Annotated in this window: 33 protein-coding genes, 1 tRNA gene and 3 pseudogenes; 17 read left to right on the top strand and 20 right to left on the bottom strand. The window is 42.5% G+C overall.

What is annotated here, in order from left to right; all coding sequences use genetic code 11:
• The 5 genes from B0682_RS08975 to B0682_RS08955 all read right to left on the bottom strand — a co-directional run.
• Positions 1 to 102, bottom strand: a 102-nt coding sequence (locus tag B0682_RS08975; RefSeq protein WP_158077892.1) for a helix-turn-helix domain-containing protein, incomplete at its 3' end; no start/stop codon positions are given.
• A 166-nt stretch (positions 103 to 268) separates the two neighbouring features.
• Positions 269 to 1,816: an exopolyphosphatase gene (gene ppx / locus B0682_RS08970; protein ID WP_078308376.1), complete on the bottom strand. Its 1,548-nt coding sequence runs from the start codon at positions 1,814 to 1,816 to the stop codon at positions 269 to 271.
• Between the two features lie 23 nt (positions 1,817 to 1,839).
• Positions 1,840 to 2,217 carry a rhodanese-like domain-containing protein gene (locus B0682_RS08965; RefSeq protein ID WP_064623297.1) on the bottom strand — a complete coding sequence of 126 codons (378 nt, stop codon included), beginning with the start codon at positions 2,215 to 2,217 and terminating at the stop codon, positions 1,840 to 1,842.
• A gap of 80 nt (positions 2,218 to 2,297) precedes the next feature.
• Positions 2,298 to 2,858: a DUF302 domain-containing protein gene (locus B0682_RS08960; RefSeq protein WP_078308370.1), complete on the bottom strand. Its 561-nt coding sequence runs from the start codon at positions 2,856 to 2,858 to the stop codon at positions 2,298 to 2,300.
• Positions 2,859 to 3,032: 174 nt separating this feature from the next.
• A complete protein-coding gene (locus B0682_RS08955) occupies positions 3,033 to 3,839 on the bottom strand; it encodes an acetoin reductase (protein WP_078308368.1) in 807 nt (268 codons plus the stop codon).
• A gap of 538 nt (positions 3,840 to 4,377) precedes the next feature.
• Between B0682_RS08955 and B0682_RS08950 the strand changes: the two genes are divergently transcribed.
• Positions 4,378 to 5,724 (top strand): FAD-dependent oxidoreductase, encoded by a 1,347-nt coding sequence (locus tag B0682_RS08950; RefSeq protein WP_078308367.1) that lies wholly within the window; start codon positions 4,378 to 4,380, stop codon positions 5,722 to 5,724.
• Positions 5,725 to 5,885: 161 nt separating this feature from the next.
• Here B0682_RS08950 and hemL read toward each other — a convergent pair whose 3' ends face one another.
• From hemL to B0682_RS08915, 7 genes are all read right to left on the bottom strand, one after another.
• Complete coding sequence (hemL, locus tag B0682_RS08945) at positions 5,886 to 7,202, bottom strand: glutamate-1-semialdehyde 2,1-aminomutase (protein WP_205760134.1); 1,317 nt, start codon at positions 7,200 to 7,202, stop codon at positions 5,886 to 5,888.
• Between the two features lie 272 nt (positions 7,203 to 7,474).
• On the bottom strand, positions 7,475 to 8,458 hold the full coding sequence (locus B0682_RS08940; RefSeq protein ID WP_078308364.1) for a MetQ/NlpA family ABC transporter substrate-binding protein: 984 nt from the start codon (positions 8,456 to 8,458) through the stop codon (positions 7,475 to 7,477).
• 144 nt (positions 8,459 to 8,602) lie between these two features.
• Positions 8,603 to 9,286 carry a methionine ABC transporter permease gene (locus B0682_RS08935; protein ID WP_078308362.1) on the bottom strand — a complete coding sequence of 228 codons (684 nt, stop codon included), beginning with the start codon at positions 9,284 to 9,286 and terminating at the stop codon, positions 8,603 to 8,605.
• Between the two features lies 1 nt (position 9,287).
• Positions 9,288 to 10,034 (bottom strand): methionine ABC transporter ATP-binding protein, encoded by a 747-nt coding sequence (locus B0682_RS08930; RefSeq protein ID WP_078308374.1) that lies wholly within the window; start codon positions 10,032 to 10,034, stop codon positions 9,288 to 9,290.
• A gap of 234 nt (positions 10,035 to 10,268) precedes the next feature.
• Positions 10,269 to 11,999: a HAMP domain-containing sensor histidine kinase gene (locus B0682_RS08925; protein ID WP_078308361.1), complete on the bottom strand. Its 1,731-nt coding sequence runs from the start codon at positions 11,997 to 11,999 to the stop codon at positions 10,269 to 10,271.
• A gap of 129 nt (positions 12,000 to 12,128) precedes the next feature.
• Positions 12,129 to 12,851: a response regulator transcription factor gene (locus B0682_RS08920; protein WP_078308359.1), complete on the bottom strand. Its 723-nt coding sequence runs from the start codon at positions 12,849 to 12,851 to the stop codon at positions 12,129 to 12,131.
• Between the two features lie 255 nt (positions 12,852 to 13,106).
• Positions 13,107 to 14,507 carry an efflux RND transporter periplasmic adaptor subunit gene (locus B0682_RS08915; protein WP_158077891.1) on the bottom strand — a complete coding sequence of 467 codons (1,401 nt, stop codon included), beginning with the start codon at positions 14,505 to 14,507 and terminating at the stop codon, positions 13,107 to 13,109.
• Positions 14,508 to 15,022: 515 nt separating this feature from the next.
• Here B0682_RS08915 and pilG point away from each other — a divergent pair.
• From pilG to B0682_RS08865, 10 genes and pseudogenes are all read left to right on the top strand, one after another.
• A complete protein-coding gene (gene pilG / locus B0682_RS08910) occupies positions 15,023 to 15,400 on the top strand; it encodes a twitching motility response regulator PilG (protein WP_078308356.1) in 378 nt (125 codons plus the stop codon).
• A gap of 38 nt (positions 15,401 to 15,438) precedes the next feature.
• Entirely contained in the window at positions 15,439 to 15,801 is a 363-nt protein-coding gene (locus tag B0682_RS08905) for a response regulator (RefSeq protein WP_078308355.1), read from the top strand.
• 6 nt (positions 15,802 to 15,807) lie between these two features.
• Positions 15,808 to 16,341 (top strand): chemotaxis protein CheW, encoded by a 534-nt coding sequence (locus B0682_RS08900; RefSeq protein ID WP_078308353.1) that lies wholly within the window; start codon positions 15,808 to 15,810, stop codon positions 16,339 to 16,341.
• A 127-nt stretch (positions 16,342 to 16,468) separates the two neighbouring features.
• Positions 16,469 to 16,776 (top strand): annotated as a pseudogene (locus tag B0682_RS08895) (RNA-guided endonuclease InsQ/TnpB family protein); the annotation flags it as partial.
• Between the two features lie 546 nt (positions 16,777 to 17,322).
• A pseudogene (locus B0682_RS08890) lies at positions 17,323 to 18,366 on the top strand (methyl-accepting chemotaxis protein); the annotation flags it as partial.
• A 220-nt stretch (positions 18,367 to 18,586) separates the two neighbouring features.
• The gene (locus tag B0682_RS08885; RefSeq protein ID WP_078308350.1) at positions 18,587 to 19,618 is read left to right on the top strand and encodes a CheR family methyltransferase; all 1,032 of its coding nucleotides are present in this window, start codon (positions 18,587 to 18,589) and stop codon (positions 19,616 to 19,618) included.
• Positions 19,619 to 19,910: 292 nt separating this feature from the next.
• On the top strand, positions 19,911 to 27,263 hold the full coding sequence (locus tag B0682_RS08880; protein ID WP_078308349.1) for an Hpt domain-containing protein: 7,353 nt from the start codon (positions 19,911 to 19,913) through the stop codon (positions 27,261 to 27,263).
• On the top strand, positions 27,260 to 28,201 hold the full coding sequence (locus B0682_RS08875; protein WP_078308347.1) for a chemotaxis protein CheB: 942 nt from the start codon (positions 27,260 to 27,262) through the stop codon (positions 28,199 to 28,201). The genes B0682_RS08880 and B0682_RS08875 overlap by 4 nt, the downstream gene beginning before the upstream one ends.
• A gap of 113 nt (positions 28,202 to 28,314) precedes the next feature.
• Complete coding sequence (locus tag B0682_RS08870; protein WP_078308346.1) at positions 28,315 to 28,917, top strand: hypothetical protein; 603 nt, start codon at positions 28,315 to 28,317, stop codon at positions 28,915 to 28,917.
• Between the two features lie 32 nt (positions 28,918 to 28,949).
• Positions 28,950 to 29,489 carry a cytochrome b gene (locus tag B0682_RS08865; RefSeq protein ID WP_240494961.1) on the top strand — a complete coding sequence of 180 codons (540 nt, stop codon included), beginning with the start codon at positions 28,950 to 28,952 and terminating at the stop codon, positions 29,487 to 29,489.
• 201 nt (positions 29,490 to 29,690) lie between these two features.
• On the opposite strand, the gene trxB is transcribed toward B0682_RS08865, so the two are convergent.
• From trxB to B0682_RS08835, 6 genes are all read right to left on the bottom strand, one after another.
• Positions 29,691 to 30,653 (bottom strand): thioredoxin-disulfide reductase, encoded by a 963-nt coding sequence (gene trxB, locus B0682_RS08860; RefSeq protein ID WP_078308343.1) that lies wholly within the window; start codon positions 30,651 to 30,653, stop codon positions 29,691 to 29,693.
• Positions 30,654 to 30,754: 101 nt separating this feature from the next.
• Positions 30,755 to 32,077 carry an ABC transporter permease gene (locus tag B0682_RS08855; RefSeq protein ID WP_240494960.1) on the bottom strand — a complete coding sequence of 441 codons (1,323 nt, stop codon included), beginning with the start codon at positions 32,075 to 32,077 and terminating at the stop codon, positions 30,755 to 30,757.
• On the bottom strand, positions 32,014 to 33,336 hold the full coding sequence (locus B0682_RS08850; protein WP_078308338.1) for an ABC transporter permease: 1,323 nt from the start codon (positions 33,334 to 33,336) through the stop codon (positions 32,014 to 32,016). The genes B0682_RS08855 and B0682_RS08850 overlap by 64 nt, the downstream gene beginning before the upstream one ends.
• Before the next feature lie 40 nt (positions 33,337 to 33,376).
• Complete coding sequence (locus B0682_RS08845; protein WP_078308336.1) at positions 33,377 to 34,561, bottom strand: HlyD family secretion protein; 1,185 nt, start codon at positions 34,559 to 34,561, stop codon at positions 33,377 to 33,379.
• A 143-nt stretch (positions 34,562 to 34,704) separates the two neighbouring features.
• The gene (locus B0682_RS08840; RefSeq protein ID WP_078308334.1) at positions 34,705 to 36,336 is read right to left on the bottom strand and encodes a TolC family protein; all 1,632 of its coding nucleotides are present in this window, start codon (positions 36,334 to 36,336) and stop codon (positions 34,705 to 34,707) included.
• Between the two features lie 167 nt (positions 36,337 to 36,503).
• Positions 36,504 to 37,676: an RNA-guided endonuclease InsQ/TnpB family protein gene (locus B0682_RS08835; protein ID WP_078308333.1), complete on the bottom strand. Its 1,173-nt coding sequence runs from the start codon at positions 37,674 to 37,676 to the stop codon at positions 36,504 to 36,506.
• Between the two features lie 231 nt (positions 37,677 to 37,907).
• On the opposite strand from B0682_RS08835, the gene B0682_RS09550 reads away from it, so the two are divergent.
• Both B0682_RS09550 and B0682_RS08825 read left to right on the top strand, forming a co-directional pair.
• Positions 37,908 to 38,210: a helix-turn-helix domain-containing protein gene (locus tag B0682_RS09550; RefSeq protein WP_205760133.1), complete on the top strand. Its 303-nt coding sequence runs from the start codon at positions 37,908 to 37,910 to the stop codon at positions 38,208 to 38,210.
• Positions 38,211 to 38,472: 262 nt separating this feature from the next.
• Positions 38,473 to 41,679, top strand: a complete 3,207-nt coding sequence (locus tag B0682_RS08825; protein ID WP_240494959.1) for a DNA translocase FtsK — start codon at positions 38,473 to 38,475, stop codon at positions 41,677 to 41,679.
• Positions 41,680 to 41,830: 151 nt separating this feature from the next.
• Here the strand turns inward: B0682_RS08825 and rpmG are convergent, their stop codons facing one another.
• Complete coding sequence (gene rpmG / locus B0682_RS08820) at positions 41,831 to 41,986, bottom strand: 50S ribosomal protein L33 (RefSeq protein ID WP_078308331.1); 156 nt, start codon at positions 41,984 to 41,986, stop codon at positions 41,831 to 41,833.
• Positions 41,987 to 42,036: 50 nt separating this feature from the next.
• Positions 42,037 to 42,273 carry a 50S ribosomal protein L28 gene (rpmB, locus tag B0682_RS08815; RefSeq protein WP_078308330.1) on the bottom strand — a complete coding sequence of 79 codons (237 nt, stop codon included), beginning with the start codon at positions 42,271 to 42,273 and terminating at the stop codon, positions 42,037 to 42,039.
• Between the two features lie 591 nt (positions 42,274 to 42,864).
• Here rpmB and B0682_RS08805 point away from each other — a divergent pair.
• The 4 genes and pseudogenes from B0682_RS08805 (at position 42,865) to B0682_RS08790 (ending at position 47,024) form a co-directional block, all read left to right on the top strand.
• Positions 42,865 to 45,261, top strand: a complete 2,397-nt coding sequence (locus B0682_RS08805; RefSeq protein ID WP_078308327.1) for a hypothetical protein — start codon at positions 42,865 to 42,867, stop codon at positions 45,259 to 45,261.
• Between the two features lie 218 nt (positions 45,262 to 45,479).
• Positions 45,480 to 46,237 (top strand): annotated as a pseudogene (locus tag B0682_RS08800) (IS5 family transposase).
• Positions 46,238 to 46,403: 166 nt separating this feature from the next.
• Positions 46,404 to 46,494, top strand: a tRNA-Ser gene (locus B0682_RS08795).
• A 338-nt stretch (positions 46,495 to 46,832) separates the two neighbouring features.
• A complete protein-coding gene (locus B0682_RS08790; RefSeq protein WP_078308325.1) occupies positions 46,833 to 47,024 on the top strand; it encodes a YqaE/Pmp3 family membrane protein in 192 nt (63 codons plus the stop codon).
• The last annotated feature ends 335 nt before the right edge of the window (positions 47,025 to 47,359 follow it).

The following is a 47,359-nucleotide window of genomic DNA, read 5'->3' as shown; positions in this document are numbered from 1 at the left end:
CAATGCCCAGTTATAGGCAAGACGTGCGACACCGCAAGCCTTACTAAAGTAGGTGGCTTGTTTGTTATTGTGAGCAAGTTCTATCGTGTGTCCTAATATCATGGATTTTCTTTAACCATCTGTTTGACTTGCTTTTTGTATTTTCTAAGTCCATACAATCGGCTACTAAGCTATGAATAATAGCAAGCATGTCTTCAACCAACTCCCCAAAAAAGACACCATCAACCCAGCCAATCATACCGCAATATGGTCAACAAAACCGTATCCATCACTCATTGTTATTGTTGACGCTAAGCTGTCTGTTCCATTTACTAAATTGCTCTTGCTCTTCTTCCAAATCACTTTTCAGTAGGGGCATATCATCGCTATGATGGTTTGCCTCCACTTGCCAATGTGTGTTTGATAAGGCAGTTAGGTGAAAGGGTAAGGGTTGGTTACTGCGACTGTGATTAACCAAAACCGCCAATCGCAACAGCAACACCAGATGCACCAGATTAACGCCACCCACATTCAATGCTTGTTCTAGAGCATCAGATTTGAGTTTACGGCGGTGATTGCCAACCAGTTGTGCCATTTTTAGCTGATCAACCTGTGAAAACCCAGGCACATCAGAATGCTCAAGCAAATAGGCACTGTGGCGATGATAACCACTGTGGCTAATCGCCAAGCCGATTTCATGCAAAAATGCCGCTCGACGTAATAAATCACCATCTTCAACTTGTAGGTTTAGTGGCTTTTTGACCGCTTCAAATAATTGCTGGCACGTCCGCACCACCCGTTTGGCTTGGCGTTTATCCACCGAATATCGTTGTATCAATGCCTGTACACTGCGATCTCGCACATCTTCACTGGCGAAGCGACCAAGCATGTCATACATCACGCCTTCACGCAATGCCCCGTCTGAGTAAGTCATGGTCTCAATTCCCAACACACGCATGACCGCAATCAACACCGCCACCCCAGCAGGAAACACCGCTTTACGATGTTCTTTGACCCCTTCTAGCTCAATGTGGTTAACATTACCGATTTTAACCAGCAGTTTTTGTAATTTTTCCACACCATCATAGGTAATGCGTTCTTGTTTATCTGCCCAACCTTGTTCTACCAATACGTTACGGACAGCTTTAATTGTACCGCTAGAGCCAATCACACTGCTCCAGCCCACCTCTTGATAACGACTGCTGATTGCCAAAATTTCTTTGCGAGCAGCGGCGATGGCTTTATCAAAGGCTTTATCCGTGATGCCACCGTCATCAAAGTAGCCTTTGGTGAACGCCACACAGCCCATCTGTAGGCTTTCGGTTAATATTGGCTCAAACGCTTGTCCAATGATGAACTCTGTCGAGCCACCCCCAATATCGATGACCAATCGCTGGGCACTACTGGCATTGGTGTGTGATACCCCCAAATAAATCAATCGAGCTTCTTCTCGTCCTGCAATGATTTCGATGGGTTTGGGCAAAATTTGATTGGCCTGTTTGACGAATTCGTTGGCATTTTTGGCTTGGCGTAAGGCATTGGTTGCCACGATACGCAATCGCTCAGGGGACACCGATTCTAATCGACCGACAAAACGACTCAAACAATCCAACCCTCGTTGCATGGCGACATCGCTTAAACGGTTTTTACCATCTAATCCTGCTGCCAGTTGGACTTTTTCGGACATAGATGCCACTTTGCGAACTTCACCGTGGTCAAGACGTGCAATCGCCAAATGAAAGCTGTTTGAACCGATGTCAATGGCTGCCATCAGTTCATTGTCATCTAAAGCAGTGTTATCATCTAAAGCAGTGTTTAAGGACACATTTGTCAACATGGTGGCAGATAAATTACCAACCATCAACGATAACCTTTCTCATACAAGTCTTGATAACCGCCATGGTTAACCACATTGGTATAGCCCATTTCTAAGAGTGTCTTGCGAGCCACCTCAGCACGGCGACCAGAACGACAGTACAAATTGATGGGGGCGTTTTTATTCGGCTCAATGGCTTCAATACGGCTTGCGATTTGGTCGGGCGTGATGTTTAATGCCCCTTGTAAATGCCCATCGGCATACTCTTCGGTGCTACGAACATCAATCCACACACCCAAGGCTTTGGCAGGGGGCTGGCTGATGGCGGTTGTTGTGGTTGGATTTTGGGCGGTGGCATTGAATGAGCAGGCACTTAAGCCAAAAGTTGCCACGGATAATGCCAATAAAACGGCGTGTTTCATCATCGTCTCCTGATGGAATGGATTGATTGTGAAGTTATTAAAATTAAAAGCTATTAAAACTAAAAGTTATTAAAACATCACTATTGGGTTACGGTTTTTTCAATCAATTTTTCAGCATTGGCAAGCGTGTCTTTGACATCATCAAAGTCAATCTGACTGCCTGCTATCAGTGCGTGCGTGTCTTCAAAGCTGACCAAAACCTGACCATCTGTTTCGGTAACCAGCACTTTAAGGGGTAATTTTAACGCAAAATGAGGGTCTTTTTTCATCAATGGCGTGCCTGCTTTTGGTGTGCCAAAAACGATGACTTTGGCAGGCTGCATGTCCAAATCCACTTGTTGGGCAGCGTGCTGGTGGTCAATGGTGGCAAAGATGGTCATGTTTTTATCTTTAAAAGCAGACTGCAAGCGACTGACGGTGTCATTAAAATCATAACGGCTGGCGATGGTTTTGGTGGTGTGTGTTGTGTTCATGGCGTGATGCTCCATGGTTTGGGTGGGCATGGTTTTAGCAGAGCTGGATTGTGAGGTCAGGTGGTTGCCACAAGCGGTCAATGCCATCATGGCAGTCAACGACATCACCATGGGCAAAGCAAACCGCTTGGTTTTTTTAAGTGAGTGTTTAACTGAGTATACTGTCATAAATCATCTCTCTGGGTTTAATTAAAATATTTTTAATGACTTTCTTATTATCCACAAAAAGCATTGGGCAACTCTCCCAATGCTTTTTTTAATGTTGCTTTCAATTTTAATGTTGCTTTCAATGTCGCCAATGTTATTATGTCAGTCATCACATTGTCAATTATCTAAATACCATTATCTAAACACCATGCCACCATCGGTCAGTATGGTTTGACCTGTGATGTAATCGGCATCTTTGGACGCTAAAAATGACACCAAGTTGGCAACATCTTCTGGCTGTTGTGGGCGACCAACCAAGATACCTTGGGTAAACTCTTTCCATGCTTGTTTTGGTTCATAGCCTTTATGCTCAACAAAAGCAGCATCAATACGCTCCCACATCGGCGTGTCAGCAACCCCTGGGCAATAAGCATTGACACGGATATTATGCTCGGCAAGCTCTTTGGCGGTAGAATGGGTAAACGAACGCACCGCATGCTTGGTGGCACTGTATAAGCTTAGCATCTCATAAGATTCATGTCCTGCAATGCTGCACGCATTGATGATTTTGCCGATGCCATCTTGTTTTTTCATCTGCTCAGCCGCCGCTTGTGTGCCAAAAATCACGCCTTTAATGTTCACTCCAAGCACACGGTCAATCTCTTTTTCTTCAATTGCCAAAAATGGCTCAACCGACTCAACCCCTGCGTTATTGACAAACACATCTATCTGTCCAAATGCCTTAACCGCTTCATCGACCAAGCGGATTTGGTCGTCTTTTTTAGAGGCATCACCAACAACGCTGATGCTCTCATAGCCTGCTTTGTCAAATTCATCTTTGGCCGTTTTTAAATTGTCTTCGCTGATGTCATGCAACACCACTTTAAAACCATCTTTTGCCAAACGAGTGGCAATGGCATTGCCCAAACCTGCGGCAGACCCTGTTACGATGGCAACTTTGCTGTTATTTTGCTTATTTTGTTGATTGTTTTGTGTGGTCATCATGTTATCCTTATATTAATGTGTGATAAACAAATAAGTAAATTTTTATTGAAGCTCTTAACTTAAATTTAAAATTTAACCAAATCTAAGCCAAATGATTGATTTAAGTGGGCAGTATTTTTAAGCAGGCAACATTGCTAAACTAAGCCATGTCATTTAAACATTTAAAAAAGCCACTTAAAAACAACAAATAAAAACAACAAAAAATTCACTTATGCTTTGATTATAACAACCAATCATTTTTAAAACAGGCATGATGCGTTATTGGCTTGTGTTGTTTATGTAACAGTGTTTGAAACAACCTTAATAATTGGTTGATAAAAGGTGATTGGATTATTATTTGGCTGGATAACCATGCTCAATTTGGGTAAAATCTAAAGTCTTGGCTTAGGTTTGGTTTTAACTTAAGTTCGGTTTTTTAGGTTGTTTAATTTCAGCTCGCCTGTTTAACTTGTTCGTTTATTTAACTGAGTTAGTTTGGTTTAACAGCCATTTTGGTTTATTTTCATTTTTTTAAGGGCTTTTTTAAGGGTAAGTTATGACACATTCTCACAATATCCGCCACACTGAGCATCTCATCATCGGTTTTGGTAAAGCAGGGAAAACTTTGGCTCAAACCCTTGCTAAAGCAGGTAAAGAGGTCATCTTGGTAGAAAAATCTGCCGACATGTATGGGGGTACTTGCATTAATATTGGGTGTATTCCATCAAAAAAATTGGCATTTTTATCACATGAGCGTGATGTGTCATTAAGCGATGCCATTGCCCGTAAAAATCAACTGATTGCTAAGCTCAATCAAGCCAATTTTGATAAAGTCAATGAATTAGATAACGCCACGGTCATCACAGGTGAAGCCAGTTTTATTGATGATAAGACCGTGCAGGTGATGACAGCTGATGACACTCTAACAATCACCGCTGACCACATTCATATCAATACAGGAGCGTATAATTGGCAACCACCCATTGATGGGCTAAAAGACAGCAAATTTGCCCATGACAGCACCAGCATCATGCAGTTAACTCAATTGCCAAAACAGTTGGTCATCATTGGTGGGGGATATATTGGGTTGGAATTTGCCTTTATCTTTGCTGGGTTTGGCAGTGTGGTCACGATTTTAGAAACTGCCGATACTTTTTTACCAAAAGAAGATGCTGACATTCGCCAAAATTTGTTGGGTATTATGGCAAACAAACACATCACTGTCAAAACCAAGCAACAAATTAAGCAGGTTAATGATGCCAACAATCATGCGGTGGTTGTAACCGAAGATGGGGAATTGATGGCAGATGCGATTTTGGTGGCAACAGGTCGTCGGGCAAATACGCAAGGGTTAAACCTTGATAAAGCAGGCGTTACATTGACCGATAAAGGTAACATTGCCGTTAATGATAGGCTACAAACCAGCGTGCCACATATCTATGCGATGGGTGATGTGGCAGGCAGTCCACAGTTTACCTATATTTCCTTGGACGATTATCGGGTGGTCAAAAGTCAAGTGTTGGGTGATGGCACACACACCACAAAAGGACGCACTTTTGCCTATGCGGTGTTTACCAATCCACCGCTTGCCAATGTTGGTATGACCGAGCAAGTTGCCAAGGAGCAAGGGCATGCCGTTAAGACGGCTGTTTTAGAAGCGGTCAACATTCCCAAAGCCAAAATCTTAGAGCAAACCGATGGACTATTAAAGGCGGTGATTGATGCCAAAACCGATAAAATACTGGGCGTTCAGTTGTTATGTGATAATGCCCATGAGTTGATTAACTTTATGGATTTGGCAATTCGTCAGGGTCTGACTTATCAAGAGGTTAGGGATTATATTTTCACTCACCCAACGATGAGCGAAGCGTTAAATGAGTTGTTTGCAGGGGTAGAAACGTAGAAACGTAGAAACGTAGAAACGTAGAAACCGCTTAACCAACAACCGTCGTTGTTTGTTCAATTTGGTTTGTTCAATTTGGTTTGCTTATGTTGATGATGGCGTGTTTTTTTGCAGTAGAAACACGCCTTAAGCCATTTATGTTTATTTCATTTATGTTTATTTTATGCAGATTTCATATCAGCAAACACCTTATCCGCTGCTAAAATGGTGGCATCTAAATCTTGCATGCTGTGTGCCGATGACATAAATGCTGCTTCAAATGCTGATGGGGCAAGATAGATGCCATTATCCAGCATGCCGTGGAAAAATTGAGCAAAGGCTTGATTATCGGTTTTACTGACATCATCAAAGTTTTGTGGAATGTTGTTGTCGGTAAAAAATAATCCAAACATGCCCCCTAAACGATTGGAGCGAATGGCAATGCCGTGTTTATCTGCCACTTGGTGAATGCCGTTTAATAAATAATCTACTTTATCTGCCAGTTGTTGATAAAAGCCGTCTTTGGTCAATGAATCAAACATGGCAATCCCTGCTCGCATTGCCAATGGGTTGCCTGATAACGTGCCAGCTTGATAAACCCCACCCAGTGGGGCAACGCATTCCATGATTGCCCGCTTGCCACCAAATGCCCCCACAGGCAAACCTGCCCCAATGATTTTGCCAAAGCAGGTTAAGTCTGGGGTGATGCCAAAATGTGTTTGAGCCCCACCAAGTCCAACTCGAAAACCTGTCATCACTTCATCAAATATTAACACCACGCCATGCTCATCACACAGTTGACGTAAAGTATCATGAAAATCTTGACTGGGAATGACCATGTTCATGTTACCAGCGATGGGCTCAACAATCACACATGCCAGCTCACTGCCCTGCTCATTGGCAAACTTGTTAAAACAAGCGTGCAAAGCATCAATGTCATTGTAGGGCAGGGTGATGGTGTGTTTGGCAAAATCGCTTGGCACGCCTTTAGAAGTTGGTTCACCAATATCAAGCATGCCAGAGCCTGCTTTCACAAGCAGGCCATCACTGTGTCCATGATAACACCCTTCAAACTTGACGATTTTATCCCGTCCTGTATAACCACGAGCCAAACGAATGGCACTCATGGTGGCTTCTGTGCCTGAGTTGGTCATTCGTACTAACTCCACACTGGGGATAAGCTCACAAATTTTATCAGCAATGGTGGTCTCAAAAGGGGTTGGTGCGCCAAAGCTTAAACCATCTGCTGCTGCTTGTTGCACCGCTTCAATGATGGGTGGATAGGCATGACCTAAAATCATCGGCCCCCATGACCCCACATAATCAATATACGCATTATTTTCGGTATCAAAAAGCTTACTGCCCTTTGCTCGATGAATAAAAATGGGTGTGCCACCCACACCAGCAAAGGCTCTGACGGGTGAATTAACCCCACCAGGAATGTGTTTTTTGGCTTGTAAAAACAGTTGGTTATTTTTGGGGTTGTGATGGGTTTTCATGGTTTTCATGATGTGTCCTAATGTCATCGGTAAAAAAATCATCTAAAGAATGTCGTCTAAAAAATGAATGTCATAACCATTATTATACTCAAGATAATCCATGATACCCAAATTTGCTGCCACTAATTTGCTGCCACTGTAAAAACACCATTGACAAAAAAGACCATTGACGCAACTGGTCAATGGTCAATAAAAGCGATTACTTTACCAACAAAAAAGGGTTTACTAAAAAAAGTGGGTTGGTTTTGCTTTTTGTTATTTTGCTTAAGGGGTTATTGTGTCTCTGGAGCCGCTTGGGCAGTTGCTGTGTCAGCCTGTGGTTGCTCACCCCAAATGGCAGGGTATTTGTAACCGGGGAAAGTGCTGTGAGCATATTGCTTAAAGCTGTCTGAGTTGTAGGCATTAGTCACGTCTTGTACCCATTTGGCATCTTTGTCTGCTGTTTTCACTGCTGACCAGTTAACATAAGCAAAGCTTTTTTCTTGATATAAGGCATCGGTCAATTTAATGCCAGCGTCGGTGGCATAGTTACCGTTAATGACTGCAAAATCAACTTCTTCACGAGCTCTTGGCAGCTGAGCTGCTTCCAACTCAACGATGTCAATATTCATCGGATTGCTGGCGATGTCAGCTTTTGAGGCAGTGAGTGGGTCAATGCCATCTTTTAGAGTAATCCAACCCAAATCATTCATCATCACCAACGCACGAGCGAAGTTACTTGGGTCATTAGGAGCAGAGACTTTCATACCGTCAAAAGCGTCGGTTAAGGCAGTTTTTTTGCCAGAATAGATGCCAAGCGGTGCGGTTGGGACTTGGAAGATTTCCACCAAATCCAGATTGTTTTCTTTTTTAAAGGTGTCTAAGTATGGCTTATGTTGAAAGACGTTGATGTCCAAGTCGCCTTCTGCCAATGCCAAGTTAGGACGCACATAGTCGGTAAAGGTTACAAGCTTGACTTCATAACCTTGAGATTCTAAGTCAGCTTGGACTTGATTACGCACCATGTCGGCAAAATCCCCTTCGGTTGTGCCAATCACAATGGTGGATTTGTCTTTGGGGGCATCAGCAGAGGTGGTGGCATCGCTACTGGTTGTGCTGTCTGTGGCGGCGGTGTCTGTTGTGTCAGCACTGTTTGTGCCAGCGTTGTTTGTACCAGCGTTGTTGTTACAGCCAACAAGTACCAAACCAGACAAACCAGCAATGGCAGCCGCTGAACAGATGCGTTTATTGATGGAATAAAGGTCAAATGATGTCATATGAGTGTCCTGAATTAAATGGTTTAAAATTAAAATGATTAAACATGAACGAGGTAATATACCGCAATTAATGAGATATATCCGTGAAAAATATTTGGCTGATGTTGAATAAAATTCTTCATAAAAAAATGCTTCATAAGCCAGTTAGCGTTTGTCTAATTTACTTGCCAACCAATTACCAAATCCTTGAATGCCAATCACCATGACCGATAAGGCAATGACGATAAATACCATGACTTCGGTCTGATAACGATAATAACCATAGCGAATTGCTAAGTCACCCAAACCGCCACCACCAATCATACCTGCTGCTGCTGAATAGGACAACAGACTGATGCACAAAATGGTTATTGACAGCACCAATCCAGAACGAGCTTCGGTCAACAGCACCTTGATGATGGTCAAAGGGTTGGCTCCCATGGATTCAGTCGCTTCGATGATACCACGGGGAACTTCACGTAAATTTTGCTCCACCAAACGAGCAAAATAAAATGACCCTGCAATGGCAAGTACCAGTGACGCAGCAATCGGGCCGATGCTTGTGCCAATCAAAGTTTTGGTAAATGGACTCATGGCAATCATCAAAATCACAAACGGAAATGCCCGCATAAAGTTGGTAAAACCACCCAACACAGCATATAATGGCTTATTTTGCAACAGTTGACGATCACTGCTCAAAAACAAAAACACCCCAAATACGCCACCAATTAAAATCGCAACGGTGGTAGAAATGCCCAACATGATAAAAGTGTCAATGGTTGCTCGCCAAATCTCTGGCTTTAGTGTCCAAAGTTTATTAACCGCTTCATTTAAATCCATGGCAGCCATGTCAATCCTCCTGCACCAGACTTTGACCCACTGGGGTGGTGGCATGAATTTCGCCATCACGAATGTCAGCAACTTCTAATAGATGCCCTTTATCTAACAATGCTGTTCGATGACAGAGTCGACGCAACACGCTCATTTCATGGGTAACAATGACAATGGTTACACCCAGCTGTTCGTTAATGTCTTTAAGTACCGCAAGCAAACTGCGTGTGGTGGCAGGGTCTAAAGCACTGGTTGGCTCATCAGCAAGCAAGACTTTGGGGTTTGGGGCAATGGCACGAGCAATGCCAACCCGCTGTTTTTGTCCACCTGACAGTTGGGCAGGGTAATGGCTCGCCCTGTCGCTAAGCTCAACGATATCAAGGCATTGCATGATACGCTGATGACGTTGTGCTTTTGGATAGCTTGAAACTTGTAAATTAAAAGCAACGTTGTCATAGACGGTGCGATTTGCCATTAGGTTAAACTGTTGAAATATCATACCAATATGATGACGGGCTTTGCGTAGTTGATTGGCGGACAGATTGGTCAATACTTGGCCATCAATGATGACGTTGCCAGAATCAGGCTTTTCCAGTAGATTCATCAGTCGCAATAGGGTGGATTTGCCAGCTCCTGAGTAACCCATTAAACCAAAAATCTCTCCTTGCTTAATGTGTAATGACAGTGGTTCAACCGCTGTGAACCAATGCGATTTGCCATCTTTTTGACTTTGGAATTTTTTACTGACTTGTTCTAAAACTATCATGATATGGGCAACTGACTTGGGTTGACTGATGGGTAATAAAAAATGGCTAAAAAATGGGCAAAAAGTGGGTGAAAACTGGGTGGTTAAAAAGACGATGTAATATATCATAGCTGGCATATGCCTGCATCTGTTTAACAGATAAAAGCTTATGAAGATTTTGCATAATCAGCATAAATAATTTGCATTAATGAGTTGCATGTCCACATCAAAGTGCGTCGTGCATCAAGTTGCGATTTATTTAGATTTGATTGGCAGTACCACCAAAAAGCGGGTATGTCCTTGCCAAGTGTCGGTAATGATATGACCTCGATGAGCTTCAACAATTTGTGCCACCAAAGACAGTCCTAGCCCAGAGCCTTTTTTTTCTTGTTTTAGACGGACAAAGGGACTAAAGATGTCTTCACGTTTGTCGATTGGCACGCCTAAACCTTGGTCGATGACTGCCAACACAGCATGGCGATAGACGACAGTGGGTAGGGGCTTTTGTCGCATTTTTGCCAAAGTTTCTTGGGCTTTTTGAGCCGTATCACTCATGGCGATACGGGCGGATTTTTTATGGTTTTTGTTTGGGTGTGCTTTTGGGGAATGCTTATCATGTTCCTTATCAAGAGTATGGTGGTTGTTAAGATTGTGTGGGCTGTCAAGATGATTAAGATTGTCGTATTGGTTTGAATGTTGAGTTGTCAGAACGGGGTGGTTGATATTGGTGTGAGCCAAATCGGTATGAATGACATCGACATCAGTGTCTTGTTTATCAGCCCCTAATGTATCAACAGTCAATGTATCAACAGCCAAGCGAGTGGGGATAAACTCAACTTGTTGCATGTTTTCCACGCCATACACATACACTTGCACAGGCGGTATGCCATGTATCATGGCATTATTCAGTAGATTGCGTATTAGGTGAGTCAGTAGTTGTGGTTGTCCGTCAATGATGATTGATTCACCATAAAGATGAGATTTAGGGTAGTGTTGTGATTCTTGTTGTACAAGGGTGTATAGGTCTAATCGTTCAACCTGTTGTAAGGCATGCCCTGCATCTAGACGGCTGACCAATAAAATACTTTCAACCAATTGATTTAAACCAGACAAGTCTCGGTTAATGGCAGCAGCTCGCTTATCAAATTTAAGCTTTTTATCTTCGCTTAGCTCTTGTGCCAGCATGTCCATCATCTCAACTTGTAGGCGGATACGAGTGATGGGCGTACGAAGTTCATGTGAGGCATGTGCCAATAACAAATTATTGGCAGCGACCAGCTTTTCAATTTTTTGTGCTGCTTGGTTAAAGCCCCTTGCCAAGCTTGCGATTTCATCATCGCCATGCACACCAACCCGAGCAGTGAAGTCTCCTTCACCAAGCTGGGCAAGTTGATGATTTAATTGATTGATTCGCCACGTCATCGAACGAGCAATCCACCATAATACCCCAGCCATCAGCATCAATAACAACAATGTGCCTGTGAATAAGTTAAGCACCGCTGATAACGTTGAGCGATGCGGTTGATGTCTGGGTTCATATAGGACGGTATGGCCTGTGCTACTGGTAATTTGTGCTTGGATAGGGGACACTGTCCCAAACAAAATGGGAAAGTTACTCATCAGCCAAGAAGGTTCTTCTGGCAGTTTGGCAGGCAAATCGGCGTTATCAGTCTTAAACACCAAATAACCATCAACAGAATACAAGCCAATTTTGGCATCAAGTGAATCATCGAAGATTTCAAAAGTTTTTTTGACCACTGCCAGCATGATTTGAGCTTTGATGGGGCTGTCAGACGCTTGAGCTTTTTGCAAAAAAGGCTCAACTTGGTTCACTAACTGACTGGCGACCGCTCGAGTTCTTAAACTGGCAGAATTATTTTGTACCGACTGGTTTAACAACAACATGGCAATGGCAAATAATATCAGTGCCACAAGGACACTGACAAATAATTTGGCAAATACCGAACGAAATTGAAACCAACGCATTTAAAACCATTTACCCATACTAACTACCCATACAAATACTAACTACCCATACAAAACAACTGTCCATACAAATTAAGACCATACAACTTAAAATACATCGAATTAAAATACATCGAAATTAAACATGCCCTAAATTTGATCAGTGGCAAACTGATAACCCACACCACGCACGGTGATGATGCGTTTGGGTTGGCGTGGGTTGTCTTCAATCAACGCACGCAAGCGAGAAATATGCACATCAATGGCACGATCGATGTTGTCTGAGCTGTCATCATTGGGCATGGCTTGCCATAACTGCTCACGGCTTAGCACCTTGCCAGCATGAGTGGCAAAATAATGTAATAACTGAAATTGATGGGTGGTCAGACGTACTGATTGCTCATCAATGGTTACTTCATGGCTATCAGGAAAAATACTCAATCGCCCAAAAGTTAAGCTCTCTGATTGGTTGTCAGTGTTATTGGGTAATTCATGACGACGCAACACCGCACGAATACGAGCCAATAACTCTCTTGGTTCAAAAGGCTTAGAAATATAATCATCTGCTCCCATCTCTAACCCCAACACACGGTCAGTGGTGTCGCCTTTGGCGGTCAACATGATGATGGGAACTTTATTGATAAGATTGTTTTTGCTGTTGCGAATTTTTTGACAAACCTGCATGCCGTCCATATCAGGCAACATCAAGTCTAATACCAACAAATCAATGTCTTGCTCTTTGACATCTAATACCTCTAACCCTTCGGTGGCAGTGGCTTTGGCGGTAACATCATAGTAATTCATTGACAGATAATCACCGATAAGCTCAGACAAATCAGGGTCATCTTCAATCAATAAAATATGCTTGCTCATACTTGGTTATCCTAATCCTAATAAAGCGTAAAAAAACAAAAAGTAAAAATAAAAAAGTAAAATTGAATAAAACCATCAATAAAGGTTATGATGCCCAAACATGAAGCAACATCTCAACAACTAAAATGTTACCAAGACAGCTGTCTTTTTGCTGTGAGCGTTGGCTATTTTGCACAATGGTAAATTTATTTAAACACCTGTTGATGATGTTGCCTTTGTGCATGTTTGTGCATATCGCTGTTAGCAATATGAACGCTAAGGCATAAGCCTTGCCACTTTGCCTTCGGCACTTTTTGGCAAATTTGCCAAACATATTAACACTTCTGGCGGAATACCAGAAACCAGATATTGCTGAGTTTGAGCATCATATCGCACCACCATGATAGGCTGGCGAGTCAAGGTCAAATCTTGGTTGATGATCCACACATAAGCCTTGATTGGGGCAGCAACATGGGCATGGGGCTGTAAAAATGCGGACAAATCTGCACCCATCACCGCCGACTTTGCCACCAAAGTACCAACTTCAATCTGACCATAATCCACTTTACCTTGTACCCATAGCCCTTCTTTTAAATGGGGGCGTGACTTATCATCTTCAATGACAGTGATGGTTACTGCCAAACTTTTGTTGCTGATTGGGTCTATTTTAGCAATTTGCCCTGTCATTTTTATGGGCATGACCGTGTTTTGTGGTGAGAAATTGACCACCTGCCCAACCGAAATCTGTGAACGAGTGTATTCTGGCAATATGCTGATAAAATGAAACTCTCGAGTATCGCTAAAAGTGAGCAACGGTTGCCCTTGGTTTAATGGTGTGGACTTGTTAATATATGGCAAATAACTGTGCATCACTTGTCCTGTATAAGGGGCAAGCAGTTCGGACACCACCGCAGATGGGGTGATTTGTTTTAGGGCGGTTGCTTGAATCTCTGGTGTTTTTTGTGGGGGTGGATGACCCACCGCAAATGTTCGCCGTTCTGGCGGGGTGCTGTTGTCTTGCTCAAGAGCAAAGGTATCGCCATCAGAGATTTCGCCAGTGATATGATTGTCGCCATTGTCGCCAAAGACGTGAGCGTTCTCTGTGTTGTCATTATAATCATTTGCCCCATGATTATCTTCATGGGTTGTTTTATTGGTCATTTTGTCATCTGAGCTTTCATTGTCTGGGTCTGTTTGATTGGCATCAGATACGCTGTTATCGTTAACGCTGTTATTGCTAACATTGCCCCAATCATTATCATCAATGAGCGATTGAGGTAATGATTGGGGCAATGGTGGGGGTGCGATTGATGGCTGTTTGATGATTTGATAGCTCAGTAGCACATCGCCCTTTTTTACCCATTGGTTAGGTTTTACAAACACTTCTTTGATTTGCCAGTTGGCTTCTGCTTTTAAGAGATGTTGAGTTTTGGGCAACAGACGACCATATAGCGTCAAATGGGGTTGATAACGTTCAGGCTTGAAGTTTTGAATATGCTCATCAGCCAGCGTGACCCGAGTTGGGGTAATCGTAACCACATGATGGTTGTTTTGGTTGCTATGATGGTTATGGTTATTTGCCTGCTGTCTATTGGCTTGTCCATCATTGTCATGGTCGTTGATTGCCAAATGATTAAGGTGAGGTGCTTGCTCACAAGCACTCAAACCCATTAACATCAAAATAACAAGAACCTGCCAACATTTTGCTGGCTGAGTTAAATAAAGGCGATTAAAAAAAGACTGTTTGAGCATAGAAAATGATAAAATAACCAGCACAACCACCAAACTGAGCAAAAGCCAAACGTAAGTAAAAAGCAATCAGATGGCTGTTATCTTAAAAACTGTCATCTTAAAAAATGTCTTTCTTATCATATCAAAATAAAATAGCAAGATAAGACACCAAGACAAGACACAAATATTGACAAATCGATAAAAATAAGTGGAAATTATCCCTTAATTATGCTAAAAATTGCACAGTACAGTATGTCAGCTGATGTTAAGTGGTTGTTAACCAACAGTGGATTCGACAGTCAGCTTAGACGTTATTATATGACGTAGATGTTATATAAGACGCCATGATAAGCGCCATGTGTCATATATCATAGGCAAATGCTTGCATTTTATCGACAGTAAGATACTATTTTATTTGGTTGATTTATACAACTCCTTTATTTAAACAATAGGACAACACAATGGATAATAATTTTGAAGGGTTAAAAGTCATGATTATTGATGACTCAAAAACCATTCGCCGTACCGCAGAGACTTTATTACAAAAGGCAGGTTGTGATGTGGTAACAGCAGTCGATGGGTTCGATGCCTTATCAAAAATCGTTGACAATAACCCAGACATCATTTTTATAGACATTATGATGCCACGCCTAGACGGTTATCAGACCTGTGCCTTAATCAAAAATAACCCAGAATATGCCAACAAGCCAGTCATCATGCTGTCTTCAAAAGATGGTTTGTTTGATAAAGCCCGTGGACGCATTGTCGGTTCTGATGAATACCTAACCAAGCCATTTAGTAAAGATGAGTTGTTTGGGGCGATTGAACGTTATCGTTAATCACGACACAGATAACGATACAGATATAGGAGAAAGGCATGACTACCGTGCTCGTTATTGACGATTCACCGTCTGAGTTGGCAAAGTTTCGTGAGCTACTGAGCAAGAATAACTACACCATGTTGGAAGCCACCAATGGCGAAGATGGGGTAAAAATGGCACAGGAGCAACTGCCTGATGTCATTTTAATGGACGTGGTGATGCCAGAGATGAATGGCTTTCAAGCCACCCGAAAAATCACCAAAAACTCAGCCACCGCTCATATCCCAGTCATCATTGTCAGCACAAAAAATCAAGAAACCGATCGGGTTTGGGGTAAACGCCAAGGAGCAAAAGAATATCTGACCAAGCCGGTGGAAGAAGCCGAGCTTTTACGCATCATTCGCACGGTAGTGAGGTAAAACAGCGTGGCTGCTAAAGGGTTTATTGAGCTTCTTAGGCTGGCAGATTTGGCAGAAGCCAGAAAGTCAGGTCGTCATAACATTCAAAAATCACAGTGGACAGGCATTGTCTTTGAGATGGCAGGTGAGCGTTTTGTTGCTCCGATGGGAGAAATTAACGAAGTGCTGTCATTTCCAGAGTACACCAGTGTGCCACTTGTCAAGCCGTGGTTGCTTGGGGTGGCAAATGTGCGGGGGCGATTGCTTCCTTTAACCGACATGGTTGCATTTTTGGGGCAAGATAATAAAGTTCGTCTCAATCAAAAAAAAGTGCTGGTTGTTGACCAAGAGCCTTATTACTTAGGGTTGGTGGTTGATCGAGTGATGGGCATTCAGTCATTTGTTGAAAGTCAGTACCGAGCAGAAGCCTTACCCATTGATTCACCATTTGCCAAATTTAATCATGGCAAGTTTTATAAAGATGAACAAGATTGGTTGATATTCATGCCAAGCTTGCTGGTGCAAGATAATCGCTTTATGGATGCCGTGGCGGTGAATTAAGTCAGTGAATTAAATGACTTACGATTTTATCCAGTGTTGCCGTAAAACCACCCACTTCAGGGGGTGGATACAAGGCAACTTAAGTAGTTATGCTTACGCATCGACCGCTGTTTAGTGTGGCGTCCTTTTTAACAGTAAAAAAGGCAAACTAGCCAAAAGCGTATATGACGCAGGTTGGTTTGAACTCAAACGACAACTGGAATACAAATGCAAGCATGCAGGTTGTCGTTTTGAAATCGTGAATGAGAAATACACTACCCAAACCTGTTCGCACTGTGGCGATATGTCCAGTAGTCCGAAAGGTAGAGCAGGTCTTGGAATAAGAGAATGGACTTGTGCAAAGTGTGGCACATGGCATGATTCAGATTTAATGCCAGTAAGAACATTCTTGCGGTGGGGCTTCACCGTCTTGCAGAAGGAATCCCCGAACGATAGGGAGGGGAGGAAGTCAAGACACATTCTATGACACCACATTCTATGACACATTGTTTTAGCGTTGTTTTAACGTTGTTTTATGACAAATTGATGACAAGCCAGTCAATTTATGACAAGTGAATTAGTGAATTTATGATAAGCCAATCATTTCGATTGTTTTGTGCAATCCAATATTAAAACATCATCACATCAAATTATGATGCCAAACCACATCATTAGGTATTGAGGACAATCACCATGAGTAATGCAGTAGCTCCCACTGACACAGGCATAAAAAAAACGTCTGGCAATAAATGGAGTGCGATTTTATGGATATTTGCCGTCGTTGCGGTCATTAGTATTTTATTGGTGTTGTATGCCATTTATGCCGATATGGGAACGAACATGGCAATGGGATTTGGTGTGGCAACCGCCATTGGGGTGTTGGGCACAGCATTTAGTGCCAATAAAGCCATCGGTGGACGACAGGTCATAGAAAGGCTACAGCTGGAGCGTGAAACACTGCGTCAACGCCAAGAGATTGAGGTGGAATCTGAGCGGGCACGCAAAATTCAAGAAGAAAATGAACGCAACCAGATGGCAATTTTGCGTCTGCTTGATGAATTGGGTGACTTAGCGGAAGGTGATTTGACCGTTAATGCCACGGTATCAGAAGACTTCACAGGGGCGATTGCTGACTCAGTGAACTTTGCGATTGATCAACTTAGACAGTTGGTATTGGCAATTAACAGCACTGCTGATAAAGTTGCTCAATCATCAGAACAGACTCAGATGACAGCGGTGGAGCTTGCTGAAGCATCTGAACATCAAGCTCAAGAAATTGCTGGTGTGTCTGCTGCCATTAATGAGATGGCGGTGTCGATTGATCAAGTGTCTAACAACGCCACTGAATCAGCATCGGTTGCCCAGCGTTCGGTTGCCATTGCCCAAAATGGTGCAGACACCGTACAACGCTCGATTGAAGGCATGAACACCATTCGTGACCAAATTCAAGAGACTTCTAAACGCATCAAACGTTTGGGTGAATCATCACAAGAGATTGGTGATATTGTCAGCTTGATTAACGACATTGCTGAGCAAACCAACATCTTGGCGTTAAATGCCGCCATTCAAGCATCGATGGCAGGGGAAGCAGGTCGAGGTTTTGCGGTGGTTGCAGATGAGGTTCAGCGATTGGCAGAGCGTTCAGCTAACGCCACCAAACAGATTGAAACTTTGGTTAAAACCATTCAGGCAGATACCAATGAAGCGGTTATGTCAATGGAGGTTACCACCACCGAGGTGGTGCGTGGGGCAAACTTAGCCAAAGATGCAGGTGAAGCACTCGAAGAGGTGCAGACCGTATCTAACAACTTAGCAGACTTAATTCAAAACATCTCAAACGCTGCCCAACAGCAGGCATCATCGGCAGGCCATATCTCCAGCACCATGAATGTCATTCAAGACATCACCGCCCAGACTTCGTCAGGTACGTTGGCAACCGCTCGTTCTGTTGGTCAATTAAATGAGATGGCGGCAGCCTTGCAAGAATCAGTATCTGGCTTTAAGTTATCTGAAGATGATGTTTTTACCGCTGATGTTGATTTATAAGTTTTGATGGGGTTGTCAGCTGCTTATTAAAAGCCAAAGTTATTAAAAGCCAAAGTAGCCTTCTGTTATTGACTATTGACTGTTATTGTTGCCGACCTATTAAGGCATGATTTGCCAAACTGTAAATACTTAAATAAACCGCAAGAAACATAAACCGCAAGAAATTTGGCTGACATAACTCAAAACGTCAGTATGATGGATTGATGGATATCAGGTGAACATGAAACGTGGACTTATCAATCCTAAGCAGTGGCTGGTATACATTGAGCAACAAATTGGCTTTATATTACCAACTTCTCAACAGCTTTGGTTGACTCATGCGATTGAGCAGTTTGCCAAGCAATCAGCGATAAGCACAGAAACACTTTGGCAGTCCTTGCCAAATGACAAAGGCTTACAACAACGCTTTATTGACCATGTGGTGATTGCTCAGACCCATTTTTTTCGTCATAAGCCTTCCATTGAGTTTGTGACGCAAGTGGTTGGCGGTCGGTTGTCTTATATTCTTACTCATTCTGAACTGTCTGATTTGAGACCATCACCAAGCACGATGCCAACCATAACAACACCAACCATAACGCCCACGTCTTCTAATCGCATATTCTCTAATACTTCAAATGCAACAACGGACGCAGTTAAGGTGTGGTGTGCAGGTTGTTCAACAGGTCAAGAAGTGTGGTCGCTGGCAATGGCGATACACAATCAGGTGTCAAAGCTGACGGATAATACTGAGAATTGGTTAGCCAATTTGAGTATACTGGGTACAGATGTCAGTCTTTCGGCGATTGAGCAGGCAAGGCAAGCACGATATCCCAAGCGTCAGCTGATAGAAATACCCAAGCAATACCATTGCCATGTTCATCATAATGATGCTAAGCAGGGTGAAGATGGTCAGGATAAAGACAACGGTAAAAGCAGCCATAAAGTAAATAAAGCAGATACAGAGCAGTTTTGGCAAGTCTCCAGTCATTTATTTGCAATGGTGAACTTCGTTCAGAGTAATTTATTTTTGCCAGCAAAGACTGCCCAAGCAGACATGTATGATGTGATTTTTTGTCAAAATTTGCTGATTTATTTTCGAGAATTTGACCAAAGGGACTTGTTGGCTCGGTTTGTCAAGCACTGCCGTGTGGGTGGCTATTTGTTGTTGGCCCCCGGTGAAGCCATGTCATGGCAACACCCTTTAATGAAACGAGTGAAAAGGACAGACATCAACGCTTGGCAAAAAGTGGCCAACACAAATGCGTCTTGAGCAAATGTGTGTCTATTTGTATGGGTGATAACAACAGATGATAAAGAAAGACAAAAAATATCATTTTTTAAAAAGTTGCATGATTTTTGCAGATTTTTTTAATGCTTGTGCTAAATTAGAGACATGCCCTAATCGATATGCCTTAATAAATAAAAGCCATATTGACATCATTGTATGAATATGAGCGTTTGATGAATTCAGATGGCACGATTCAGACAATCTTATTAAGCTAATTTTATTAAGATAACATTAAATAAAGCGACAAGAAAGCCAAAAGCCACTAGGAGCTAATATGACCATTACAAATTCAAATCTATTGTCTTTAGACTGGCTATTGCCAGTATTAAATGCCGAATTGGCATCTATTCAGACATCGGTTGCGAATGGTGAAAAAGACAATGGAAAGCTTGCTCCAGAATCATGGCAACAGATTGCCAAGCAATATTGGCAATTATATGGGGCATTATCGGTGGCGAATTTGCCTCAATTTGCTCATGTCGCATCGGTGTTGTCAGCAACCAGCCGATATTTGTCTCAAGATGATGTGGCAGATGAATCGATGATACTGCTGGTGCAGTTGTTAAAAGTTACCCACTCAAGTTTGCATCATCAGCTTAAGCAACGCATCACGGTGGGGACTTACCAGCCATCGTTACTTGCCCAAAGTTGTGAGTATTTATATGAACGACTGCCCGAGCAGTTTCAGCAGTTGGTGCCGTTTGCCCATGACGAGCGTGAATCAACTCACCCTCATCAGCCAGATGCCCAAGTTGATGATGCAATGGGTGTCATGAGCGAAGATGATGCCAGTGATGCCAACCATCAGCAAGATTTGTTGTCTTTCATTCATTTACCAGAAAATTATCAATTAATTCAATTGAATGAAACACAGCAACAACAGCTACATTTGGCATGGCGGCATCAGCTCAATGCGTTATTGAAAGCCAATAGCAATGACAGCCAAGCCCTTAAACAACTGGATAAATTTAGTCACTATTTGTGGCGGTCAGCTCAGCTTATCAGCCTTGCCAAAGCTTGGTATTTGGGGCAAGTGTGGTTTAATGATTTGGCACACAATTCGTTGCCCAAGCCACGGCAATATGTTCATGTGTTGTCGCAGTTTGATGGTTTGGTTGAAGAGACACTCACGTTAACAGAGCAGATGCCAGCTGACGTTCAGCTTAAAGTCAATAAGCTGTTGGCACAACTGTTCATTCAGCTAAATATTTTGCCCCATAAATCTGAACAAACCGACAAATTAATTAATGGTTTGCAAGGGGTGATGACAGATGAACAACAGCTGTTTAAGGACATTTTACAGCGTTTAGAGTCGTTGATTTTTTCGTTAGATGCCCCTGAGACTGTGCTAACAGAGATGCAAAGCATTAAAAAACAGCTCAGCCATCGTGGTTGGATACTGTATGTCAATTATATTGACCAAGTGTTACAAGACTTGCAAATGGTTACTGCTGAACCTGACATGCTGGGCAATTTGCAATGGCAAATTGAGCGACAAATGCAAGAGCTTTATGGGGCAATCTTTAATACCCAACAAACCATTGAAGAAAAAATCGGTGAAAGTGCTTACAGTAGCCCTTATCATCATGACCATCAAGCGATGCACGGGCAAAGCCTGTCATCTGAGAATGTGGACGAACGCCAAGCCTTACGACAAGTACGCATTGACATTGAGACGGTTAAAAAAGACTTTAAATCTTACTTGCGTCATCAAGACAGCCGTGAGCTGCCAAAAGCTGAGCAATTAACAGACATTGAACAAAATTTAAGTGCGTTGGCACTCAATGACGTATCCGCCACAGTCAATCAGTTGGGGCAGTTGTTTGAAGCGTTACGTCAAAGTAATCTACAACAGCTGGATTGGCAGTTGCGTGATGCGGTTGCCGAAAGCATCGCTGAATTTGAGCTGTTTTTGGATTATTTGGCGGGGCAGATTTTTGATGATGTGCGGTTACAAAAAACAGAACAAAAAATTCAACGGTCTTTGGCATTGTTACAACAACAATTGGCAGAGCCTAATAACATTCATGTTGAAAATCCAGACAAAATCGCCCAACCTGCACAAGTACGCTATGATGACAGTGGTGAAATCCAATCAGACGGTGTGAATCAACCCACAGATGGCGTTAATATGAGCGTTGATGCTGGCAATGATGCTAATGACGCTGATTCTGGTGCGAATGCTGATGATGATAATGTCAATCTGACAGATGACGATGTGTTTATGAGTGAGCCTGTTTTGTCCTCTGATGACGCTGGCGTTTCTGCATCAGGTTGGCAGCTGACGGCTGAATTTATCAAAGCTCAAGACACGCTTAAGCCAGATGACTTTGACATGGACGAAGAGTTTAGAGAAATCTTTGTTGAAGAAGCAGGCGAAGTGCTAGAGAGTATGGAAGAGCTGTTACCTCGTTGGCAACAAGACCCCACAGATTTAGAGACGTTAAAAGAGATTCGCCGTGGTTTTCATACCTTAAAAGGCTCTGGACGCATGGTGGGGGCTTACAATGTTGGGGAGATGGCATGGGGTGTTGAGAACATGCTCAATCTGGTATTGGATAAAACCTTGCCTGTGAGCAATGAATTGGTTGAATTCATGGCTGAAACTCAAGCACAATTACCAATTTTGGTTGAGAATTTTGCTCAAAGTCAACCGCCATCCATCGACCCTGCGGTGACGGTTGTTAAAGCTCACAATCTCTTAGCACAACAGCCCATCAACACAGGATTGGTCAGACAAGGGACAGTCAGACAAGAGACAACAAAAGACGTTCAAACTGAGCCAAGCACACAACAGCCAGTTGATGTGATTGATGATGCTGATGCGATTCATGATACCGATGTGCCAGTCATGGCTGACGTGAGCAGCGGTACAATCAATGGCGAAAATCAGCCTAACGCTGGCTTACCTGCGGTGATTGAAGCGTTTTTAACCAACATGAATCTGCCTGCTGATGACGATGGCACCGATGCTGACATCAAAGACATTTTCATTGAAGAAGCTTATGAGGTATTAGACACCATTGTCCCTGAATTTGAATCATGGGCGGCAGACACAAGTAACCTAAAAGCATTGACAGAAGTCAGACGAGGATTCCATACCTTAAAAGGTTCTGGACGCATGGTGGGGGCAAACCACTCAGGCGAGTTGGCGTGGCATGTTGAAAACATGCTCAACCGAGTGTTGGACCACAGCATCGCCCCAGACCGTGGCATGATACAGCTGATCAGTGATGTGCTCAATCATTATCCAGTCATCATCAAAGCTTTTGAACAAGGTGATGACAGCTACCCTAAACAAATGTCATTATGGGCAGCCACCGCCCATGCCTATAGCAAAAAACATGGCGAAGAATTTGATTATCTTGCCATCAGCGATAAACAGCATCATTCAGACACAAAACAAGAAGAGGCAGACACAGGACATCAAGACTCAATTGTCCAAGATGCTGTTATCCAAAATACTGTTATTCAAGACACAGCCGTCCAAGACACAGCAACCCAAGATGAGCTTGTTCATACTCAAGTTAATCAAGCTAATCAAGTTAATAAAAATCACCAAGATGGTTTAGATGGCTCACAAGTCCTGTCTGCAATTCATGACATTAATCAGCAGTTTTCTGCTGATACCGTCAATGCTCAATGGTCAGCAATGGGTAATGAGCAACGCATTTTTAATGATATTTTTGTTGAAGAAGCCAGCGAACATCTGCAAATGATCAAGCAGTTTATTGATAAGCATCAGCAGCATGACAATCAACCCATTGATATCACTGATGAATTGGTCAGAGCATTCCATACATTGCGTGGTGCATCAGGATCGCAAGCTCTGCTTGAGATTAGTGACGTGAGCGGTGTGATTGAGCAGACTTTGGCTCAATTACAGCAACAAGAAGAAAGTCTAAATTCAGGGCATTTATCCGCACTTAAGCAATCTGTGAAGCTCATCGAATCGTACCTAACTGCCTATCAACAACAAGCCAACACCGCCAATGCGACCGTCGCAACTGAGCAAACCAAACTTGAGCCAAACAAACTTGAGCAAAATAAGCAAGACTCTGCTGAAGTCGCTAAGACCGCAATGACAGAAAAAAGCAGTCATGAAAAACATCGTGATGACGTTGAAGCACTGCAAGACATGTTAAACGATTCAAAACCAGCGACTGATGATAAGCCAGCCCTACAAGTCCATAAATTATTGGCTGCTAACATTGATGAATTGCTTGATGCTGAATGGGAGCTTGAGCAGTTTTTACTATCAGAAGACAGTCAGCGTGCTAAAGAGTATGCCCAAATGCAGCTTAAGCACATTGACACGCTCAGTAAATTGACTGAATCGAGTAAAAAATTTCAACGCATTCTATCTGTGCTGGCAAGCTTATATAACAGTTTGGCTCACAAATTGTCTCACCAGCCTGACACGGCAGTACAAAATGATATGATTGGTGATTTGCTGGTTTGTCATCGTCAGTTGACCGATTTGTTTGATGCGTTGGCAGGTGGCATGACCCAAAAAGTGGACGAGCCAGTCTTAGCCAAAATTGAGCAAAAACTGGCACAGCAAAATGATGACAGCGATAATGATGACATCGAAGACAAAAAAACCGTCACTAACGACAAAATCGAATCTGACATCAGCCAAACCAATGCACGCACAGATAACGCACCATTACACATCGAGACCATAAACACTGACCCTGAATTGCTAGAGATTTTTTTAGAAGAAGCTCAAGAGCTTGATAACAGCATCGTAGAGACTTTTGCCACATGGCGACAGTCGCCAGAAGATTTGGAGGCATTAAAATCTTTGCAACGCCATTTGCACACCATCAAAGGTGGGGCAAGAATGGCAGGCATCAGCAGTATTGGTGATTTGACCCACGAAATGGAGACGATATACGAAGCCTTTGTCAACCATAACAAAACGCCAAGTTCTGCTTGGCTGACGGTCATGCAATCTGCCCAAGACATGCTGTCAATGTTGATTGATAGGGTAAAAACGCAAGGGCATTCATTCTTTGTGCCCAGTGTGATTGAACAGTTGCACCAATTTGCTGAGTCAGAACAGCTGCCAGACAACACGCAATTACAACTGCCTCAACTGGACGAAGAACCAGCGGGTACTCAAGAAGCAGCAACAGATACCCAAAAAACTGACACAACCACCACTCAAACAACTGCTGATGTAGATGAATTATTGCTTGGTGAGACAACTTATCAGACTTTACTTGAGCAATCGTGGACAGAACAAAAACCAGACTCAGATATCTTGAACGTCTTTTTAGAAGAAGCTGAAGATTTGGTGGAAAGTAGTGGTGAACGTCTACAGGCATTTCGTAACAACACCAGTGATGTGACTATTTTGCAAGAGTTACAACGTCAGCTACACACCATCAAAGGTGGGGCTAGAATGATTGGGGCTAACGGCATTGCTGACTTGGCACATAATATGGAGACGGTCTATGAATCATTGGCTGACCGTCGTCGTCCTGCCACTCGTATGGTGTTGCAGTTGTTGGCACTGTGCCATGATTGGATTGCCCAAGCGGTGATCGTATTAAAGCACAACCTTAACCCACCCAAACCAACCCAATACATCATTGCACTGGAGAAATTTTATCAACAACCTGATAGTTTGGCTGAAGTGCCTAAGCAAAGTTTGCAAAGTTACTTAGATGCCATTGCTGAACATGAACAGCGGATAAAAGATTTGTATGAGGTGACGCATGACATCAGTGATATGCCTGCATCATCGGGTAACTTTGCTCAAGTAACTGACACCACCATGACTGCCAATGAAATGATACGGGTGTCGGCATCGTTGATGGAGCGTATGATTAACTTATCAGGAGAGTCTGCCATCAACCGAGCCCGTATTGACATGGGCATCAGCAGTTTAAGTAACAGCATCGAAGAGATGGGCACAACCGTCCAGCGTTTGGCAGACCAGCTAAGACGCATGGACATTGAGCTAGAAGAGCAAATTTTGGCTCAAATAGATGATGAAACATTGATGAGTAATGAAGGTTTTGACCCCTTAGAGATGGATCAATATTCTTCATTAAACCAGTTGTCAAAATCGCTGTCAGAGTCAGCATCGGATTTATTGGACATTAAGACCACGCTGCTTGAGAAAACTCGTGATGCAGAAAGCCTGCTTTTACAACTGTCTCGCACCCAAGCAGAGCTACAAGATGGACTGATGAATTCACGTATGTTGCCTTTTTCTCGTCTATCACCTCGTTTAAATCGGATTGTCAGACAGACCGCCAATGAGTTGGGTAAACATGTGGAGCTGACCATCATTGGGGCAGATGACGAGATGGACCGAACCATTTTAGAACGCATCACGTCGCCTTTAGAACACATGCTCAGAAATGCGGTTGACCATGGTATTGAGCCACCACAACAGCGACTGGCTCAAGGCAAAGACCGCACAGGGCATATCACTTTAGAGGTCTTACGTGAAGGTGGCGAGGTGGTTATTCACTTGACTGATGATGGCAACGGCATCAACGTCAAACGGGTAAAAGATAAGGCAATCGCCCAAGGACTGATAGACCCTAATGACACCAGTTTGACTGATTTAGACATCATGCAGTACATCTTTAACGCTGGCTTGTCTACCTCAAGCTCAGTCACGCAAATCTCTGGTCGTGGTGTGGGCATGGACGTGGTACAAAGCGAAATCCGTCAGCTGAGTGGTACGGTATCGGTTGATTCTGAGCAGGGCAAAGGTTCTCGCTTTACCATGCGTGTGCCTCTGACTGTGGCGGTGTCTGATGCACTGGTGGTGCGTGTGGCAGACAGGCATTATGCCGTGCCACTTGTACAGATTGAGCGGGTGGTGCAAGTAAGCCCAGATGAGTTGTATCAATTTTATCAGTCTGATGAACACACCATGACCATTGGTAATCAATCCTATCGCTTGCGTTATCTGAATGAAATTTTAACTGGAGCGTTGATTAACGAGCTAGCGATGAGTGGGCACACCACTTTACCTGTGTTGATTGTTAAAAATCAGACAGGACAATATTTGGCATTGCAAGTAGATGAAATTGTCGGCTCTCGTATCGAGGTGGTGGTCAAGCCATTGGGTAAACAATTGTCGCACATCTCTGGCATATCTGCTGCCACCATCATGGGTGATGGGTCAGTGATGCTCATCTTAGACTTGATGGCACTTATCCGTAATGCACCTGCACGTTCTGTGCTTGAACAGCATAACAAACCACAAAGCAGTGTGGCAAAACGCATTTTGGTGGTTGATGACTCGGTAACCGTGCGTAAAGTAACATCACGTTTCTTAGAGCGTGAAGGTTTTGAGACACAGGTTGCAAAAGATGGCGTAGATGCCATCGAGATTTTACAAGACATGACACCAGACTTGATATTGTTAGACATTGAGATGCCACGTATGGACGGTTTTGAGGTGGCAACCCAAATTCGCCATACTGACCGTTTAAAAGATATCCCCATCATTATGATTACGTCCCGCACAGGAGACAAACACCGCCAGCGTGCTTTGGACATTGGGGTTAATGACTATATGGGCAAACCATTCCAAGAAGCTCAGCTGTTACAAAAACTTGGTCAGTTACTAAACGTTGAGGTAAATCTGGAATGATGCCACGTAACCCAGAAGACATCAAAGTTGTGGCGGTTGCTGAATCTCAACAGCAACGTCTTGCCTTGAGTGATACCATCAAATCCATCGGATTGAATTTGGTTGAGTGTGTGTCTAGTCAGGCATTGGTACATCAAAAAATTCCCAATAACATCGATTTATGGCTTGTAGACAGCCAGTATGACGAAGGTCTAAGCCGCTTGATTGGGCAACATGCCAGTGATGCCATGTTGGTGGGCTTTAGTGAAGCACCTTATCTTAATGAAACTCAAATGTATCATCGTTGGCAACGCAAGCTAAAAAAAAGGCTTGCCAAGATACTTGACATGCCAGACATCTATGATACCAAACGCTATCAAATCAAGGACAATCATTGGGATTATGTGGTGGTGCTTGGTGCTTCTATGGGTGGGCCTGTGGCGATTAAGGCATTTTTGGATAATTTATCCCCTAATTTGCCCATTTGTATCCTGCTGGCTCATCACTTTAGTCCAGAGATGGTACAAACACTGCCTAGGGTATTGACTCGCCATAATGATTGGCGATGTCAACTTATCACCACCACTCAAAGCCTACAAGTCGGTAAGGTGTTGATTGCTCCCACTCATCAAATTATCATTTGCGATTCTAATGGGCGGGTTATTTTATCTCGTGAGCAATGGCAATGTGGTTATAACCCGTCTATCAATGATATTCTTAAAAATGCCAGTGATGTGTATGCTGACCAGCTGATTGGCATTATCTTTTCTGGCATGGGTGATGATGGTTGTAAATATATTGATGACATTAAAGCCAATAACAGCCAAATTTGGGTACAAGACCCCAATAGCAGTGCCAGCCCTAGCCAACCACAAGCCATGATAGACACAGGATATCCACAGTTTGTGGGAACACCCATTGAACTTGCTAAAAAGTTAAATGAATTTGTCCATGGTTAGTCCATTTAGGCATCATTGTGTTAACGGTCATGGTTTTAAACATCATGATGTTAAATAAACGCACGCCATAAGTCATTTGTCCTATTTATTGTATTTATTAGGGAGACATCAGATTGAAACAACAACTTAAGCACAACTTTGAAGCAGTCAGTTTGTTGACCACTCGTAACGGTCTACTCGATGTAACCATTGTGCCAGCGATTAACCAACCAGATTGGCTGATACCAACAGCGTTAATCTTAACCATCGAGAACTATGATGAACGCATTTGGACATATTTGTGGCAACAACAAGAAGTATCTGTGTACCATTTGATACCCAGAGACATTGTGCCTGAGAAGTTGATTATCTTAGAAGGTAACACAATGGTGCATCGTTTTGCTTTACAAATCAATGGTGAATTACAAACTCGTTCCATACGCATTTCAGATTTGTTAGATGCCGAGCTGCCACCATCTTTTGCTAAGATAGAAGAGGATAACAGTCGAGAGGACATACGTTCAGGGGTGAATGCTTTGTACCCTTATCAAGTTGGTAAGACTGCCAATACCGCCAATGATGAAGAACAAACGCAAGCCCCAGATGGTGAAAGCACAATGGCAACAACCTATTTGCCATTTGTGTTTCAACCAGTGAAATTTGAGCATGAAGATGCTGTTTATGTGATACCAAACTTAGACAGCATTGCGTATCGCCTAGTGGACTTAGATGGTTAATTTTTTTAATGGCGAAAGGAGCTGGAGCTGGCATGCGGTTTCACAACATGCAATCTGATAAGAAAAAGTGGGCAGTCAGCGTCAGATGGTTTCATTGGAGCAGTGTGGCATTGCTGTTTTTGGTGTGGTTAATGATTGCTCTGGCTGACAGTGATGTCCAAGGTTTTGCCTTTATGGATTGGCATAAAGCCTTGGGAGTGAGTTTATTATTTTGGATTTTAGCAAGACTGATGAATCGCATCATCAGCTCATCTGTTCCACCAATATCCATGCCAAAGTGGCAACATCATATCGCTGTTTTAACGCATTTGGCACTTTATGCCACTTTAATTGCCATGCCCATGGCAGGTATGTTGATGGTGATGTACTCTGGCAGAAGCATCAGCATGTTTGGTTTGTTTGAGATTGGGGGTTGGGTAACACCTGATCGCACCATGTCACGATTTTTTAACAATTTACATACCGATATTCTCTGGCCACTGCTTTTAATTTTTATGGGGTTACATGTGGCTGGGGCGTTGTATCATCAGTTTGTGCTAAAGGATAATAATATTTTGCAACGGATGCGTTGATTGAGATTGGTTGTTGTACTTAAGCTTTAAAAGCCACCTAACTGAAGTTAAATCATTGATATTAAACAACTCAAGCCATTTAATTGTGCATTTGTATGCCCCCATGATTATTATCATTTGGGGGCATCGCTTGATTGCCTAAAATGACGCTTTTATGCGACTGTTTAAAGGCAACGGTTGAAAAGCAACGGTTTAAAAGAATCAATCCAACGCCAGCGTGTCAAGGAACTTTTCAGCATCTAATGCCGCCATACAGCCTGTACCAGCAGAAGTGATGGCTTGGCGATACACATGATCTGCCACGTCTCCTGCGGCAAAAACGCCTTCAATGCTGGTGGCGGTGGCGTTACCAGTTAAGCCACTATTAACCACAATGTAGCCATCTTTCATCTGTAGTTGCTGAGTAAATAGGTCAGTATTGGGCTTATGACCGATGGCAACAAACATGCCCATGACATCTAGCTGTTTGCTTGAGCCATCTTGAGTGGATTCAATGACCACGCCGTTAACCCCCATGTCATCACCCAACACTTCTTTGACTTGGGCATTCCATTCTATGCGAATGTTGCCATTTTTGACTTTGTCAAACAGCTTGTCTTGTAGGATTTTTTCTGAACGCAGGCCATCACGGCGATGAATGAGCACCACTTCGCTGGCGATGTTAGACAGATATAGGGCTTCTTCAACAGCGGTGTTGCCACCACCAATAACCGCCACTTTTTGGTCTTTATAAAAAAAGCCATCACAAGTGGCACAGGCAGACACGCCCAGACCTTTGAATTTTTCTTCAGATTCAAGCCCTAAGTATTGGGCGGACGCTCCTGTGGCGATGATAAGGGCATCGCAAGTGTAACGGGCATTATCACCAATCAGCTCAAAAGGTCTTTGTTGCAGATTGGCGGTGTGAATGTGGTCATAAATCAAAGTTGTGCCGAAGCGTTCGGCATGGGCTTGCATACGCACCATCAAATCAGGACCAGTTAAGCCATGAGCGTCGCCTGGCCAATTATCCACTTCTGTGGTGGTGGTTAGCTGTCCGCCAACTTGTAACCCTGTGATGATGACAGGGTTTAGGTTGGCACGGGCAGCATAAACAGCGGCTGAGTAACCAGCAGGTCCTGAACCTAAAATAATGAGTTTGTGGTGTTGGGCGGTGGTGGTCATAAATGTTCCTTAAAACGGTCATGATAAAAAGACAGGAAAAATGGCAGTATAAACTGGGTGATAACATAAGGGCTTATGCAAATAATAACAAGGGGATTGAGTTAAATTCTATGATTGATTTTATGAAAGATGGGTTTACTTGGTTCTGTGCCAACCCATACCAACCCAAGTAAACACAGTAAAAAAATAACCAACAGTGTCGCAAGATAATGAGCCACATCAGCAAGTGGTACGCCCATTTGGTTGAGCATGACTGACGCATTCATGGCTGATGTGCTGGGGAATACCCAACGCAGATACAATAGTGGTTCAGGCAACATGTGAGTTGGCCATGTGACCCCTGATAAAAATAAAAGTGGCATGGAGCTTGCGACCAATATTTGCATGGCTCGCTCTCTAGAACCCAACCAGATACCCAACAAACACCCCATGGCAATGACCGCAGGGAAATACACCATTAATAACCCCAAAGAACCCAATAAATTTTGATTGCGTGGATAATCATGACTGGGAAATACCCACCCATAATAAAAACACCCCACCCAAAAACCCAAACAAGACAATGCTAAGATTCTGGCAAGCCAACCTTTAAACGTGGTGCGATGGGTGCGATTTTCTACCCATGTGCCAACCAGCATTGCTGTTCCCATCAGATACATCTGTTGCAAAATCAGCATAGAAACAGGGGGAACAACATAACTGCCATAGCCTTCGGTGGTGTTGTATAACGGATTTATGGTTAAGGAGATGGCGTTAACATTTTGCTTGGCTAAGGTGCTGTCTTGCCCTGTGGCAATGGCTTTTTGAATTTTAATGCCAGCCGATACTGTGCCAACCACTTCCAAAAAACCCGTTTGCACTTGTTTATTTAGCAAAAAATAATTGCCATTGGCAAGCACGCTGACTTTGGCAGGTTGTCCCATATTGACGTGTTGATATAACCCTTTGGGAATGACCATATAGCCTGCAATGGTGTTTTGCCACATCAATTCTTGGGCATGATGCTCATTTTGTGCCACTTGCACATCAAGTCGTGGGCTGGCGGTGGCATGATTGATGATGTTTGTGGATAACGGTGAATGATCATCATCAATGATGGCAACAGGCACATCACGAACCACTTCTGTTTTGTATGGCAATGGATAAAAAAATCCATAAAATATCGGAGCAAGGAGCATCATCATCAAACACCCCTTATCATTAAAAATCTGTTGCCATACATTCAAAACTTGGCTGATAAAGCTTTGGGCAGTATTTTGGTCAGTCAAGTTATGCTGGGCAATTTTTTGTTTAACCGACGGTTGTCCAGCAGATGCTGGATTGGTTGGTGTGGGGTGATTGTCCAAATTGGGTGTGGTCATCAGCGTTGCCCCCATTTGCTTGGCGTGCGTAACGCTTGACGGCAGAGTAATGCAGATAGGCACAAACACACCATGACTGACATCATAAACCCAGCCATTGTTGGTAAAGCCAATGCTAAGGGAGCCTGCATTTGTAATTGTGGCGTTTGAATGTGCAAATAATGGGTAAGTGGTAACGCATTTGCCCAATGTTGAGCGGTTGGGTTCATGGCAAGCAAAGGAAAGGTAACCCCTGAAAACGCATATGACGGAGCAGAGATAAGCCCTGTTAATGATAAGCCTTGTCGGTATGACAACGTGGCAAGCGTTAGTATTGCACCTAACCAAAAGGACAGCATCATAAATAATAAAAAGGCAACATAAGTGATTGCCAATGATGATAATGGCACAGGATACAGACGGGTCATGAGCGTCAATGCCATTGCACCCCATAAAGTGTACGCCAGCATCGCCCAAATTAATTTACCATTTAACCCTGCGATGATAAGCCATAGGCTAGGTTTGCCAATCGGTTGGGTAGGATTTAAGCACGCATGCCACTCACCCAATGTCTTATCTCGTAACTCCCTGCCCAACACAGAAGCCCCAATGACCATGGATAAAATATGTAACATGGCAGGTAGGATAGTAACTGCCAAAAATTGTTGATAATTATTGGCAGAATTGAACAGCCCAATGCTTTGTGTCTGTATGGGGGTGTGGCCAGCTTGCACAAGGCTGATGTCTTCACCCTTGGCAATCCGTTGCTTAATCTCTGTTTCGGCGGATAACGTGGCGACTGCCTTTTGTACGCCTTTTTGTATCATGCCTGAGTGGGTAGCGTATTGGGCATTGACATTGAGCAACAGATGGGTTGGCTTGCCAGCCAATAGATGCGTGTCAAACTCATGGGGAATTTCTAACACACCATATACTTGTGTGCGTTCTATGGCTCGCTGAGCGGTTTGCTGATTAGGCAGGTGCATGGCAATGGTCAGCTCAGGGCTGGCTTGCAAATGACGCATTAAAGTCATTGATTGCGGTGAATGGCTATGGTCTATCACCGCAATGGGTATGTTCACCAATAAGGCATTGGCAAAAGTCCACCAAATCAGCCCCACAAACACGATGGGCAGCCAAAACAGCATGGCAAAATCCCAACGATGCTGGCTTAAAAAATGCCATTCTCGTTTGGCACTGTATAAAAATGCCCCCATAAACCGACGCATGCCCCCGCTGTTGCCAAAAGACCTGTTAACAAAAGAGCTTGCTTGTGGGCTGTCTTGTTGGTGGTCATGGTCATTCGCATGAAAATGATGGTTGGGTGCAGATGGGTTGGTCATGGCAGATGTTCCTGTTCACTGTGCCTGTTTACCGTTTTGGTCAGTGGCTCTGCTTGGTTTGTTTAGGGATTTCAACCAACACGCTCATGCCTTGACGCAGTTGTGTGTTAGGGTATTGGGGACGTGCCAGCACTTCAAAGGTACGCATGTCGTAACCGTCTTGGCTGTTGGTGGGTCGCCATGTGGCAAAGTCAGATAATACTGAGCTGGCATACACAATAAACGTTTGTTCATGGGTTTGCCCATTGACTGACAAGGCAGGAATGGTGGCGGTAAACGACTTGCCAATGGCAAAGTGTTGCAAGTGGTCTTCGGTCACATTTAAAGCAAGTGATTGGTCTGTTGGGTCAATGACGCTGACCAATGGCACGCCTTGCCCCACCACTTGCCCTGCTTTGGCGATGATTTTATCAACCCGACCTGCGATGGGACTCTTTAGGTTGGCTTCTTCTTTGGCGATAAGGGCTTCTTTGAGTTTGCCTTCCACTTGTTTAAGCTGAGCTTTGGTAGCGGTTCTATCTTCTTCTCTTGCGCCCATTTTGGCAAGTTCATATTGGGCTTTGGCGGCTTGGGCTTTATTGTCGCTGGCGATGTGGTTAGTGCGTGCTTCATCTCGTTTTTGCTCACTCATCAACCCTTCATTGGTTAATCGGTCAATGCGTTGATGGGTTGTTTTGGCAAGTTCAGCAGCCACTTTGGCGGCTTGGTATTGGTGATATGCCATTTGTATTTCTTCTGGCCTTGCACCGTTGTTGGCTTTATCCAGTTGGCTTTGTGCCATGGCTTTGGCGGCTTGGGCTTCTTCTATTTTGGCGTTGATTTCAGGACTGTCCATGTCAATCAAGGGAGTGCCAACGTGAATGTCATCGCCTTCTTTGACATGAATATGGGCAATGCGTCCTGCCACTTTGGCGGCGATGGGTGTTTGTTGTACTTGTATCTGCCCTTGTAGCACGATGGGGGCGGTGTCTATGGCAGTTTTGTCTTTTATCAACCCCCAAACCACAAAGACAATCAACGCCAGTATGATTAGGCTGATGATAAGACGGCGGTTGTGGTTGGGCGTTTTAATGGATTTATAGCCCATGTTGTTACTGTTGGTCGTTAAGATGGGTGGGGTATTTGGGTAATTGGTTTGGGTTGAGTTGTTGGTTTGGGTTGAGTTGTTGGTTTGGGTTGAGTTGTTGGGCTGGTGCTGGTTAAAAGCGTTATCAGAATCAGTCATAAAAAACCTGCTTATGGCGTGTAACGGAATGTAACTGTATATAATAATGGCATGGGGCATGAGAGTATGGGGTGCTTTTGTTATCCGTTATTTCATCTGTGTTTAATTTGTGCTTAATCCATGTTTAATGATTGTTTGGTGGTTTAATCGTGTTGGTATTGTAAGTAAACGACAGGCAACTTGACATCAGCAGTCTGCATGTGGTGATTAAATGCCAATGGTGTGCCACAACTTTGCATTAAGTCAGCAAGGGCTTGTACATAGTCATTGGCGGTTTTGGCTTGTTCTGTTTTGGCTTTTTCCAAGTTGGCTTCAGCTTGCATGACTTCCACAGCGGTATTCATGCCTTCTTGGAATCCCAGTCGGCGAAATCGCACCAATTCTTCTGCCATTTCTATGTTGCTGGCAAGGGCGATGTAATTTTTTTGAGCATTTTTTAAACTTTGCCAGTTTTTTTCTACCAATAGCATGATGTTGTCGTTGATGTCAATTTGGCTGAATTCGGCTTGGTGCAATTTGGCAAGGTTAGACTGGATAAGCAATTGTTGGTCAAGTCCACCCCATAGCTTCCAATTAGCAGAAACACCAACCAACCAGTTGGGATTTTTGTCCAGTTCAGCACGCATAAACACATTAACCGTGGGTTTGTTGCCTGCTTTGCCCATGGCGTGTAGGGCATGTGCTTGGGTGTATTTGGCAGAGACCTTGGCAAAGGCAGGGTGATGTTGTTTGGCTTGCTCAATAAAATAACTGAGCTTGGGTATGGGTTTGGTTGAAATAAATAGGGGTGTGGTTGGTTTGATTGGGTATGGTGTCCGCATCAGTCGTTGTAGGGCATTCATTGCCAGTTCTGCATCATTTAAGGCTTTGGTGTTTTCATAATCAGCATCTGCCAAGGCTTTTTTGGCTTCCAAGCGTTCTAATCGGGAGATAAGCCCCATATCCAAGGCTCGTTGTGCCGCATAATCGGTCTCTTTGATGGCTTGTAGGGCTTGACTGCGTAAAAATGCAGCTTTAATCGCCAGTTGAACTTGAAAATATCGTTTGGTTAAGGTGGTGTATTGTTCTGCCAATGAAATATCAGCATCAGCACGGCTTTCATCAGTCATGCCATTAAGCAGTTGGGTGAGTGATTTGACTCGTTGTCCATCATAAGCTGACCAAAGTAAGGTTACATTGGCATGACTGCGAGTTTTATCAGTATCAAGGGCATAGGTATCGGGCAGGGGATTGGTTAATAACTCACCAATGTTCACAGATGGATTGGCAGATGGGTTGATGGGTAACGTTTGGCTATTTTGACCAATTTGTTGATTGATGCCATCACTTAAACGGTTTTTTAAAGGTTGGGTATTGATGTGTTCGTCAAGGTGTAAATGAGATGCCGTTGCTCCAAGATAGATGATGGGTTTATTCAATGATTGACTGGCTTTTGCCCGTTGTTCATTGCTGACAATCAACGCATTGTCAGCAGCAATTTTGGGGGAGATTTTAAGTAATAAGGCTTGGGCTTGGCTTAGACTTAAATAATCAGGTACATGAATGTCATAAGTGGGTGGAGATGGTATGTGTGTGGAGTGCTCAGCAATATGGTCGCTGATTTGTACCTTAACTTGTTCATTCATTGACTCGTGAATGGGGGTGAAGCTACTGACTTCAATTGGGGCATCAAAACCATGAATGTCATGCCCCATCTTATCATCAGCATACGCCCAGCCAGAGCAACATAAACCCATCATAATCAGCAAATATTTGCCTGTGTGATTGCGTGCCATTAACAATATCCTGCCGTTCCTTAAAACCTACCTAAATTCACCCAAAGGCAAATTTAGCGTTTAATTCCTACTTCAACGTTGTTTGCCTTATTCGTTTGAACTTGGACTTACATCAACTCCATAGGCGTTTTTAATTGGGGATAGAACTTACCCACCAACGATTAATATTAAGATAAAGTTAAAACCTTATCTGCCTGATTTAAAATATTGATACTTGCATTAATATCACGGTCATGATTGGCATGGCAACTAGGACAAATCCAATGTCTAACCGCAAGTGTCAAGTTTTCTTTTGCCATAATAAAACCGCAATTTGAACAAGTTTTAGAGCTTGGATAAAACCTGTCCAATTCTTTGATGGTCTTGCCCCATTGGTTGGCTTTATAAATAAGTTGCCGTTTAAATTCATAAAATCCCAAATCATGGATAGACCTTGCAAGCTTGCGATTTTTAACCATACCTTTAACGTTAAGGTTTTCAAGGCAAATCACGTCATAACTTTTGACAAGTTGTGTTGTGAGCTTATGAGTAAAGTCTTTTCTGATACAACTGATTTTGTAACGTAGCCGTGATAGCTTGGTTTTCGCTTTTTCACGATTTTTAGAGCCTTTTTGTTTTCGGCTGAGCTGTTTGCTTAGTCGTTTTAATTGTTTGAGTTTGGTTTTTAATGGCTTAGGAGCTTGTGCTTTTGTGCCGTCTGATAATACGGCTAAATCACTTATGCCTAAGTCTATGCCAACTTGTTCGCCTGTTTTGTTTAATGGTTTGTTAATTTCATCAAGTTCAACGGCAACTGATACAAACCATTTACCGCCCTTGGTAAAAACTTTGGCGGATAGGATTTTGCCATTGTATCTTAGATGTTCGGTCATTCTAACCAAGCCCAGATTGGGGATTTGAATGTGTGGTTTGTTATTTTTACTTTTAAGTTTAAATTGGTCGTTGGATAGGCTAAATCTATCATTGAAACCTTTCTTTCTATATTGGGGGTATTTGCTTTCGCCTTTAAAAAAGCGTTTAAAGGCATCTCCAAGTTGCATGATGGCAAGTTGTGGGGAGCATTTGGTAATTTCTAGCATAAAGGGGAATTGTTCACGCTTAATGGCATTAAGCTGTTTTCTTAGTTTGCCTTGTGTGGGTTTGTGAAGTTTGGTTTCGTCAAGGGTTAAACCTAATTTTTGGCAAGTCTCACGGTAATTTTTATCGGCTTCATATTGTTTTTGCCATTCGCTCAATGCCCAATTATAGGCAAATCTTGCAACACCACACGCTTTTTTGAGATGGGTGGCTTGTTTGTTATTGGGTTTAAGTTCTATGATGTGTCCACGAATTATAGTCATTCCAACATTGCCTTAACTGTTTCTAAGACTTTTTTGTTTTTCTTGCTTTGTGAGCCGTATAAACGAGCAGAAATAGAGACACCTAATCGTTTTGACGCTTCGTTTATGCTAATTAATCTATTCATAATTGGGCATTATAAACTGGATTTGGGTAGAAATTAACTGGCTGTTTTTAGTCCTTGCCATTGTTTGCATTGTTTGACAGCCATGTGCATATGATAGATAACCAGTTTGGCTCACAACAGCATCGCATCATGCGAAAAGAATGGGTATCTTTTTTTTGCTACTTTTGCTAATTGGCAAGTAAAAATAACCCCATCGTACCACATTTTTCACCCACACAAAACCCAACTGACCCCAATACAATATCAAAAAATGCTCAGGCTCAATGAAGCCAAACGGCTGATTTTATTGCACAAAACCACCATCACCCAAATTGCTTTACAAGTCGCTTATGAAAGCCCCAATCAATTTAGCCGAGAGCATAAGCGATTGTTTGGAATCAGTGCCGAACAAACACAACAGCAGGCTTAAGTCGCCATCTAAGCGATGGTTTGTGTCATTGGTTAAGTCATTATTTATGCCATATTTATGCCATTTTTTGTCATGCGGTTTTGGGGGTTTGTTATAATGGGGGTTTTATCAATTTTGCCCGTATCTCTTTTATGTTGATTGCCAACCCATCTTAACCTTATTAACGTGTTAATGTCTTTAACGTGGTTGACGTTATTAACCATATTAATAGTGTTAAAAACATTAACAACATGAATGATTAATTAATGTTGTTAACATTGTTATGATGGGAAATTTGGCAAAGGGCTGTCAGCATCAGGTGGTGATTTCTGTGTCCATTGAGCAAGTGATTGTGTACGTTAAAAAAGGCATCTTAACCTTGTGTTGGTTGTCATTGGGGTTATATGTGTTTGTGATTTTGGCATCATACTCACCCAATGACCCCAGTTGGTCGCACATCAGCACTGACATGGCAGAGATAACTAACATGGGAGGCACAACTGGGGCGTGGCTTGCGGATATTTTGTTATCCATGATTGGGTTGGCAGCTTATTGGTTGGTACTGATGGCACTATATGAAGCGGCATTGATTTGGTGGGAAAGACGGAGCAGTGGGGTCAGATGGGCATTGGTGCGAGCAGTCAGTTATTTGTTTTTGCTGATGAGCAGTGCCACCTTACTGTATGTGGTGGGATTGTATGCGATGGGTACGTGGTTTGGTCAAGGACAAACGGCTGACTTGGCAAGCCAAACATCGCTGGGCATCAAAAGCACAGGCGTGGCTGGTTATGAGCTTGGAAAACGCTTACAAGCAGTGCTTGGGACATGGGGCAGTTTTTTGTTTTCACTGCTGTTTATCTTTGCGTTAATGACGATGACGTTTGACATTTATTGGCGAACATTTTTTACTCAACTGCTATCATTGCAATGGCGTGGATCACAGCAGGATAATCAATTGCCTATTTTTAAAGCAAAAAATAGCCTGCGTGATGCCATGGATAAACAAGATGATGAATTTGAGCCAAATCAACCTGATGTTAACAAAACCAATGTCGCCGCCCGTCAAATACCCTTGCCACTTGTGGACAGACAAGCGGATAAACAACACAAACCAATTGATGAACAAACCCATACACGTCAAGATAATTTTAGCTCATCAATGTCATTAACACAGACAGCTAAAGCCAGTAACAACCAAAATAACCCAGTGGGCAGCTATTTGCGTCAGTTTGTCAAGCAGACAGGGCTACAAGAAATCATTGCCGAGCAGATGGCCAATGCTCAGATTGACCATACAGAAAATCAGCATGACAAACCTCCTTTACCAGATTATCCCATCTCTCATCAACCTCTACAGAAACAGCCTCCAGTATCCATAATATCAACCATGCCCAGCGCTCCAGATATACAGTTACCACCATCTCATCAATTTGACCATCAATCCATTGATAAACCCACTGATTACCCGATTGATGAGATGAACATGACTGATGATAAATCTTGGGCATATGAAACCGTATGGAACGATAAACCACAGTGGGACGATGGCTCAGGGTGGAACAGCAATGAAAAAAAATCTTTCACCCCCAATAACACCCCACCTGCCAACCCACTAAAACCGCATCAAGAACATTCTTTAACTCACAAAGAAGACAGTGAACGGACAGCTAAGAATATCGAACACGTCAACATGATGCCTAAAACCAAAAGCATCATGCCTAAATCGCCTGAATCAGAGCAAACAAACATCAGTCAAACCAAGATTAACCATGACGCATTAAAGCAACGCACACCGCCCAACATTCGTTTTGATGTTCCAGATGTGGCACAAAGTAACCTTATCACCGATATGGTTAATGATGATGACGATGATAACAACAATGATGATAATAATGGCAATAACATGAATAATGGCAATAACATGGCCAATAACCATATGGTGATGCCAGACATTCATGATGACATGGCGTTTGCTGGCAAATCTCGAGCCATGCACACCGCCAAATATCGTGCCAACCTGCCAACCTTGCCACCACTGAACATACTGGACAAGCCTGACCCTAACCGCAAGCCCAGCTATACTGCTCAAGAGCTACGGCAATTATCTGAACTGCTGGAAATAAAACTACAAGACTTTAATGTCAAAGCTGACGTGGTCAATGCCATTCCAGGACCTGTGGTTACTCGTTTTGAAGTGGAGTTAGCAGCAGGGGTTAAAGCCAGTAAAGTTGTCAGCATCTCCAGAGATTTGGCACGCTCACTGTCCATGGCATCGCTTAGGGTGGTGGAAGTCATTCCAGGTAAGCCTTACATCGGTATCGAAGTGCCTAACCGTAAGCGAGAAATGGTACGGCTTATCGAACTGCTTGCCACCGATAAATATAAAGACCCCAAAGGGCAAATCAGCATGGCAATGGGCAAAGACATCGGTGGCAAACCCATCATCACCGACTTAGCAAAAGCCCCCCACATGCTGGTGGCGGGCACAACAGGCTCAGGAAAATCAGTACTGGTTAACGCCATGCTGTTGTCCATACTGCTAAAATACACCCCAGAGCAACTTCGCTTGATACTCATCGACCCAAAACAGCTTGAGCTTGCTAACTACAATGACATTCCGCATCTGCTGACCCCTGTGGTTACCGATATGACCGAAGCTGCCAGCAGCCTGTCATGGTGCGTGGCAGAAATGGAACGCCGTTACCAACTCATGAGCCTGCTTAAAGTGCGTAAGCTCAAAGAATTTAATAAAAAAGTCATCGCAGCCGAACAAGCAGGCACACCCATCATCGACCCCCTATGGCGACCTAATGACAGTGTTAGCATTGACAAAGCTCCCAAACTCAAAACCCTACCCATGATTGTCATCGTAGCAGATGAATTTGCTGATATGATAATGCAGGTGGGCAAACAAGCCGAAGAACTCATCACCCGACTTGCCCAAAAGTCTCGAGCCGCAGGCATTCACCTGATGTTAGCCACCCAACGCCCATCGGTTGATGTCATCACAGGGCTTATCAAAGCCAACGTTCCTGTGCGAGTTGCCCTAAGAGTCAACTCAAAAGTGGACTCACGCACCATCTTAGACAGTGGTGGTGCAGAAGACATGCTGGGTAATGGCGACATGCTGTTTTTAGGGCCTGGACAAATCGAACCAGAAAGGGTACATGGGGCATTCGTCAGTGATGAAGAAGTCAACCGAGTGTGTGAAGCATGGCGAGAGCGAGGTGCTCCTGACTACATCGACAATTTTTCTGATAACTTTAATCCCATAGAATCTGGCAGTGGTGGCAACAACTCAGGTGAAGACGATGACTTATACAATGAAGCCGTTGCCTTTGTTATGGAAACTCGCAAAGTTTCCGCTTCCAGCCTACAACGAAAATTTAGCATTGGCTACAACCGAGCCGCCCGCATCGTCGATTCCATGGAAGAAGCAGGGCTCATCAGCCCCATGGACAAATCAGGCAAGCGAGAATTGTTGTTTTAGCCCATTGAACCTGTTCATGACGCATGAAAAGCATGCGTTACGCAAAAAACCATAAAAATAAAAACACCACCATACATCATGTATGGTGGCGTTTGGCATTTATTAACCTAAGATGTCTAAATCAGGTGTTTAAAATAAACCACCTTTTGAATCATTTAATCTTGGCTTCTTTAAAAATAACATGTTTGCCAGCTTTTGGATCAAACTTTTTGATTTCCATTTTGCCAGGCATGGTGCGTTTGTTCTTTGTGGTGGTATAAAAGTAACCAGTACCAGCACTTGAAACTAATTTAATTTTATCACGCATGGGGTTGCTCCAAATTGACAGATAAGATTGGGCTGATTGGGTTGACAGTCTTAGATTTTTTGACCTTGGGCACGCAAATCAGCCAGGACTTTATCGATACCGTGTTTATCAATGATACGCATGCCTTTGGTAGAAACACGCAAACGTACAAAGCGATTTTCTGACTCTACCCAAAAACGATGGTTATGCAGATTTGGCTGAAAACGACGACGGGTTTTGTTGTTCGCATGCGAAACATTATTGCCCACCATGGGGCGTTTTCCAGTCACTTGACAGACTCGAGACATGGGGAACTCCTAATCTATTGATGCCCACATAGGGACATCTTTCACAGTGTGCTAGGGCATTTGTAGAGTAAGTGGCATGGACACAAACAAACGCTGGCAAAGCAAATGATAATAACACCCAACATCAAAAAATGACCACCAGTTAAAGGCAAACAGATGGCTATGGATTGAGTATGCTGAGTGTGTTGGACGAAATTTTAAAGCGGTAATTTATACCACTTTTGCCAAAAAAAAGCAAATAATTTGATGAGCTTTTGCCGTTTAGCCCAAAAATTTGCGTTGACAACAGATTATTTGATATTTTAGGTTGTAAGTTTGTGACAAACAAAGTAAAGTTATGCAAAGATTTCTGCAACATTGAGAATGGATTGAAATTTGTGGTACATGTCAATTTTTTTGTATGAAATCACCTATTTTTTCTAAACTTATACTGCAATAAAGCGACATTGTAAGATTAAGATACTGCAAATGATCACATGTACTAAGTGAGATTTTTGAATTATTTAGGCAGATAATCAATGCTTTAAACCATCAATGACTGACAAATTGATTGATAGATTATTTTTTATGACATTACGGAGATGACAAGATATGTCAAAATCAGCTCTTACTTGGACTTCCAAGGCATTTCATCTGACTGCTTTATCAACAGCATTGGTTTTGGCTGGTTGTGGCGGTGGTGGCAGTAGCGTTGACTCAATTGTTCCTGCCCCTGATTTGGGGGTTGTGCCAACCCCAAGCGATAATCAGGCAGAATCAGAATCATCAAATAATAATTATGCACTTTATATGACTTCAAGTGTACCTGCACTCATGCTAAACCGTGGTACAACTGTGAAAGTATCAGTGCGAGCGGTAGATGGTAAGACTTACGGAGTTGTTGCTGATAAAGAAGTGAAATTCTCCATTACCGATCCCACTTTGACAGGGGTCTTTAATCAAAATGCTGGTGTGGTTAAGACAGATAAACAGGGCGTTGCCACCATTACATTAGAAGTCGTCAATACTTTAACACCAGAACAAAAACAGCATCTGAAAGACAAAGGATTAACCATAACTGCAAGTTTAGGTAATGGTCAAGCAACCCTAAATCTAAAAGGAACAGATAAGAAAGTTACTGCTGAAAAGAACTCAGTGTATGATCTGTATATTACCACGTCTAAACCTAGATTAAAAACAGGCACAGACACCATGACAGTGACGGTCAATGTCAGAAATAAAGATGGTGGCATTGAAAGTGGTGTTCCCGTTAACTTCTCAATTATCGATCCAGTTAAGTATGGTATCACGCTGGCGGGTAAGTCTAGTCAAATAACAGATGAAAAAGGTCAGGTACAGATTCAATTAGAACAGTCTAGTACCACATCTTTGTCTCGTTTAAATCATGAGACTAAGCTGGTTATTACCGTTGATGATACTAAAAATGCAGTTGAAACCATGAGTCTGCCCCTTCAGGTTGTTGGTACTAGAATTCTTGGCATTAGTAGCAACCTAAATATGATATCAAATCAAGACAGAGTAAATATCACTGGTCGTCTGATTGATGGCTCAGATAGAAGCATTGCTAATATTGAAGTTGCGTTGATGAATGCAAACAAGCAAATAGCGTCTGTAAAAACAGACAGTAATGGTCAATTCACATTTTCTGGCATAAGCAGTACTCAATTAATCAAGGAAGATGATGGCTACATATTCGATATTGTTGTTAATCCCAATCCCAAAAAAGATGAATTACAAACATTTAATGCAGCTATTAAGCTGGCAGCAGTTGTTGATAAAGGTATTTCCATATCTAGGGTTAGTGATATCGTTGTAGATAAGATTGAAGAAATAGAAGTATTAGTGCCAGATGCATCTAACGGTGATAAAGTCACCTTAACAACCACCAAAGGACGATTCACCAATGATAATGGCAGTCAGAATGGTAGTAGCAGTCAGACAGCTACAATATCAAATGGTAAGGCTGTTTTTAAAATTCGATCTATTGCACCAGGAGTTTTTAACTTAACAGCAACATACAAAAATAAGAAACAATCTAAGAATTTAAGATTTGTTTCAGTTAAACCTGATAAACTCTTATTACAAGCTAAAAATATTCAAATGACCACTAACTCTTCCACGGAAGTGAAGGTGCGAGTATTAGATGCTAAAGGAGGTGCTGTAAAAAATGCCATTGTTAATTTTTCTGTGGTTGAAGACAGCTCAGGTGGTCATATCGATCAAGCTATTGTAAAAACTGATGAAAATGGCATTGGTGTTATTGCTTACACTTCAGGTAATAATCCGACTGCTAATGGAGGGGTTCGTATTCAAGCCAAGGTGAATGCAGTGGAGTTGCCTGATGGTAAAGTAAATACGGTTTCTGTTGGACCTGCAGAAGTGAAATTAACGGTTCAAACAACGGCTTCATCCATTGCAGTTGGTTTGTCTGATAAAATATCAGACGATGAATCAAAAGTATATTATTTCCGTAATGGCTCAGCATTTGTAACTAATAATAGTGGTCAGCCTGCTGCCAATCAACTGATCACCATTTCCTTAAAACCCAAGACGTATATTAAAGGCAAGTTTAAGGTTGTAATAAAAAATAAAGAAAAATTATGGGAACAAGAAAGTCAAGAATGTGCAAATGAAGATCGGAACTTTAATAGCATTCTTGATATGGGTGAAGATAATAATAATAATGGTCAATTAGATCCTGGATATAAAGCGAGTATTTTATCCAAAAATCTAGTGAGTACGTCTAACAATGGTGTTTATAATTTAATAACAGATGAAAATGGTCGAGCTGATTTTCAAATTCGTTATTTAAAAGAATATGCTGATTGGTTCACCATGGATATGACTGCTGCTACTCTTGTAGATGGTTCTGAATCTAGCCAGCTCCGCGGAGTTTATTTTCCCATATTATCTGATGATCAAGACATAAGTCTTGTTAAACGACCAAATCTAAGAAGTCCATTTGGTATTCACCCAACTTGTAAGTAATACCAACAAGATAAGCCAAAATTAATATAAAATAGTCAATCTTAAAAGATTGGCTATTTTATTAGAAGACAGCTCAGGTAAAATCGATAAGATATCAATTGCTGATATTGGAAGATGATTTATCTAGGGTGTGTTGAACATTGAGAAAGAAAATTTTGCCAAAAAAAATAGCGAGATAGTACACTTTAAGCTCTAACCCAAAAAGAGAACTACTCGCTATGACTAAGCCCAGACTCATGCTAAATGATAAGCAATACAAAAGACTTAAACCCATTCCACTTGAAATTGGATTGTATGACAAACCCAACTTACGAAAGACTGTAGAAGGTATATTGTATCGAATGCAAGTAGGCTTACCATGGCGAGACCTACCCAAATATTTTTAGAAACACAAGACAGTTTACAAAGCCTTCAACCGTTGGTCAGCCAATAACAAGCTCATTTTACTGTTTAACAAAGTAATAGACCAACCAGACATGGAATGGGTCTTTATTGATGGTAGCTACATCAAAGCCCATCAACATAGCAGTGGAGCAAACCCTAAAGACCAAGCGATTACTAAAAGTCGTGGGGGTAATACAACTAAAATACATTTAGCCGTTGATGCTCATGGCAATCCAATTACCTTTATCATCACTGATGGCACAACCCATGACATCAAAATGGCAAAAGACTTGGTAGATAAAGTTGATTTAACCAATGTTGTCATGCTAAGTGCTGATAAAGGCTATGATTCACAGGATTTTCGTGCGTATGTTGAAGAAAAAAAACGCATGCAAACATTCCACAAAAATCAAATAGTAAGCAATCCAATGACCACATGGATTGGTATTTATATAAGTTTCGGCATTTAGTCGAAAACGCTTTTTGCAAAATTAAAGATTATCGAGCGATTGCCACACGCTTTGATAAGCTAAAAAGAAACTTTGAAAATAATGTGGTTCTAGCCTTTGCTTATCAATGGCTTAAGATATGAATGTTCAACAGACCCTAATATTTACTGGAATTTACTAAGATTTACCCAAGCTGTTTGAGCAAGTTGTCCATACCATTTTTATTTTAGCCACAGGGAGATGGTTGCAAAATAATCAATAAAAGATGACAAATAGCAAAAATTCAGCTATAATATCTCGCTTAAAATCGGTGAAGTGGCTGAGTGGTTGAAAGCGCACGCCTGGAAAGTGTGTATACGTTAATAGCGTATCGAGGGTTCGAATCCCTCCTTCACCGCCAACCAAATTTTTTATGTCTTTCCACAATGCCTTAAAGCACCAACACCTCAAAGCTTTCTCTGCATGCGTTATGCGTTTTTTAACTGACCATGGGTCACTTTTCGCCCATCATCTTTAATTTAAATTTAGGTGGGTGGAGATGTCAGCGCTGACACCCTACTCAGTGCATTGCCGTCGCCATAATAGACAATCAATATAAATGATGCTAGTGTATGACCAATGGTGAAAACCAAATATCATGACCGTCATATCCATGTACTCAACAAGATACGCCAAAGATATTAACAGACGTTAGGTTTTGCTGGAGGGCATGGGTTAATTAATCAAAGGATGGGCAATATGCGTTTACTTATTTCATTAATTTTTCCTTGGCTGACATTTTTTACAATAGGTCGCCCAATAGCTGGCATCATTTGTCTGTTACTACAAGTGACCATTCTTGGATGGTTACCTGCAACAATTTGGGCCATATATGCTTTAGATCAATATAAAACAGATAAAAAAATTAAAAAAGCACTCATGCGAGAATAGAAACATATAGAAACATGATGCCTTAAACGCTAAAGTAACAGTAATCGCCACTGGTTAGATTGGTTTATTAAACAACTTTTTGTTTGGGACATCAGATGCTAGCGGTAGAAAGCCCCTTGCTAAAGCTAGAAGAATATGCCACCGTGTGATGGTCCTAGAATTTTCTTGATAAATGGTGTAGAATAATGCCACTTTTTGTTATAATAACGACCATATGCTACTTTAGATTGTGTACTATTTGAGTGGCAACATGTTTAGTAGCAACGTTATTTATTTATATTAACTCAACTTTTTTAATCACTTAAAGGACTCAATCCATGGCCAAAGAGAAATTT

Source organism: Lwoffella lincolnii, from assembly GCF_002014765.1.
Taxonomy (GTDB): Bacteria; Pseudomonadota; Gammaproteobacteria; order Pseudomonadales; family Moraxellaceae; genus Psychrobacter; species Psychrobacter lincolnii.
Note: the sequence above shows the minus strand (reverse complement) of the source record. Positions and strands in the feature narration are given on the sequence as shown.

Excerpts from the sequence above, each read along its gene's own strand:
- ppx (WP_078308376.1), bottom strand. The coding sequence starts at position 1,816 with ATGTTGACAAATGTGTCCTTAAACACTGCTTTAGATGATAACACTGCT.
- B0682_RS08965 (WP_064623297.1), bottom strand. The coding sequence starts at position 2,217 with ATGAAACACGCCGTTTTATTGGCATTATCCGTGGCAACTTTTGGCTTA.
- B0682_RS08960 (WP_078308370.1), bottom strand. The coding sequence starts at position 2,858 with ATGACAGTATACTCAGTTAAACACTCACTTAAAAAAACCAAGCGGTTT.
- B0682_RS08955 (WP_078308368.1), bottom strand. The coding sequence starts at position 3,839 with ATGACCACACAAAACAATCAACAAAATAAGCAAAATAACAGCAAAGTT.
- B0682_RS08950 (WP_078308367.1), top strand. The coding sequence starts at position 4,378 with ATGACACATTCTCACAATATCCGCCACACTGAGCATCTCATCATCGGT.
- hemL (WP_205760134.1), bottom strand. The coding sequence starts at position 7,202 with ATGAAAACCCATCACAACCCCAAAAATAACCAACTGTTTTTACAAGCC.
- B0682_RS08940 (WP_078308364.1), bottom strand. The coding sequence starts at position 8,458 with ATGACATCATTTGACCTTTATTCCATCAATAAACGCATCTGTTCAGCG.
- B0682_RS08935 (WP_078308362.1), bottom strand. The coding sequence starts at position 9,286 with ATGGCTGCCATGGATTTAAATGAAGCGGTTAATAAACTTTGGACACTA.
- B0682_RS08930 (WP_078308374.1), bottom strand. The coding sequence starts at position 10,034 with ATGATAGTTTTAGAACAAGTCAGTAAAAAATTCCAAAGTCAAAAAGAT.
- B0682_RS08925 (WP_078308361.1), bottom strand. The coding sequence starts at position 11,999 with ATGCGTTGGTTTCAATTTCGTTCGGTATTTGCCAAATTATTTGTCAGT.
- B0682_RS08920 (WP_078308359.1), bottom strand. The coding sequence starts at position 12,851 with ATGAGCAAGCATATTTTATTGATTGAAGATGACCCTGATTTGTCTGAG.
- B0682_RS08915 (WP_158077891.1), bottom strand. The coding sequence starts at position 14,507 with ATGTTAATGGGTTTGAGTGCTTGTGAGCAAGCACCTCACCTTAATCAT.
- pilG (WP_078308356.1), top strand. The coding sequence starts at position 15,023 with ATGGATAATAATTTTGAAGGGTTAAAAGTCATGATTATTGATGACTCA.
- B0682_RS08905 (WP_078308355.1), top strand. The coding sequence starts at position 15,439 with ATGACTACCGTGCTCGTTATTGACGATTCACCGTCTGAGTTGGCAAAG.
- B0682_RS08885 (WP_078308350.1), top strand. The coding sequence starts at position 18,587 with ATGAAACGTGGACTTATCAATCCTAAGCAGTGGCTGGTATACATTGAG.
- B0682_RS08880 (WP_078308349.1), top strand. The coding sequence starts at position 19,911 with ATGACCATTACAAATTCAAATCTATTGTCTTTAGACTGGCTATTGCCA.
- B0682_RS08875 (WP_078308347.1), top strand. The coding sequence starts at position 27,260 with ATGATGCCACGTAACCCAGAAGACATCAAAGTTGTGGCGGTTGCTGAA.
- B0682_RS08865 (WP_240494961.1), top strand. The coding sequence starts at position 28,950 with ATGCGGTTTCACAACATGCAATCTGATAAGAAAAAGTGGGCAGTCAGC.
- trxB (WP_078308343.1), bottom strand. The coding sequence starts at position 30,653 with ATGACCACCACCGCCCAACACCACAAACTCATTATTTTAGGTTCAGGA.
- B0682_RS08850 (WP_078308338.1), bottom strand. The coding sequence starts at position 33,336 with ATGACCAACCCATCTGCACCCAACCATCATTTTCATGCGAATGACCAT.
- B0682_RS08845 (WP_078308336.1), bottom strand. The coding sequence starts at position 34,561 with ATGACTGATTCTGATAACGCTTTTAACCAGCACCAGCCCAACAACTCA.
- B0682_RS08840 (WP_078308334.1), bottom strand. The coding sequence starts at position 36,336 with ATGGCACGCAATCACACAGGCAAATATTTGCTGATTATGATGGGTTTA.
- B0682_RS08835 (WP_078308333.1), bottom strand. The coding sequence starts at position 37,676 with ATGACTATAATTCGTGGACACATCATAGAACTTAAACCCAATAACAAA.
- B0682_RS08825 (WP_240494959.1), top strand. The coding sequence starts at position 38,473 with ATGATGGGAAATTTGGCAAAGGGCTGTCAGCATCAGGTGGTGATTTCT.
- rpmG (WP_078308331.1), bottom strand. The coding sequence starts at position 41,986 with ATGCGTGATAAAATTAAATTAGTTTCAAGTGCTGGTACTGGTTACTTT.
- rpmB (WP_078308330.1), bottom strand. The coding sequence starts at position 42,273 with ATGTCTCGAGTCTGTCAAGTGACTGGAAAACGCCCCATGGTGGGCAAT.
- B0682_RS08805 (WP_078308327.1), top strand. The coding sequence starts at position 42,865 with ATGTCAAAATCAGCTCTTACTTGGACTTCCAAGGCATTTCATCTGACT.
- B0682_RS08790 (WP_078308325.1), top strand. The coding sequence starts at position 46,833 with ATGCGTTTACTTATTTCATTAATTTTTCCTTGGCTGACATTTTTTACA.